This window comes from Acinetobacter sp. NEB 394, from assembly GCF_013374795.1.
Classification (GTDB): domain Bacteria; phylum Pseudomonadota; class Gammaproteobacteria; order Pseudomonadales; family Moraxellaceae; genus Acinetobacter; species Acinetobacter johnsonii.
The window spans coordinates 922,745-980,415 of record NZ_CP055277.1 but is presented as its reverse complement, the minus strand read 5'-3'; the positions used below and the strand labels follow the sequence as shown (position 1 = coordinate 980,415).

Below are 57,671 nucleotides of genomic sequence, written 5' to 3'. Positions count from 1 at the left end.
CCATCAATGTTGGATCAGTATGTGTGGTTTTTACACGACCACCGGTAATGGCCGCAGCAGCCAAATACGAACCCGTTTCAATACGGTCAGCAACTACAGCGTATTCACAGCCATGTAGTTTTTCAACACCTGTTACCACTAAGGTATCAGTATCTAAACCTTCAATTTTTGCACCCATCGCGATCAACATTTTCGCAAGGTCCGTAATTTCAGGTTCACGTGCCGCATTACGAATCGTAGTCACGCCTTCTGCCAATGCCGCAGCCATTAAGATATTTTCGGTACCACCCACGGTCACCATATCAAAAATAACTTCGCCACCTTTCAGACGGCCATCAACTTTAGCATGTACATAACCCGCTTCAACTTCAATCTCTGCACCTAAAGCTTCTAAAGCTTTTAAGTGTTGATCGACTGGGCGCGAGCCAATCGCACATCCACCCGGCAAAGACACTTTTGCACTACCATAGCGCGCCACCAATGGACCGAGCACTAAAATAGATGCACGCATGGTTTTCACCAACTCATACGGTGCAAACTGATTGTCCAGTGTTGAGGTATCCGCAGTAACCGTGTCGCCTTCGTAGGTCATGGTAATGCCTAGACCACCAATCAACTGCACCAAAGTATTGACATCTTTTAAATGCGGCACGTTGGTGAGCTTGGTTGGGGTTTCAGGCAAAATCATTGCTGCAAGCAACGGCAAGGCAGCATTTTTAGCACCCGAAATACGAACTTCGCCTTCGAGCTTAGTGCCACCTTGAATTAAAAATTTATCCATCTAATTTTAAGCTCCGAATAAGCTTGCTTTACGCCATTCTTCTTTAGTCATTGCACGAATAGTCACCGCATGCACTTCGCCACTTGCGATATAAGAATTTAATGGTGCATAAACAGCTTGCTGACGTGCAACAGGACGTTTGCCTTCGAATTGGTCGTCGACAATACGTAAGTCAAACTTTCCGCCTTGCCCACTAACTGCAACTTCAGCTTCAGGAAAAGCAGCTTTTAAAATTTCAGTGAGCTGTTCACTATTCATCACAAAGACCTCTTATAGGACCAACGGTGTAAAAACCTGCCATTTTACTATAAATCTGAAAAATAAATCATAAACCCGCACACTTTATATATAAAAAAAGAGGTTTTAAAAAAACCTCTTTTTGCATAAAAATCAAACTAAATGGCGATCGGTTGGTAAACCTGCTGCATTTTACGGTGCTTATCGAGCTGTCTTTTTAGTTTTTCTGATAATTTTTTAATCGACGTATACATATCATCTGCTGAAGCCTGAGCAAAAAATTCAATGCCCGGTAAACGGATAATTGCTTCTGCAATATGATTGCTACTGCCTTTTTTAGTATGTTTATCGACCTGATGATCCTTGGTTAACTTCACCTGCATACTGTTTACCTGATCAATATGCTTGGTCATTTCTGCAAATTTGCAGCGAATGGTATCTTCAATAGCTGGGGTAATACTCAAATGATGTCCACGAATTGTTATTTGCATATATCTATCCCTCACCTTCATTAGGATTAATGAGGAAAAGCCAAAACGATTTAATGACTGCAAAACAACCAGCGCGCATAGAAACATCAAATCATTTTAGCCATTCCTTAAAGAAAAAAGAGGTTCATTATGTTGTCATAATGAACCTCTAGAATAGTCAGATTTTAAATTTTAGATCAAGACTTTTCGTTCAGAAGATGACGGAATATGTAACGATTCGCGATACTTTGCCACTGTCCGACGTGCTACATCAATTCCATCGTCCTTTAACAGATTGGCAATTGCGTTATCTGACAAAGGCTTACGTGCATTCTCTTCAGCAATCAATTTTTTAATCTTGGCGCGAATTGCAGTTGAAGATGCTTCACCACCTGAAGTAGTCCCCACATGACTTGAAAAGAAATATTTCAATTCGAACAAGCCGCGTGGCGTCAGCATATATTTGTTGGTGGTCACCCGAGAAACGGTCGACTCATGCAATTCAACTTCTTCTGCAATATCTCGAAGTACCAAAGGCTTCATCCCTTCAGCACCAATTTCTAAAAATGCACGTTGATGTTCAATGATACATGTCGCCACTTTCAGTAAAGTTTTATGGCGTTCATCGACACTTTTAATAAAGTTTTTCGCATCCAACATCTGATTACGTAAATACTGATTATCTTCACTTTGATCAGCACGCTTAATCATATTGGCATAAAACGAGTTCACACGAAGTTTTGGCATCACATCAGGATTTAAAGCCACTTGCCATTGTTCGTTTTTCTTCATTACCACGACATCAGGAATTTGATAATCCGAGTCTTTATCTTCAAACTCAAGTCCTGGATGTGCTTTTAGCGTTTTCAATAAATCAACCGCACACTTGAGCTGCTCTTGATTTAAACCTGTTTGTTTGATTAGTTTTGCCAGTTCATTGCTGATCAATAGTTCATAATTTTTCAGCAGATTTATGGCATCATTTCGACACGCGGTCTGCATCGGCAAGGCTTCCAACTGTACCATTAAGCACTCTGCAAGATTCCGCGCCCCAACGCCAAGTGGGTCTAAACGCTGAATATGCTTGAGCACTACAACCACTTCATCATCTTCAACTTCGTCGTCATAGTCCATGCTGGTTAAAAGATGCTGAACAGAAGTCGTTATTTCTGAAATATCACTGTCTAAAAAACCTTTATCGTCCAACGAGTCAATAATGCAATAAGCAATCAACATATCTACTTGCGAAAAATGCAACAGATTGATTTGCTCCAACATATGCTCTTTTAAGCCCAAATGACCTTGGCGATTATCTTCTCGCTCTTCAAATTCTGCCGCGCCCAAACTGGTCGGTTGATGTGTATAAACATCATCCCAATCGGTATCGACCGGTAAATCATCGGGTAAATGATCTGCGTTGAGTTCATTGGTTAAATCTTTCTTATCCTGTTCTTGCTCTTGCACACTGGATAAGCTTTCGATAGATGACTGTTCTTCTACTTTTTCTAAGAGTGGATTGCTGTCGAGTTGAATCTGAATTTCCTGTTCAAGTTCAAGGCTCGACAATTGAAGCAATCGAATAGCTTGTTGTAATTGGGGGGTTAGCGACAAAGAGTTCGAAACTTTCAATCCAACCGATAACTTCATAAAACCCTACTCATCAATACAACTATTTTTAAAGCACGCTTTATAAGCAATTTTTGTGCCGTTTTATTTTTTATAGCATAGAAAATTCAAAAAACCTACATTTTTTGAGCAGATTGTTTTTTCATTTCCTACATAGTTTTAGACTTTATGGATGTTCTTAGTGCATATCAATTATTGAAAAGGATCATTAATACCTTCACACAGACTAAAGTTACACGAAACACTACATCGGCTGCTTTCACTTACTTACAAGAGTCCGTTAAATCAAAACATCTGTATCATTCTGCTTTGTTAGGCTAAAGCATAGACATTTTTTAGGGGGGGGGTTATATGACTCAAAAAGTATTGTTTATAACCTCAAATGTAGGCGTAGAGCATGATGAGCTAATTCAGCCTCTCCATTTTCTACAGTCCAAAGGCATAGAATGCATTCATGCCGCGATTGAAGCTCACGATGTTCGAACTGTCAAAATGGACTCAGAATCGGCAGCAAGCTATCCACCAGACGTCGATTTGGATCATGTTCATTATGACGACTACGGTTTGCTGATTATCCCCGGCGGTGCAGTTAATACTGATTTATTACGCCAACACCCCAAAGCGCTCGAAATTATCCAAAGTTTTAGCAACCAAGCCAAACCAATAGCTGTGATTTGTCATGCGCCTTGGGTTTTGATTAATGCTGAACGGATTCAAGCTGAGCAACTGACTTCGCATAAAAATATACGACTCGATCTGGAAAATGCAGGTGCTATATGGGTCGATGAAGCCGTTCACACATGTAATGCAGGTGGTTGGACACTCATCAGTTCACGTAGTTCAGAGGATCTTCCCCCTTTTAATCAAGCAATATTGAAAGAACTTGAATCCAATTCGTCCATTTAAGATGCAATAAAATAAAAAGAGCCTGATATTGAGCAGGCTCTTTTATTCATTTTTAAAAGTTACAGACTTTTTAAGTATTCAATAATTTCTACTTGTTCTGCCATTTCAGCCAGTTGAAGCGCTGTGTACTCACCTTTGTAGTGGACATTCGCACCTTTTTCAACCAGTAGTTTCACCACATCTAGATAGCCATTTTCAGCCGCCGCTTGGAGGGCGCTATAACCTTCATCATCAGTAGAGTTCACATCTACAACATTGGCGAGACTTTTTTCTACTTCAGCGAGTTCACCTAAAGACGCCCAATACACCAATTCAGGTAAATGCAGTTCATCATCGTTTTCAGGAATTGGAGAGAATGAGTTGAGTTTCATAATGAGTTACCTAATTAAATCGAATTTCAGACCAAAGTGTAATCCTGATAACTGTTCAGATAACTCTTTTAGAACTTCATGAATCTCACTTAACACTTCATTATCGCTTACGTATGATTCGATGATTTCATCGTTCCCATTATGGACAAGTAAGAAAATCTTAGATTTTGATTCACTTTTCGACTCTTTTGGAGTTTTTCCTTTAACAAGATTACATTTTTTAAAAGTAGATTTTTGATAATCTAAATTTTTATCCATACTAATAGGATATCTAAACATAGTTGAATTACTATCATATTCTTCTAATTTATTAATTAATATAGGTATTTCTTCAGGAATATCAAACCAGTTATATCCTGTTCTACTATCTATAGAATCACGGTTATTTTCTAAAATAATTAAAAAATTTTCAAATAAAGTTTTAATTGAATGGACATTAAATATTTTTTTCTCTTTACCATTTTCAACTAATTTTGGGAAATCATCATTTCCAGTTTTTGATTTTTTAAAACTGATCTTATATATGAGAGTAATTGCTGATTTTAGATATAGTTCAATCGAATGCCTATAAAGATATAGAATTGGTAATTTACCTCCACCGACACCAAAACCATATTTTGTATCTTGATTATCATCTAGTGCCTGTGCCGCATAATAGAAAGAATCCGCTGTTGCCCCCAATCCTAAATCTGTCTGCAAAGCTAAAGGTTTAAAATAATCCTCGATCATAATTTCAATAATACTTAATATCTATAATCAATAATATACATCTACTAGATAAAAAAAGCCTCCTTTCGGAGGCTTTTCTTTTTAAGGAATCACAACTTATGCTTTAGCTATAGACGCGTCTTTAAGATCAATCTTATCGCTGTCACTATCATGCATAATCAGAGCAACCGCAATAGCAGTAATCAACACAGGTAAACCCACAGCCATAAAGTTATAGTGGGCAGGCAAATTCATACCCAACAAACTCCCGATTAAAATTGGTCCAATGATTGCACCCATACGACCAATTGCAGACGACCAACCAATCCCCGTTGAACGAACAGCAAGTGGATAGTACTGAGCGACATAGCTATAAAGCAGCATTTGCGAACCGATCGATGCAGCACCCGCCAAGAATACTAGAATATATAAAAGGAATTGATTCGATTGGAAGCCCATCAAGCTCATCACAACAGCACCCATCATCCCTAAGCACATGAGCACAGGTTTCAAATGGAAGCGATCGGCCAAGATCCCTCCACCTACAATACCAATCACCGCACCAATGTTCATCACCATCATAAACATCAAGCTATTGTCCATTGAGTAGCCTGCTGCCATCATTAACTTCGGCAACCAACTGCTTAAAGCATACATAGTCAGTAAACAGGTGAAGAACGCCACCCAAAACAACAAGGTATTTATCGCACGCCCACGCTTAAATAAGCTCACAACATTTGCAGACTCTGGCACATCAACCTGATGCAGCTCAAAAGTTGTATCTTCTTTTACTGTCACCGTTGGTGCTAAACGACGAACAATTTTACGTGCTTCCGCCTGACGGTTTTGTTGCACAATAAAAGTCAAAGACTCGGGCAAAAACTTCCAAATAACAGGTAATAACAACAAAGGAATACCCGCAATAAAGAACATAATTTGCCAACCAAAACTTGGAGTAAACCACGCACCTAACAATGCAGCCATTACACCACCCACGGCATAACCACTAAACATCGTAGTCACTAAGGTACTACGCATTTTTTGTGGTGCATACTCAGATGTCAGCGCAACAAGGTTTGGCATTACTCCACCAATTCCAAGTCCTGCAAGGAAACGTAAAACCGCAAATTCCGTTGGATTTGATGCAAAACCACCTGCACAGGTAAGCCCGCTAAAAAGCACAATACAGATCATAATGACTTTTTTACGGCCAATTTTATCCGCCAAAGAGCCGAATATCATTGCACCAAACATCATGCCTGCTAAAGCAGTACTTGCAAGCATACCCGCCTGTACAGCACTTAAGCCCCAGTCTTCCATTAATAATGGTAATACCACACCATTAATTGCCAAGTCATAACCATCAAATAAAATAATTAGTAAACACCAAGCAACAACTTGAAAATGGAACCCCGAAAATTTTGCACGATCAATAATATCATTCACATTCACTGCTTTAGCTGACATTATTCACCTCCTATGAGCTATTGTTTCATTGCACTTTAACTAGCGCCCTTCAGTTTTTATAATGTGCTAATTCAACCCAAACAGAAGTCATTCACCAAAGTAATTTGGTGTTATATTCACACAATTTATAGTGATATAAAAATTCAACATTAGTCTAAATAAGTGATTTAATTCGCATTAAAAATAAATAAAACCAACCATTAACACTTGGCTTTTTGATATGAAATAAAATAATAATTAACAATAAAGACCTAATTTAAATTAGATATAAATATAATACTTAGTTCATAACCAAAAAATTAAATAGATATAGAAAGATTCATTTAAATAATAATTATGACTATTTAAGATATTTTATTTAATTATGATAAACCTCAATTAGACGATTGATTCGTTTATTATTTAATCTTCCTCGCATAAAAAAATCCCCCTAACCGTTAAGTTAGGGGGATTTGAATTAATGAGCTGGCGATGACTTACTCTCACATGGATAACTCCACACTACCATCAGCGCTAAGAGGTTTCACTTCTGAGTTCGGGAAGGGATCAGGTGGTTCACTCTTGCTATTGTCGCCAGCACAACTGTTTATGACTATTCGTTGGGTCTAACCTCAGAGCAGTGCTCTTCGTGCCTAACTTTCATCAAATGAGTTATTAACAGGTATATTTGAGTTGATTTTAACATAAAGCATAGCTTTATGTCTTGCGCTCGGACAAACATAATTAATGTTTGTTTATTCCTCGCTCATGTATCTAGCTTTATAACTAAATCAAGTTGTTTGCAGTGATTTGAACCACAACACCAACTGTTTGGGTGTTGTATAGTCAAGCCTCACGAGCAATTAGTATTGGTCAGCTTCACATATCACCATGCTTCCACATCCAACCTATCAACGTCGTAGTCTTCAACGGCTCTTTAGAGGACATAAAGTCCTAGGGAAATCTTATCTTGAGGTAGGCTTCCCGCTTAGATGCTTTCAGCGGTTATCCCTTCCGAACATAGCTACCCGGCGATGCGACTGGCGTCACAACCGGTACACCAGAGGTTCGTCCACTCTGGTCCTCTCGTACTAGGAGCAGATCCTCTCAAATTTCCAACGCCCACGGTAGATAGGGACCGAACTGTCTCACGACGTTCTAAACCCAGCTCGCGTACCTCTTTAAATGGCGAACAGCCATACCCTTGGGACCTGCTTCAGCCCCAGGATGAGATGAGCCGACATCGAGGTGCCAAACACCGCCGTCGATATGAACTCTTGGGCGGTATCAGCCTGTTATCCCCAGAGTACCTTTTATCCGTTGAGCGATGGCCCTTCCATACAGAACCACCGGATCACTAAGACCTACTTTCGTACCTGCTCGACTTGTGGGTCTCGCAGTTAAGCGCGCTTTTGCCTTTATACTCTACGCGTGATTTCCGACCACGCTGAGCGCACCTTCGTACTCCTCCGTTACTCTTTAGGAGGAGACCGCCCCAGTCAAACTACCCACCAGACATGGTCCTCGTCCCGGATAACGGGACAGAGTTAGAACCTCAATATTACCAGGGTGGTATTTCAAGATTGGCTCCACCGAAACTAGCGTCTCGGTTTCAAAGCCTCCCACCTATCCTACACAAGTAAGATCAAAGTTCAATGTCAAGCTGCAGTAAAGGTTCACGGGGTCTTTCCGTCTAGCCGCGGGTACACCGCATCTTCACGGCGAATTCGATTTCACTGAGTCTCTGCTGGAGACAGCGCCCCCATCATTATGCCATTCGTGCAGGTCGGAACTTACCCGACAAGGAATTTCGCTACCTTAGGACCGTTATAGTTACGGCCGCCGTTTACTGGGGCTTCGATCAAGAGCTTCGCTTACGCTAACCCCATCAATTAACCTTCCAGCACCGGGCAGGCATCACACCCTATACGTCCACTTTCGTGTTTGCAGAGTGCTATGTTTTTAATAAACAGTTGCAGGGGCCTGGTTTCTGTGGCTGCCAATAGCTCAAGGAGTAAATCCTATCACCGTCGGCAGCGTACCTTCTCCCGAAGTTACGGTACCATTTTGCCTAGTTCCTTCAGCAGAGTTCTCTCAAGCGCTTTGGTCTACTCGACCTGACCACCTGTGTCGGTTTCGGGTACGATTCCTATGTAACTGAAGCTTAGAGACTTTTCCTGGAAGCATGGTATCAGCCACTTCACTGTACAAGTACAGCTTGCTATCAGTTCTCAGCATAGAGTACCCCGGATTTGCCTAAGATACATGCCTACAACCTTCCACCTGGACAACCAACGCCAGGCTGACTTAACCTTCTCCGTCCTCTCATCGCATTACACAGAAGTATTGGAATATTAACCAATTTCCCATCGACTACGCCTCTCGGCCTCGCCTTAGGGGTCGACTCACCCAGCCCCGATTAACGTTGGACTGGAACCCTTGGTCTTTCAGCGTGCGAGTTTTTCACTCGCATTGTCGTTACTCACGTCAGCATTCGCACTTCTGATACCTCCAGCATACTTCTCAATACACCTTCATCGGCTTACAGAACGCTCCCCTACCACTTGCAATAAATTGCAAATCCGCAGCTTCGGCATATAGTTTTAGCCCCGTTACATCTTCCGCGCAGGCCGACTCGACTAGTGAGCTATTACGCTTTCTTTAAAGGGTGGCTGCTTCTAAGCCAACCTCCTAGCTGTCTATGCCTTCCCACATCGTTTCCCACTTAACTATAATTTTGGGGCCTTAGCTGGCGGTCTGGATTGTTTTCCTCTTGACTACGGACGTTAGCACCCGCAGTCTGTCTCCCGGATAGTACTCATTGGTATTCGGAGTTTGCATCGGTTTGGTAAGTCGGGATGACCCCCTAGCCGAAACAGTGCTCTACCCCCAATGGTATTCGTCCGAGGCGCTACCTAAATAGCTTTCGGGGAGAACCAGCTATCACCGAGTTTGATTAGCCTTTCACCCCTATCCACAAGTCATCCCCTGGCTTTTCAACGACAGTGGGTTCGGTCCTCCAGTTAGTGTTACCCAACCTTCAACCTGCTCATGGATAGATCACCCGGTTTCGGGTCTACACCCAGCAACTAAACGCCCTATTAAGACTCGATTTCTCTACGGCTCCCCTATGCGGTTAACCTCGCTACTGAATGTAAGTCGCTGACCCATTATACAAAAGGTACGCAGTCACCGAACAAGTCGGCTCCCACTGCTTGTATGCATGCGGTTTCAGGATCTATTTCACTCCCCTCACAGGGGTTCTTTTCGCCTTTCCCTCACGGTACTGGTTCACTATCGGTCAGTCAGGAGTATTTAGCCTTGGAGGATGGTCCCCCCATATTCAGACAAGGTTTCACGTGCCCCGCCCTACTCGACATCATCATATCAGCCCTTTCGTGTACAGGACTATCACCCACTATGGTTGCACTTCCCAGAGCATTCCACTAAAACTGATATGACTTAATGGGCTTTTCCCCGTTCGCTCGCCGCTACTGAGGGAATCTCAATTGATTTCTTTTCCTAAGGGTACTGAGATGTTTCACTTCCCCTCGTTCGCCTCGTATGACTATGTATTCATCATACGATACCTGCCTTATGACAGGTGGGTTTCCCCATTCAGAAATCTCCGGATCACAGGATATTTGCCGCCTCCCCGGAGCTTATCGCAGGCTATTACGTCTTTCATCGCCTCTGACTGCCAAGGCATCCACCACATGCACTTAATTACTTGACTATACAACCCCAAACAGTCGTTAATCCCTACAAGTAGGATTAAGACAGTCTATGATGATTTCTCATCACTTCCTTACAGTTTGTTGCTCTGTGTACTTAAACACTGTACAGCTTCAATTCAATTCACATACCAAAACGCTTGATTCAGTTAATTTCGCTAGTAACTCATTTCTTCAATCTTCATCAATCAGTAATAAATCACTGTTAATGTCGATCTTAAAAACGAGTATGAACAAATTATTTCAACTCAAATATATTCTGTTAATGATTTTTCCAGCCTTCGTCAGGTCAGGAAACTGTGATAAATCACAGAAGTTAATAAGTTATCTACTTACTAATTTCTGTAATCCAACCTATCTGCGCGAAGCATAGCTTCTTGCTTAAATTTTAAGGAAAAGCCTTAAAGCAGTGCTTTAAGTTTTCTATTCTTAAAATTTGGTGGAGACTAGGAGAGTCGAACTCCTGACCTCCTGCGTGCAAAGCAGGCGCTCTACCAACTAAGCTAAGTCCCCAGCTTATCAATAAGTCAATGTTTCTGTTTTTCTGTATTCAGCATTTAACAATGCTTGTTAGTCAGATTTGGTGGGTCTGACAAGACTTGAACTTGTGACCCCACGCTTATCAAGCGTGTGCTCTAACCAACTGAGCTACAGACCCTCAGATACATCGTCATGAAGAACAACTTGTTGTGGATTCTTACCAATCGTCAATCTTTCGTTAAGGAGGTGATCCAGCCGCAGGTTCCCCTACGGCTACCTTGTTACGACTTCACCCCAGTCATCGGCCACACCGTGGTAAGCGTCCTCCTTGCGGTTAGACTACCTACTTCTGGTGCAACAAATTCCCATGGTGTGACGGGCGGTGTGTACAAGGCCCGGGAACGTATTCACCGCGGCATTCTGATCCGCGATTACTAGCGATTCCGACTTCATGGAGTCGAGTTGCAGACTCCAATCCGGACTACGATCGGCTTTTTGAGATTAGCATCCTATCGCTAGGTAGCAACCCTTTGTACCGACCATTGTAGCACGTGTGTAGCCCTGGTCGTAAGGGCCATGATGACTTGACGTCGTCCCCGCCTTCCTCCAGTTTGTCACTGGCAGTATCCTTAAAGTTCCCGGCTTAACCCGCTGGCAAATAAGGAAAAGGGTTGCGCTCGTTGCGGGACTTAACCCAACATCTCACGACACGAGCTGACGACAGCCATGCAGCACCTGTATGTAAGTTCCCGAAGGCACCAATCCATCTCTGGAAAGTTCTTACTATGTCAAGACCAGGTAAGGTTCTTCGCGTTGCATCGAATTAAACCACATGCTCCACCGCTTGTGCGGGCCCCCGTCAATTCATTTGAGTTTTAGTCTTGCGACCGTACTCCCCAGGCGGTCTACTTATCGCGTTAGCTGCGCCACTAAAGCCTCAAAGGCCCCAACGGCTAGTAGACATCGTTTACGGCATGGACTACCAGGGTATCTAATCCTGTTTGCTCCCCATGCTTTCGTACCTCAGCGTCAGTATTAGGCCAGATGGCTGCCTTCGCCATCGGTATTCCTCCAGATCTCTACGCATTTCACCGCTACACCTGGAATTCTACCATCCTCTCCCATACTCTAGCTTCCCAGTATCGAATGCAATTCCTAAGTTAAGCTCAGGGATTTCACATCCGACTTAAAAAGCCGCCTACGCACGCTTTACGCCCAGTAAATCCGATTAACGCTCGCACCCTCTGTATTACCGCGGCTGCTGGCACAGAGTTAGCCGGTGCTTATTCTGCGAGTAACGTCCACTATCCTAGAGTATTAATCCAAGTAGCCTCCTCCTCGCTTAAAGTGCTTTACAACCAAAAGGCCTTCTTCACACACGCGGCATGGCTGGATCAGGCTTGCGCCCATTGTCCAATATTCCCCACTGCTGCCTCCCGTAGGAGTCTGGGCCGTGTCTCAGTCCCAGTGTGGCGGATCATCCTCTCAGACCCGCTACAGATCGTCGCCTTGGTAGGCCTTTACCCCACCAACTAGCTAATCTGACTTAGGCTCATCTATTAGCGCAAGGTCCGAAGATCCCCTGCTTTCCCCCGTAGGGCGTATGCGGTATTAGCATTCCTTTCGGAATGTTGTCCCCCACTAATAGGCAGATTCCTAAGCATTACTCACCCGTCCGCCGCTAGGTTAGGTAGCAAGCTACCCTTCCCCGCTCGACTTGCATGTGTTAAGCCTGCCGCCAGCGTTCAATCTGAGCCATGATCAAACTCTTCAGTTAAAAATCATTAGTAGCTTATGGCTACAAATCTTGGCTCATCAATTTTCTGACAAATATTTCTCAAATAAACTTCGAGTAATTCTTACCATTCAATCAATGAAATATTTTCGATCGATCAATCAGTAAAAATCCACACAAGTTGTTCTTCATAATCTCTTAATGATCTTCTTACTGATTCGTCATCAGCAAGCTAGGTCGGCTATACTACTCTCTTTCAAGAAGAAGTCAACTGGTTTTGTTAATTATTTTCAAACTCATTCAAGACTCTTAGATTCTACCACTCGGGCTAAATCCTTGTTTCTCAACAAGTTTTAATCAACATCACCGCCGATGGATGTGCATTCTACAGCATTTCACACCCAACACAACCCCCTTTACTCAATTTTCTATAAAAAAACTCCCGCTTGTTTATTTATTCAGCAAAATGGTGCTTTTTTACTAACATTTCTTAAAATTTGATTTAACAATGAGCAATAAAGAGCTGTTAAGATAGTTAAAAGATTATTTTTTTAATTCACCTGCTGATTATAAAGTTCCGGAACTCTTTTATATGCAACACATTCGCCACTTATGTGCTGGTCTACTCTTTGTAGGCTTTACAACATTTGCATTTGCTGAAGATGTAGCGCCTACAGCTGCCAGCGAAATAGATACCAGTGCTGATCCGCAAACAGCCCAATCTTCTTCGCTTAAAGAATTAAAGAATATTAAAGCAAAAGATTTAAAAGTAGATGCCAATGCGGCACAACCTGATAATGTAAAAGATCCACTTCAACCTTTAAATAGACAAATTTTTGCCGTCAATGATGCTTTAGACCGTGCGATCGTTCGCCCAATTGCGGTGGAATATAAAGAAAAGATCCCTTCACCAATTCGTGACTCTTATAGTGGCTTCCGTAAAAACCTAGGTGAACCCTGGAATGCGGTAAACCAACTTATACAAGGTCGTCCCGGCCGTGCCGCAAAAACTTTAGGTCGATTTACCATTAATACGGTAACTACTTTAGGTTTTGCAGATCCTGCCTCGCGCTTGGGTTTAGAAACTGAAGATGAAAACTTTGGTACGACTCTTGGCTATTGGGGTGTTCCATCTGGCCCATACCTCGTGCTTCCTGTTTTTGGACCAAGTACTTTCCGTGATGGTTTTGGCTTAGTGGTCGATGGCTATGCACGCCCACAGAGATACGTTTTAGAAAATGAAGAAGGCTTATATTGGGCTGAACAAACATTACGTGGTATTGATGTGCGATCACAACTGATTGATATTGAGGGTGCGATTCAAGGCGACAAATATTCCTCAATTCGTGATATTTATTTACAACGTAAAAACTTCATTATTGCTGAGAAAAAAGGCCAAGAAGCGGAAGGAATGTTCATTGATGATGATTCTTCTAGCTCTCCATCAACCAATGAATCGCATCAAATGTTAGATACGGAATAACAATGTATTGCAGCTAGAGTTGAATTTTTTTTCTCTAGCTGTAATTTGCTTGTTATAGTAAAGCAATAGCTTAATGCTAAGGATAAGCCATTTTTTTTATGTATTTCATTCAACCCTCTCGCCATATTCCATATTTAGAACAGGTGCTAGACACACTACCAAGTGTGCAAATGATTCGCATAGAAGACATTGATCTTTATGACCCGACTATTATTGCTATTGCTGATATCCAAGATTATTTAGATTATAAATGGACACTGCCCACCATTGTCCTTGCCTTTGAAAATGAAGGTAGTGCTTTAGCCCAAGCATGGGAACTCGGTGCTTTAGCAGGTTGGATGTGGAATAAACTCCCCAGCAATCCTCAACAATCCTTACTCAAAATTGATGCTCAATATAAGCGTAATCAAGACAGTCGAGATTTACCTTCTGCAGCAGAGTTACAAAAGCGACTTTTACCAAACGCTATAGAACTCCAAAACTACACCGTTGAAACGTTTTTTCAGCCTTCTGCTTATTTGTCTGGAGACTGGTTTGATTATTGGAAAATTAGCGATAAAGAAGTCATGTTCTATTTGGCTGATGTATCTGGTCATGGGGTCACCAGTAGCTTATTAACCTCTTGGATGGCGGCTTTTCATGGTCGTGCCAAAACACCGCGTGGGTTAATTAAGAAACTCAATGGCATGTTGGTTCAAGAGAATATTGAAAAGCACATCACCATGATTGCAGGGAGTTTAAACCTCGAAACACATCAACTTCGTTGGTCAAGTGCAGGACATTACCCCCCCGCAATTATCTTTGAGCCAAATCAAGCTCCTAAAATATTACATACCAGTAGTTTTCCTTTAGGCCTTACTGAAGAACTGGAAGTTGAAGAGCATGAATGTGTGCTCAACCGCCATGCCCGCTTCATTATTTGTTCCGATGGCGCACTCGAACCCTTCAATGGCGGACTGAATGATCAGTTCACACAATTGGTCTATCATTTGCAAAATCAATCCTTTGAAGCACCAGAACATGTTGCAGACGATATTGCTATTTTAAGTTTACGTCGAATGAATTAATCAAATTATCAATAACTTATTACAATATCCTATCTTCTAAGACTGTTAGATACTTGAGTAAGTATTTGCCCTATGGGATAATTTCCTATCCTTCTCTGCAAATGGCATTTATATGTCAACAGGTCATGTTGAATATGCAAGCTTGAATGGAACGCATATTTTTAAGCTTATTGGCGAAGTGCGTGCCCAATCTTGTATTAGTCTAGACAAACTTTTAAACCGTATTGAACAACAGTCAAATGTTGTTGGTGCAATCGTAGATTTAACTCAAACTACATTCATCGACAGCACGGTGTTAGGCATTTTGGCAAAGTTAGGCTTAAAGCTTAAACAGATCCATAATATCCAAGCTGTCATGTTGTCCACCAACTCTGATATCACTACCTTAGCCAACAGTATGGGGCTAGGGCAGGTTTTTGTGATTTTAAACTACTGTGGCGATCCAAATGTTTGTACCCTCGAACTGATGGAAGAGCACATTACGCATCGTAATATGTTAAACACGGTACTAGATGCACATAAGACTTTGATGAAACTGAATCAAAGTAATCAAAATATGTTTGAACCTTTGGTCAAACAGTTGCAAAAAGAACAAGACAGCCTCGATCAAGTGTCACAGCAACAAAACGCATAACAACAAATTTTGTAGGCCCATTTATGACTTTACTTTCTGTTGTACAGATGAACTCTCAAAATGACATTGAAGCAAACTTTCTTGCCATTGAGTCTCTCATTCAACAAAGTAAAGCTAATGGTGCTGAACTTATTGTGTTTCCCGAAAACTTCGTTTGTTTTGCTGCAGGCAAACAACGTGAGACCGCAGCACAGTTTGAAGGCATTCAAAAGCGTTTAGAAAATCTTGCTCATCAATATCAGATCTGGATCGTCGCGGGTACTCTCCCATGCCCGTTCCGTCCAGATGGTTCTGTTATTGAAGATGGTCGTGTTCGTACAGTCAGTCTTTGCATCAGCCCTGAACGGACCGAAGCACGTTATGACAAAATTCATTTGTTTGACGTACAAGTTGGCGATGCTGTGGGTGGCTACCAAGAATCTAAGTTTTTTGAATCTGGTACAGATGTCGTTGTGGCAAAAACACCTTTTGGTAATGTTGGCTTAATGGTTTGCTATGACTTACGCTTTCCTGAACTGGCTTTAACTTTACGCGCGCGTGGTGCAAATATTTTGACTGCTCCTGCTGCATTTACCTACACCACGGGGCAAATGCACTGGCAGTTATTATTACAAGCCCGTGCGATGGATAGCCAAAGCATCGTGTTAGGCGCAGCGCAACAAGGTTGGCATGGTGAAAAGAGACAAACTTGGGGACATGCAGCAGCAACCAATAGCCGTGGTCAAGTTTTGGATTTGATTCTTAACCCAGGCGCGCAGCTGATTACGGTACCTTTTGACTTGGCTGAACAAGCTCAAATCCGTGAAAGCATGCCGTTGATGCAACACCGAAAATTAGTGCAGTTTTAATCACGCTGCGATCGTTTAAAACAAGGTTATTCTTCGCACAAAAACTTCATATTGATTCACTGCTGCTCTTTCATTGAGTAGCTCTAGCACTCATAAAATGCATAACTCTATTTACTTTTAAAAATTAGGGTGTGTTGACACTTTTAGCTTAAAAAAATAGCGAAGTAGTAAAATCAAATCGCCAAACCCAATTTTACTATTCGCTATGCCTCGTACCATGCTGACAGATCAACACTGGCAAAAGTTGAAAGTTATTCTGCGTAATTTATCCATTCACCACAACTCAAATTTACGCAATTTTATTGAAGCTATTCTCTATAGAATTAGAACAGGCTATCCGTGGCGAGATATTCCTTGTTGTTTTGGTCATTCAAACTCTATTTTCAAACGTTTTAATCGTTGGTCAAGCAGCGGTAAGTTACTTAGATTATTCAAATTACTAGCCTCATGCCCCGATATGGAGTGGATTTTTATTGATGGCTCTCATGTACGTGCTCATCAACATTCTGCCGGCATAGCGAATCAATCTATTTCTAAAAGTGTAGGAGGAAACTCCTCAAAAATACATTTGATTGTTGATGCACATGGCAATCCTATTGATTTCATGATTACCGATGGAACCACACATGATGTTAAAGTTGCACCTGATTTAATATCAACATTAGATTTAAAAGAGACAAAAGTGGTATGTGCAGATAAAGGCTATGATTCAGAACCACTGCGTGAACAGATCAGGAAAACAGGGACTAAAGCGAATATACCAAAGAAAACGAATAGCCAATCTAGGGCTTGTTGAGAATTAACAAAGGCTACTGATTAATTTATAATAGTACTATGGATAGATACATACTTACTGATGCCCAATGGGCAAAAATGGAACCTTTTTGCCTAGGTAAAGTGACCGATCGAGGTCGTAGTGGAAAAGATAATCGATTATTTTTAGAAGCAGTCCTATGGATTGCCCGTACAGGCAGTCCATGGCGTGATCTACCTGCTCATTTTGGTAAATGGAATACCGTCTTTAAAAGATACCGTGATTGGGTGAAAGCTGGTGTATTTGAAACTATTTTTGCATCTGTAAATGAAGATGTTGATTTGGAATACGCCATGATTGATGGAACGATTGTTAAAGTTCATCGACATGGCCAAGGTGCAAAAGGGGGACCTTCAAACAGTCTATAGGTAAATCTCGAGGTGGAATGACCTGTAAAATTCTTGCCTTAGTGGATAGTCTAGGCAACCTTATTAAGTTTCGATTAATGCCTGGTCAATATCACGATTTAGTAGAAACCAAACCTTTAATTGAAGATGTTGATTTTCAAGCATTACTAGCGGATAAAGCATTTGATGCAGATTGGCTCATCCAAGAACTCAATGAACGTAAAGTGAAAGTGGTGATCCCACCTAAATCTAATCGAAAAGTAATGAGAGGATTTGATACGATTATGTATAAATGGCGTCATCTCATTGAAAACTATTTCTGTAAGTTAAAAGAATTTAAACGTATAGCGATGCGTAGTTGTAAAACAGATACGAGTTTTGAAGCCATGATTCAATTGTGCGCGAGTTTAATTAACTCTCGGTAATTCTCAACAGACCCTAATATTGCAAATAATTTTAAATCGACTGAAGAAAATTATCTCCTTTCCTATCCTTATTTTTTAAATTACTTCCAAAATTTAGAATCTATCAATTTAGAGAATTTGGTTATCGGAATAAGTTTTACTTATTCTTGGATGCCCACGATCCTAAAAGCGCTAAATCTTAAAAATACAGAAAAAGTTCTCTTCATCTTAAATGAAGTCAAAAAAGGCAAACTTATCGATGAACAACAACTTACAACGCTAAAAACTACCTTTAACAATTCACTTGTTGGTACATCAAAACTCTTACATTTTATAAACCCAAAGCAATATGCGATTTGGGACAGCCGTGTTTTTAGATTTCTAAACAATGTAGAACCACATAAATACAGACTAGAAAAGCCCAGAGCTTATATTGAGTATTTAAAGCTGATCGAAGAGCTAAAAAATGAAAAAGCATTTACAGCATTTTTTGAGTTAATGAAACAAAAAGTTGGTTATGACATTACGGAATACAGAGCACTGGAACTTGCATTTTTTAAAGGCACTCCATTTCAAAATAAATGAGCCCGCTAAAATTTCATTTTTTAAATTTAATCTTTAGCTTTATTCATTACTCTGCCGCTTCATTAGTCACACGTAATACTTCTTCCAGTGTGGTTTTCCCAGCCAACACTTTACGCAAACCATCATCACGAATAGAGCCTGAGTGTTGTCGGGCATAACTTTCTAATTCATATTCAGCGGCATTGCCATGAACTAAACGACGCATTTGATCATCCACAGCGACAATTTCATAAATCGCCGTCCGCCCTGTAAAACCTGTATGTGCACAACGTTCACAGCCATTCGGTTGAGGTAACTGAAGTTCTGCTTTTGGATTCAAATGCTGAAACAGTTGTGTTTCAAAAGTATCGGCTTCATGCCATGTCACACAGTGACTACATAAGGTTCGCACTAAACGCTGTGCAATGACACCAATCAAAGAACTCGACAACAAAAACGGCTCAATGCCCATATCTTTTAAACGGGTCACCGCACCAATGGCCGTATTGGTATGCAGTGTAGATAAAACCAAATGCCCTGTGAGCGATGCTTGTACCGCAATTTCAGCCGTTTCCAAGTCACGGATTTCACCCACCATGACTACATCTGGGTCTTGACGCAGCATGGCTTTTAAGGCTCTCGCAAAAGTCATATCGACTTTGGTGTTGACTTGCGTCTGTCCAATCCCTTCCAATTGATATTCAATCGGGTCTTCTGCGGTCAAAATATTTTTCGAACCGTCATTAAGGTCTGAAAGCGCCGCATAAAGCGTTGTTGTTTTACCCGAACCTGTCGGCCCTGTGACCAAAATAATGCCGTGTGGTCGATGCACCAATTGAGTCAAGCGTTCATAGTCAGGTTTCAATAAGCCCAAATGAGTCATGTTCAAACGACCGGCTTGTTTATCTAATAAACGCATCACCACGCGTTCGCCATGTGATGATGGTAAAGTCGATACACGCACATCCACTTCACGCCCAGCTAAACGCAGTGAAATACGCCCATCTTGCGGAATCCGTTTTTCTGCAATATCCAATTTGGCCATGACTTTAATACGAGACACCAACAACGGTGCTAGTTCACGGCGTGGTTGCACAATTTCACGTAATTGCCCATCGACACGTAAACGCACCGATAGTTTCTTTTCAAAGGCTTCAATATGAATATCGGATGCGCCAACACGAATGGCTTCAGACAATAATGCATTAATCAAACGAACAATTGGGGCATCATCTTCTTGATCCATCAGATCTTCAGCTTCAGGCACTTGGTCAGCTAAACTGAGTAAATCGGGATGATCTTCTAAACCTGCGGCCACTTGTTGTGATTCGCCACTGTCCCCTGCATAGCTACTGCTTAAAAGCTGATGGAACTCTTCATCACTACACAGTTGATGTTGTGCTGCCACACCTAAAAAACGACGTGCCTCTTGCAAAGCCAACAACGGGGTACTTTCACGGCGCACAATAAAGGCTTGATCGCCTTCGTAACGCAACAGCACGCCATGACGCTTCGCAAAACTATAGGGAATTTGTAATTGTTTAAGCACTTGCATCTTAAAATTATAATAATGATGAAAAATATTATTTTGAGTGTACTCTAAGCATATGACAGCGTGAAGTCTGTTTTTCACTGATTTGCAATATAAGGAAATGTGCTGTTGCCTAATATGAATGAACTGTTTGAATCGGATAGCCCCAATTTAAAATGGTGGGGGGAATACAACTTTGAGTTGAATCAAGCCCGTGCGTGGCAGTTCGGCTCATTACTTTTTCGCCTCACCCGCGGTCTACAAGAGTGGCGTTTAGAGTTTCATCGTCCTCAAGTTCAGTATGACTATGAGCAAAAATGGCATGCGATAGAAGACCCACATTTCGCCTTTCCACAACCCGTTGAAATTAAACGTTACATGTTTAAAAACACCCATCATACGATTCAGCTGATGCCACGTTTGGCCGATCGTTCAGTGGTGATTAAACCTGTCGATCCGATTTATATTCCAGCGGGTCAGCGCGGGACGCTGTATATCAGCACTCCATTATGGATTTCGGGTTTTATTGAAGGTCAGCGCGACCCCCTATTTGATATTCCTGTGATTTTACCCAAAGAAACTTGGTTTGGGCCAAACCACCGTACAGGTGAAATTGCCTACGCTACGGCTGTCGATGGTCGAACTGAATTGCATCAACTCAAACCACGTGCATTTCGTGCGGTGACGCCTATTGAGTTCCACAACACCAGCCATTTACAACTGCGCTTCGACCGCATGAACGTGCCTGTTTCAGCCCTGCCTTTATTTTATAGTGAAAGTACGGGACGACTTTGGACATCACAAATTAAGGTCTTGCATGAAGGTGCCGATCGGCCACCGCGAATCCGTATCGAAAACCGTACGCCTCCGCATGCAGGCAAAGTGATTTATGTGCATCCACCGCGCTCTTCGGCGAGTGCATTATTTAATATGTTTGATTCATTCTTCTAAGGGGAACAGATGCCAAACTCAAATATTCCCCAAGAAATTACCAGTAGCCTAAAAGGCATTTTTACCAACATCAATACAGAACGATTAACGGAAATCTTAATTGCCTTAGTGCTGTGTTTTGTTGGGTTTCTCTTGGCACGTCTGGTTTCAAATACCTTTATCCGAACCATTGGCACCAAGTTTAACGCCCACCAACGACTGGTCTGGCGTCGTGGTATTTTTTACTTTATTTTCCTAATTTTTGTGATGGCCAGCCTCAAAGAAGCTGGTTTTAAACTCAGTGTATTTTTAGGTGCAGCAGGTATTTTGACGGTTGCATTGGGTTTTGCCTCACAAACCTCTGCATCCAACTTAATCAGTGGTTTGTTCCTGATTGGTGAAGGTTCTTTTGAAATTGGCGACACCATTTCAATCACCCTTATTCGCGGCAATACCATTGAAGGTGAAGTCATTTCAATTGACCTCCTCTCGGTTAAGTTACTCACTCAGGACAACATTTATGTACGACTACCAAATGAACAACTGATTCGAGCGCCTGTTCATAACCTCTCTAAGTTTCCAATACGGCGTATTCCCATCACCCTAGCGATTAACTTTCATGAGAACATCATTAAAGTACGTGAAGTGCTGATTGATGTCGCCAATAAATATCCTTTGGTGCTGGCCGACCCTAAACCTGCCGTCACCGTCACCGCCTTTCGCGAGTCTTCGATTGAGTTATTGTTTGCCGTGTGGTGTCAGCAAGAACATTTTTTGCAAGTACGTGATGAAATGCAGGAACGTATTCGTAATGGTTTCTTAGATAACCAAATCGAAATTCCTGTGCCTAAAATGGGCTTTGTCGATCATCCGCTTTCGCGTCCTTTATCCAATGAAGAAATTGATCAATATGCCAATGCGCAAGCCTTGAAACGAGAACCGAACATCAAATAAATCGTCTCAGCTCCTTATAATCCAGGCAGACATAAGGAGCTGAACTTGTTTAATTGATCTTTTCCTCAAGTTCAGGCATCGGCGCAATGTACGCAATCACCAACATCACCAAACCCGCTCCTAAAAATGAAATCACGCGGGTGAGTGTCCCTATATGAGATAAGTCAAACAAGACTAATTTCAATGTCACCAATACCAAAATACAGCCACCAAAAATCCAAAGTGAGCGCAAATTACGCTTGGTTGCTGTCAGCATGCAAATGAACGCCAAACTGACCCAAAGCAAAGTAAAGCTCAATTGCACCAAAGCATTTTCCCACATTTCCCAGTCATTATAGGGTGTTAGGAAGTAGACATGCAGCGCACGTAGCACCACATAACTACTGAGCCAAAGTAGGCTCGACATCATCAAAATGGCACCCAGGCTTTTCTCCAAACCTGCTTTCATTTGCAAATTCAGCATCCAAATAAAACCTGTCAGCATCGCAATACTAACTAAGTCGAATGGATTGAAAATGGGTAACCAATACCCTGCAAAAGCTTGTTGGCTAAAGATCTGAGAACACACGATCCAAAACAACATAAGCACTAAGGTATTGCGGGCCTGCCAAAACTTTCTCCATCGCGTTTGAATCGGTTTCACATAACACCATGCAGCAAAGGCCAGTGGTAAAATAACCATGCTCAGATACAGCATACTTGGAATGAGAGTTAAGCTGGTCAGCGCCAAACTGAGTAAAGCCCCCAAACTCACCCACTCCTGCTCATCCTCAACCCCCTGTAACGGGCGCAACCACAGCAACGTGAGTAATCCGCTCGTTAAAGCAAACAATAGCCGGTCTAAACCAGACGACCACATAATGACGCCATCATGGCTCAAGCCCACCAAGAAAATAAAGGCAACTGCATACAGCGGAATCAGGCCAATCCATTTGGGTAATAGCCATGACCAACTGGCTTTACGGTAGAGCAACCATTCATTCAATACCGTATATAAAAGCACGATGATCAGCAGCGCCATCGTCACCTGACTTTTACTGTCGATTTCATCCAAAAGTAAAATAAACAACATGCTGGTTGCTGAAAGCAGTTGTAAGCAAAAAAAGGCAATGGTGGCAAAAGACAACTGTTGTCTAAAGCGCTCTACACTGTTAGCAACGGTAACCACAGCAAAATAACTCAGACACAGTGCCCAATAGACTTCCGTTGGAAAATGATTGAGCTCCACCACATAATACAGACTTGAGAGCCCTGCCACGGCCAATAAGCCCATCGCCAAATAACGACTCAGAGCGGAATTTCGATATAAGGCATACATAAAGATCAGTGCACCCTCAACACACCACCCCACCACACCCCACTGATCAGGCAGCAAAATAGGGGGAATCAGCGCCAAGAAGACCAAAGTCAGACTGAGATAACTTTGCGCAATCAGCTCAACGCTATGGGCTCTTTTTAGCAGTTGATAAAGCATGGCATAGAGCGCTGCAAAGCCCAGACTAAAGCCTGCCTGCCAAATCGTTTCCTCAAAATACATCACATACAAAAAAGCAAAAGCAACAATAGGTGCAGCAAAAATCAAAGCCACATCCAAGATCGGTTTTAACTTAAACTGAGTTAAATCCTCACGGGCCAACAGTTGGCTATAACGAAAACTCAACCAAATAAAGACCGTACTATGTGCCAAAACCAACACGGCCAGCATGTCTCGCTCAGACGCTTTACCCTGATAAAAGGCATAAGCTCCGCCTACGACTACCGTCATTAAAAAAGCAATTTGGTTGAGGACTTTCCACGGCCTGAACGTGCTTAAAACAGCAACCGCAATATTAATGACCAAATAATAAGCCACTAGCTCTATCGCAGTGGCATTCCGTACTGGCAAAGTAAAGGGTGCCAAATAAGCAATGATCATCGCCATCAACGCCAGCTCAATCGACTGCTGTTTTAAACTGAGCCAAAGTGTAACCGCCATCACCACCACAAAGCACAGACTTGCAATCGCTAAACTTGCAATCACGCCGTTGTAGTAAGCAAAAAATAAGGTCAAAAATAAGCCTGACAGTCCAAGTGCTTCTAAAGCCAAAGCAAAACTGCGGTTCTTTTGTAGGAGCACACAACCAAAGACCACAACACCTACACTTACCGCAGCAACGAGGCTCAGCTTAACCGCGAGACTCAACTGCCAATGTTCGGTGGCAAAGCGTAATAACAAAATAAGCCCAATCAGCAGTATCACAATCGCAACTTTTAAGACAGGATTGCCCTGCCAAAGCCAGCGTTTCACTTGCTCACTGAGACTTAAATCATCTGTGTTGTTTAGAGTAGTGGGTAAAGAGGGAGAATTTTCAGATTCTGTGAATCGGTCAGATATCACCTGATATGGCTGTGCTTGCACGGATAACAATAGATATTCTAGGCGACGTAACCATCGAAAGAAAAAGAACAACCAACCACTGATCCCCAATCCAATGAGTCCGCCCCATTGCCCCACCATACCGATCAAAATGACGAAAGCAGCAAGGTAAAGCGGCACTTTTGACGTTGGCTGAAAAGCAATGCCCCGTTGTTCCGCCAAGGTCATACTAGGGTTTTCAATGCTATCGACATAGTGCATAACACTCATGATCAACGCGATTCCACACAATGCACTCAACAGCGGCACGGCCAAAAACCATGCTGCAATCGCAACAATCGTCAGCCCCATTAACCACATCATGCGAATTTCACGCTGTCCAGTTTGCATCCGTTCTCAATCTCTTTTTCTCATCTTCAAATAATACATCAGCTTGTAGTACATCTTTAAGCGCATAACCGTAACCATCTATGCCAATCGGTACATCAATACACTTTGTTCTGTGCCAAAATCACGTACAATAAACGGGTTATTTGGATAAGGAATCTTGCAATGCCACCATTTGTCTTGGTCGATGGCTCATACTTTTTATTTCGTGCTTTTCATGCTTTGCCACCGCTCACCACGTCAACTGGCTTACATACCAATGCAATTCGTGGGGCAATTTCTGCCATCCAAAAACTGATGCGTCGTACCCAGCCAACACATATGGCAGTCATTTTTGATACACCAGAACCAACTTTTCGTCATGTGCTATCGCCGATTTATAAAGGTGACCGCCCGAGTATGCCTGAGGAGTTATCAGAGCAAATTCCATATTTGCATGCCTTAATTCGTGCTTTGGGTATCCCCTTGTACATGCTCCCAGGTGCCGAAGCAGATGACATCATCGGGACATTGGCCAAACGTGCGGAAGCCGCGGGACAGCAAGTGTTGATTTCCACAGGCGATAAAGACATGGCACAGTTGGTGACAGATAAAGTCACCTTAGAAGACAGCTTTAAAGACAAGCCGATGGATGTAAATGGCGTGTTTGAAAAGTTTGGGGTGTGGCCAAACCAAATTATTGACTATCTGACCTTAATGGGCGATGCCTCTGACGGCATTATGGGCGTTCCGGGTGTCGGGGCTAAAACCGCAGCAAAACTGTTAACAGAATATGGCTCGATTGGTGGCATCTTAGAAAATGTCGATAAAATTAAAGGCAAAGTCGGTCAAAACATCAAAGAACATGCTGATGGCATTGCGCTTGATCACCAACTGGCAAGTATTGTCTGTGACTTAGAGACAGGACTGACCTTTGACGATCTGAAACTCCAAGATCCGAATACCGAAGCCTTACGTTCACTGTATACCGAGCTTGAATTCCGTCAGCAGTTGCAATCGCTCGATCATCCAAACAATCCCAATAGTGCAACCTATAAACAAGCAACACAAGAAATTGTAAAATCAGCACAATCTGAAACCGTTATCAATACAGAAGATCAGGCTGTTCAAAGCAGCGTCGATGACCAACTGGGTCAAGCGAACTACCATACTGTGCTCAGTGCAGAACAGTGGACACAATTATTCAAGCGTTTAACTACAGAAAAACGTTTTGCCTTTGATACTGAAACCACCAGTTTAGACTATCGCGTAGCACAAATTGTTGGTTTCTCGGTCGCGTTCGATGCGCAAGATGCGTATTACGTTCCACTTGCGCATGATTATGAAAATGCACCTGCGCAGCTAGATCGTGAACAGATCTTGGCGCAAATTAAACCTATTTTAGAAGATGAATCGGTTCAGAAAATCGGTCATCATTTGAAATATGATGCGCATGTCTTAGAAAATCATGGCATTGAACTAAAAGGCTGGTATTTCGATACCATGTTGGCATCTTATGTACTCAATGCTGTGGCGACTCGTCACGGGATGGACGACGTTTCGCGTCTCTACCTCAGCCACTTAACCACGACCTTTGAACAGGTGGCAGGTAAAGGCGCAAAACAAAAAACCTTTAACCAAATTGAGATCGAAACCGCCGCGCACTATGCAGCTGAAGATGCACATGTGACCTATCGCCTGTTTGAAGTGCTCGATGCCAAACTACAAAAGCATCCCGAACTGGTCAATATTTTGCACAATGTCGAAATGCCAGTTGCTCGTGTCCTGACCATCATGGAAGAAAACGGCATTGAGCTCGACTTAGGCTTCCTTGACCAACTTGGTGTTGAGTTTGCCAATACCATGGCCAACCTTGAAAGCCAAATTACCGAACTGGCAGGACAAAGTTTCAATGTCAGCTCGCCGAAGCAAGTCGGTGAGATTTTGTTTGATAAACTCGGACTTAAGGGCGGCAAAAAAACCGCAACGGGTCAGTACAGTACCTCTGAAAGTGTTTTAGAAAAGATTGACCACCCGATTACCGAGCTGATTTTGGACTATCGCGGTTTATCCAAACTAAAAAGCACCTATACCGATGGCTTATTAAAACAAGCCAACAGTGATACCCATCGTGTGCATACTAGCTACCACCAAGCACTGACCGCAACTGGTCGTCTGTCTTCGACCGACCCCAACTTACAGAACATTCCTGTACGTGAGGAAATTGGCCGTCAAATTCGTAAAGCCTTTATTGCACCACAAGGTCGCGTGCTCTTGGCAGCCGATTATTCACAAATTGAACTGCGTTTAATGGCGCATTTCTCACAAGATGAAGCCTTGGTCGATGCCTTTAATCATGGGCAAGATGTACACCGTCGTACAGCGGCTGAAGTCTTAGGTGTCGCACTTGAAGATGTCACGTCAGACCAACGTCGTCAGGCCAAAGCCGTCAATTTCGGTCTACTCTACGGCATGTCTGAGTTTGGCTTAACCCGTCAACTCGGTTTTAGCCGTGAAGAATCGCGTGGCTATATTGCGAAATACTTCCAACGTTATCCGGGCGTGCTCGACTATATGGAACGTACCCGTCAAATTGCACGTGAACAAGGTTTTGTCGAAACCATTTTAGGCCGTCGCTTGTATACGCCCGATATTATGGCAAGCAATAAAATGATCAAACAAGCGGCTGAACGTGCCGCAATTAATGCACCACTACAAGGTTCTGCAGCAGACATTATTAAAATGGCGATGATTGCAGTTGATCAAATGCTGCCTAAAGATCAAGCCAAAATGCTACTACAAGTACACGATGAATTGGTTTTTGAAGTCGATGAAAGTATTGCTGATGAACTGGCTTCGAAACTGGCAGACGTGATGCAATCTGTTTTGAAAATTTCTGTGCCATTGTTGGTTGAAGTCGGCAAAGGTCGAAACTGGGATGAAGCCCACTAAAACATTTGCACCTTCCTCCTCCTAGGAGGAAGGCTGGGATGAAGCTCATTTACTTCCTAGAAGAAATATCAACGTCTTCACCTAAAAATTTCAACAACAAAAAAGGACTCACAATCGAGTCCTTTTTTATTCGCTAAAAGCTTATAAACCAGTGAGCAGAACAATCGCCACTTCATTCATAATCATTTCAGCTATATACAGCGCCAAGAACGCCACGATTGGAGAAAGATCAATCATCCCCATATTGGGCAACAAACGGCGAAACGGTGCCAATAATGGTTCAGCAAGCTCTTGAATCACTTCGATATAAGGTGAGCGTGACTGCGTAAACATCACCACCCAACTTAAAATAATCGTTGCAAAAATCAGGTAACGACAGAAACGAATCAAGTCCTGAATCATGGTCACAAAAGTTAAAATGACCAAATGCACAGGACTATTCGGCATCGCTCCAGAGAGATACATGACGCCAAAAATTTTCAGTAAGTACAATAAAACCAAAAGCACTAAAGCCGCTAAGTTAACGCGGCCTTTCGCTACATTTGGAAAAATACGACCAAACATATCCACAATTTTTGTGGCTTTTACGGTCGACATCACCACTGGGTTATAAAAGTTAACCGCTGCCAACTGCATGAGAAAGCGGAAGAACACCAGTAAAATTGCAACGTTAATAATGATGCCAAAAATTAGCGCAGAGTTTGCACCCATACTTGAACTTTCCTAAATAAAACGATTATTTGCTACTTTCACTCAGCTCTTGAGCAAGTTCCTGACTTCGCTTTTGAGCAGCAGCCAATGCAGCTTGGATATTTTGTGAAATTTGTGCACGATCAAACACTTCAAGTGCCGCTTGGGTTGTACCATTCGGTGAAGTGACATTTTTACGCAATTCAGCTGGTGTATTTGAGCTCGTGATTGCCATTTGTGCCGCACCCAATGCAGTTTGCAACGTCAACGCCGTTGCTACTTTTTCATCTAGACCGAGGTTTTTACCTGCACGGATCATGCTTTCCATCATATAGAAAAAATACGCAGGACCTGAACCAGACACCGCAGTCACAGCATCAATTTGCGCTTCATCGCCTACCCATAAAGTCAAACCTGTCGCAGCAAGTACTTGGCTCGCCAAATCACGGTCTTCTTTATCTACAGCCTCAGTGGCATATAAACCATGCGCACCTGTTTGTACTAAAGCAGGCGTATTTGGCATCACACGAACAATACGATTACTGCCAGCTAATGCAGCAATCGTTGCAATTTCAGCACCCGCAACAATCGAAATAATCAACTTACCGTCAAATAAACCGTTTAATGGTTTTAAAACATCGGCTAAAACTTGAGGTTTAACCGCTAAGACCACGACATCGGCTTCACGAATCGCAGATGCATTGTCCTCACTCACCACCAAGTCTTTTTCAGCCAATAAATGACGAACTTGTTCAACAGGATCAGAAACCGTAATGCGAGTTGAAGGTAAACCACGTGAAATCAAGCCACCAATGAGGGCTTGAGCCATGTTACCACCGCCGATAAAACAAATATTACGATTCAACACTGCGCTCATGATTATTTCTCTATCCTGAATTTTTTAACTAAGCGATTAAATTTGGTTGCCATCCACCCGATTCACAATAAGCCGACTCGACCAACCAAAATCCTTTAGGCGTAAAAACACCAAGCATAACATTATCTATGCTTAATATTTGTATTGTATGACGTTGCCACGGAAAAATTTGTGCGCTCTGAATGGCTTTTTTCAACGGCCATGCCCCTACACGTCCATACAAATGCAATTTTTCCCCACCTAAGCGCGGTTTTATCTGTAAAGGCTGCTCTAATAATTCAGAAGACAGTCCATATTTTTGTGTTTCAATCCGATATTGCCCTGAAGCAAATCCATAAGCTTGATCTAAACTAAAACGCTGCTCAATTGACTCAATCGTCTGACATTCTTCCGCCAAATACTCGGCTTTACTGACACGAAAGAGCTGTTGTTGATAGCGCACATAATAATATTGGTTCCAATGCAATGCGGCTTGGGCATCCACTTTGGATTCAATCACTTCATCAAACAAGCGTTGCACCATATCAAAAGCAGGACGATATAAATCCTCACCTTTCATCCAAGCAGACAGCAACTGTCGCTGTCTCGGTGCAGATAACTGACGAAATGGGGTTAAATTTAAAACCGTAGCATTGCCGCAACTAGCCCAATCTTGTGCCAACACATCAGCCAAAATCATTTCGGCATCTTGCATCAAATAACTGGTGCGTGCCAAAGCTTGCTGCATTTTCGGAAAGCGTTTTTCTAAGATTGGCCACAATTCAGCTCGGCACCATGCACGATCATAACTGGTATCAAAATTGGTTTGGTCTTGAATATTTCTCAGTTGCATCTCATCAGCCCACAGCTCAATTTGCTGTCTGGACAAAGCCAATAGCGGGCGCCAAATTGTAAATTGCTCTCGTATATCGATGCCCTGCATGGCGGCAAGTCCATGAATCCCCGCACCAGAGAGTAATCGGAGTAAAACGGTTTCGGCTTGATCTTGTTGATGATGGGCGAGAACTAAAATTTCATTGGCAAGAAGATGCTTCTGAAAGGCCGCATAACGTGCACTACGCGCTTGGCTTTCTACATTGCCTGTATCAACATCCACCGCTTGAATCACACATGGGACATCAAGGACATAACATTGTTCTTGAACAAAGCTACCCCACTGCGGACTAACATCCTGCAATTGATGATCAATATAGATGGCGCGAATGCGCTTGGGAAATAAATGAGACATCAAATGGAGTAGCAGCATGGAATCCATGCCACCACTACATCCGATTAAAAAATGAGGCTGTTCAGGCGTATCCTGAAACTCAGTTAAGACACTAGCCCTAAATTGTCGCTGCCAAACTTCATTAAACGTTGGTAACGTGCTTCGCATCGTTCATTCGCATCCATTGGTTGCAACTCAGCCAATGCATCTTTTAAAACGGTTTTTAAAGCATGCATGACTTGTTCTGGGTTGAGATGAGCGCCTTCACCTTCATCGACCACATATTCAACAATACCAATTTTCTGTAATTTTTCAGCAGTCAATGCCAAAGCTTCGCTGGCTTGCTCTGCTTTTTCAGCTGTTTTCCATAAAATAGACGCACAGCCTTCAGGTGAAATGACTGAATAAATACTATGGGATAACATCACCACACGGTCAGCCACACCAATACCCAGTGCACCACCTGAACCGCCTTCACCAAGTACGGTTGCAATGACAGGCACTTTCAGGCTTGAAAGTTGTGCCAAAGATGTTGCAATTGCTTCAGCCTGACCACGTTCTTCTGCACCCACACCTGGATATGCACCCATGGTGTCAATAAAGGTAAAGACGGGTAGATTAAAACGTTCAGCCATATCGAGTAAACGTTGTGATTTACGGTAACCTTCTGGGTTACTCATACCAAAGTTATGTTGTAACTTTTCACGCGTACTACGACCACGGTGTTGACCCACAATCATGACTGGCTGACCATCAAAGCGAGCTAATCCACCGATCATTGCACCATCATCACCAAATAAGCGATCACCATGCAAAGCATCAAATTCGGTAAAAATTTCACTCACATAATCTAAAAATTGCGGACGCTCAGGATGACGTGCAATTTGAACCGTCGTCCATGCTTTGGATTGCGCAGCTTTATTCTTCATAGCTCAACCATAAATCCCTAATTGACCAATTTATTCATCGACAAATTGTTCTGATTGGATATCCAGCTCAACATCCCAATGCTTAAATTGCGCTTGCTCATCATGCAAGTCCGCAACCAGCAAAGGCCATTGCGCGGCATTACCAGAAACACTCAGCCGCCATTGTTGCGCATTGCCTACTGTTAATTCAATGGCAGGAAGCATCTGATCGCTACGACTATGATTGAGTAAAACAGCGAGGCGAAGTAACAAACATAAATACACTAATTTGTTGCCGCCAACCTTCATCACATCGACACGCGCGTCACTGCGTAGCTTACGACGGTGATGGGCCACCAAATGTGATAGATGGTTTTGATCAATTTGTGAGAAGCCCGCAATGTCAGAATGTTGCAATAAATATGCGCCATGACGATGGTAGCCCGCATGACTAATCGCTAAACCAATTTCATGCAGATAAGCTGCACGACGCAGTAAATCACTGTCTTCTGTGGTTAATTTCAGTGAATCCGCCACACCATCAAACAAATGCTGAGCCATGTTCACGACCCGTTCAGCTTGTTTAGGATCAGCGTTATAACGGCCCATCAAAGCTTGTACAGAACGATCTCGGATATCTTCATGTTGAAAACGTCCCAGTAAGTCGTACATCACCCCTTCGCGCAGGGCACCATCTGAATACACCAATTTATCCAGTTCAAGTACATCAAAAATGGCATACAAAATAGCGATTCCGGCTGGCAAAACTGCTCGACGGTCTTCTTTTAGACCATCAAATTCCATCTCAGCGACATGTTTATATTTGAGCAATTTTTCTTTAAGCTTATCTAAACCGTCACGGGTGAGTTCTTCTTTTTCATTACTCCAACCCATATTCACGGTAATTTGACGACACGCTTTGATGGTTCCACTCGAACCGACCACCGTATCCCAACCCGCTTCTTTATAGGTATTGGCAATACCAGACAGCTCCTTACGTGCTGCAACCACGGCTTTATCAAAACTTTTTTGATTAATTTCACCGTCGACAAAGAAGGCTTTAGTAAATGCTACACAGCCCATTTGTAAAGATTCGGTATGAATGGGCTCAAATTCTTCACCAATAATCAGCTCTGTCGACCCCCCACCAATATCAATCACAAGACGGCGTCCACTGTTTACCATGGTATGAGATACACCTAAATAAATCAGACGAGCCTCTTCACGACCTGCAATAATTTCGATGTGCTTCGGCAAAATTTCTGCCGCTTTTTGAATAAATTCATGTCCATTTTTGGCTTGGCGTAGCGCATTGGTCGCCACAATTCTTAAACGATTCGGCTGAACCGAACCTAAGCGTCCGACAAAGCGAGATAAACAGGCCAAACCACGCTGCTGTGCGGCTTCCGTTAAATTTTTATTTTCATCTAAACCCGCTGCTAACTGTACTTTTTCTGACATTGACGCAACTTTTTTCACTTCGCCATGGTCCACTCGCGCAATCGCTAAGTGGAAGCTGTTCGACCCCATATCGATGGCAGCAAGTAACTCTTCATCAATCAAAAAATCAGACATGATTTAATATAAACCTATACAGAATTGTGCTTAGATTAATTCACCTCCATGCAATTTAAAAGCCATTTGTGGTCAGAAATTGACGAGCTTTTAAAATTTCGGCATATATGACAATTGTGTTACACGATCAGTAACATCGTGAGCTTCAATTAGACAAATTCAAACTAAAGGTTGAAAATTTAGTAATCCATCTACTCAGTGATAGCAGGCTATGACATACTATTAGCCATAAAACTATCCAAAAATTGAAACTGGAGCTATCCATGTCTGGCAATATCGTAAATACAACTGATACAAACTTCGACGCTGATGTACTTCAATCAGACGTTCCTGTGCTTGTTGACTTCTGGGCAGGCTGGTGTGCGCCATGTAAAGCAATTGCACCTGTATTAGAAGTATTGGCGAACGAATACGAAGGTAAAGTAAAGATTGTTAAAGTTGACGTGACTTCTTGTGAAGCAACTGCTGTGAACTATAACATCCGTAACATCCCTGCATTACTTATGTTCAAAAATGGTGAAGTTGTTGCTCAACAAGTGGGCGCTGCACCAAAATCGAAATTGACTGCTTTCATTGAAGAAAACATTTAAGCATCCGTTTAGATTGAAAATGAAATACGCTGTCTAAACAACAGCGTATTTTTTTCGGCTATAAATTGACAAGTCTGTCTTTCTCTCTTATATTGCATGATCAAGAGATAAAGGATTATTCAATCCTGTCATTTTCTTAAAAGACACAACACATAAGATCGCCGCTCGGCAATACAAATTGTTTTGACACGTTTCTCTTCAAACAATGAATCAGTCCTCTGAATTGTTATAGTTCAAATACAATTGCGTTACTTCATTGCATGTCTGCGGCTAAATGTTGCTTCCTTTTCATCCTGTAATTTAGAATTTTTGATTCTTATCTGACCTCCTATGAATTTAACCGAACTCAAGAAAAAACCGATTGGCGAACTCATCAAAATTGCTGAATTTATGGGCCTCGAAGGAATGGCTCGTAACCGTAAACAAGACATTATTTTTGCCATCTTAAAGCGCCATGCGATGAATGGCGAAGAGATCTTTGGGGATGGCGTTTTGGAAATTCTGTCAGATGGCTTCGGCTTCTTACGCTCTGCAGCGGGTTCTTACCTTGCAGGCCCAGATGACATTTATGTTAGCCCATCTCAAATTCGTCGTTTCAATCTACGTACTGGTGACACCATTACGGGAACCATTCGTCCACCCAAAGAAGGCGAACGTTATTTTGCACTGTTAAAAGTGAACCAAATTAACTACGACACGCCAGAAAACTCACGTAACAAAATCTTGTTTGAAAACTTAACACCACTTTTCCCAACTGAGCAATTGGTGATGGAACTTGGTAACGGGACGACAGAAGATTTAACTGCACGTGTGGTTGACTTGGTTGCACCTATCGGTAAAGGCCAACGTTCAATTATCGTAGCACCGCCAAAAGCGGGTAAAACCATGTTGTTACAAAACATCGCTCAGTCGATCGTGCGTAACAACCCAGAGTGTTTCCTGATCGTTCTTCTCATTGACGAACGTCCTGAAGAAGTGACGGAAATGGAACGTACTGTTCGTGGTGAAGTCATTGCGTCAACGTTTGATGAATCTCCTGCTCGTCACGTTCAAGTGGCTGAAATGGTGATTGAAAAAGCAAAACGTTTGGTTGAGCACAAGAAAGATGTTGTGATTCTACTCGACTCCATTACCCGTTTAGCACGTGCTTACAACACCGTTGTGCCTTCATCTGGTAAGGTTTTAACTGGTGGTGTGGATGCACATGCGCTGGAACGCCCTAAGCGTTTCTTCGGTGCAGCACGTAATATTGAAGAAGGTGGCTCACTAACCATCATTTCTACAGCTCTGATTGAAACAGGCAGTAAAATGGATGAAGTGATCTACGAAGAATTTAAAGGTACAGGTAACCAAGAAATTACACTAGATCGCCGTATTGCGGAAAAACGTGTCTTCCCTGCGATGAATATCAAAAAGTCTGGCACCCGTCGCGAAGAGCGCTTAATGTCTGAAGACAATCTACGTAAGGTCTGGATTTTACGTAAGTTACTTCATACCCAAGATGAACTTGCAGCAATGGAATTCTTACTTGATCGCATGAAAGAAACCAAAACCAACGATGATTTCTTTGATCAAATGAAGCGTAAAGCGACCAGCTAATCCGACCTGCTTTACCTAAAAAGGCTGTCTTAACGACAGCCTTTTTATTTGGTTGACTTAGCTTACACAAAGCAACATTTCATCCGATTCTCTGTAAACTTATTTGCAAGTTTTTGATAAACAAAAATTTGAAATAAAAAACCTTCATCTTTTTAAATGTTTATTTGGCACTTCTCCAATACAAACCTCATCATTGATTGTTATTTTCTGTTAAAAAAGCACTGTTTTTAGACTTTTTTATCACTTTTTTCATCCCAGCTAGTAGCAATTCAAAATGCGCAGTGATAGCATATTTGCAGACCAGTTAGGCTGCTCCTGCATTGTTAGTCCCTAGCAAAATTAGGAACAATAAAAGCACACAACAGACTAACGTCGGTTTTTTTTAATCTCATATTTTAGAGAGTGATGCCATGTTATTCAAAAAAATCGCTATTGCTGCTGCAGTTGCTACTACTTTAGCTTTCGTTGGCTGTGCTAAGAAAGAAGAAGCTCCTGCTGCTGCTGCTGCTACTGATGCAACTGCTGCTGCTTCTGAAGCTGCTGACGCTGCTGTTGATGCAACTGTTGCTGCTGTTGATGCAACTGTTGCTGCTGACGTTGCTGCTTCTGAAGCTACTGCTGCTGCTTCTGAAGTTGCTACTGCTGCTGCTTCTGAAGCTAAAGCTCACTAATCTCTTAGAGATTAGTCAGAAAAAGAGAGCCCTTGGCTCTCTTTTTTTATGCTCAAAATTTATCAAAAAACGACGTTCCATTATTTGGCAAGAATTAAATCAGCCAAACAATCAGAAAAATTCTAAGCAAAAAAAAGCAGATCAATCGATCTGCTCATTTCCCACACGCTGGCGGAATTTCTGCCCTGCGCGGAAGGTCACTACACGGCGTGCAGAAATCGGAATTTCTTCACCCGTTTTCGGGTTACGACCTGGACGTTGACGTTTATCACGCAACTCAAAGTTACCGAAACCAGAAAGTTTAACTTGCTCACCAGAGATTAGCGCTTGGCTAATCTCGTCAAAGAACAACTCGACCATTTGCTTAGCTTCACGACGGTTTAAACTCGTGAGCTCACTTAGATGGTCAGCCATTTCCGCTTTTGTTAATGCTGTCATGAAGCCCTCAATGTCGCCTGATAAGTGTTTTCCAACACTTGTAAAATATGATCCATACCGGATTTAATTTCAGCATCTTCAAGCGTACGTGATGGGTGTTGCCAAAGAAGTGCAAATGCCAATGAGCGCTTACCATCTTCAACGCCTTGCCCAGTGTACACATCGAATAACCAAGTCGAGTCTAAAAGCTCACCACCTGTTTTTTCGATAAGTTGCTGAATTTCACTTACATTTATCTTATCACTAATTAAAAGCGCAATATCACGTCTAACCGACGGAAAACGTGATAATTCTGTAAAATTAGATACATAAGTTTGCAAAACAGCCGATTGATCAAGTTCAGCCACCCAAGTTGTGCTCAAATCCAATGCATCTTCTAAAGATGGATGTAATCGACCAAAGTAACCAATAGATTGGCCATCGACTAAAATCTCAGCAGACTGTCCTGGATGCAACCAGCTACGCTCAGAACGAACATAGTCTACTTGCACACGACCTGCCGCCAATACTTCTTCAATTTCACCTTTGAAATCAAAGAAATCCATAGCTTGAGGTTTAGCATGCCAAGTTTCTGAAGTTTTTGCACCTGTTGCAATCACTGCCAGGGTAGGAATTTGTTTCAAATCATGAATAAATTCAGCATCTTGATAGTCAAAACGCAAGCCTAATTCAAAGAAACGTACACGGCTTTGTTGGCGGTTCACGTTGTATTGCACACACGGAATCAAACTAGAGAGCAGTGTTGAACGCATCACGGCTAAATCGCTTGAAATTGGGTTAGCCAAAGCCAAAGGATTCACAGCCGCATTGAGTTGCTTCTCAAGCTTTAAGTCTGCAAAGCTAAAGCTAATCGCTTCTTGATAACCCAAAGTCACGAGAGTTTGACGCAGCTGAGCCATTTCAAATTGGTCTTGATATTGAGCCAATTTCGCTTCAATTTTTGGCAAACTGATTTGAATATTGTCATAACCATGAATACGCACAACTTCTTCAATCAGGTCTTGGTAGATTGCCATGTCATAACGGTGTGAAGGTGGTACTACAGACCACTGACCTTCTGCTTTAACCGTCACAGCACAACCTAAACGGGTTAAGGCATCCGCAATAAATGCAGCATCTACGCGATAACCGAGCAATTGATCCACTTGCGCTTGTTCCAGCTCAATCGCTTCACGCTTCGGTAAAACTGCCGTTTGTTCTACAGTCGTAATCGGACCGAACTCACCACCCGCCAATTCTGCAATCAATTGTGATGCACGGTGCATCGCGAGCATTGGGAGTTCAAAATCTACACCACGCTCATAACGCTGCGACGCATCGGTATGTAAGCCAAAGCTACGGGCACGACCTGCAATGGCTAATGGGGCAAAGAATGCAGACTCTAAGAAAATGTCTTGGGTTTCATCGGTAACAGATGAAGACAAGCCACCCATGATGCCTGCAATCGCTAATGCTTTTTCATCATCCGCAATCACCATGACTTTTTCATTGAGCTCAACTTCTTGTTCATTCAGTAAAACCAATTTCTCCGCCATATTCGCTTGACGAACTTGGACTGAACCTTGAATTTTTGCTGCATCAAAAGCATGGAGTGGTTGCCCTAACTCCATCAGTACATAGTTGGTAATATCAACCAAAATACTGTGCTGGCGAATCCCTGAGCGAACCAAAGCACGTTCCATCCACTCTGGGGTTGCTGCTTTAGTATTCACGTTTTTAATCACACGACCTAAATAGCGTGGGCAGCCTTCAGTGCTCACCACGACTTTTTTCTCATCAGCAATGGTCGCAGCAACAGCATTAATTTCAGGTGCAGTCACGGTCAGTTGGTTAATCACCCCAATTTCACGGGCAATACCACGAATACTAAAACAGTCACCACGGTTTGGCGTGATGCTGATATCAATGACATGATCATCAAGCTGTAAGTATTCACGAATATCCACACCGACAGGTGCATCAACGGCTAACTCTAAAAGACCATCAATTTTATCTTCTAGATCAATTTCAGACGCACCACATAGCATACCTTGTGATTCAATGCCACGAAGTTTGCCTTTCTTGATTTTGAAGTCACCTGGAAGCACAGCACCAATGGTCGCCACAGGGGCTTTCATACCGACACGTACGTTTGGCGCACCACAAACAATTTGTAAAGGTTCACCTGAACCAATATTCACCGTGGTCACACGTAAACGGTCTGCATCGGGATGTTGCTCTACAGTCAACACTTCACCAACAACCACGCCAGTAAACGGTTTTGCCGCAGGTGATAAATCATCGACCTCTAAACCCAGCATGGTCAGTTGGTCAGATAATGTATTGCTATCAACGGCTGGGTTAACCCATGTACGCAACCAATTTTCGCTAATTTTCATAAATTCAATGTCCTTAATCTCCCCTAACCCCTCTTTTAAAGAGAGGAAAACACACCACCGTTTTAGGTAGACCAGTCCCCCTTTATAAAGGGGGATTTAGGGGGATTTCAATAATTCTAAAATAACTGTTTAAACTATTAAGCAAATTGGCGTAAGAAACGTACATCGTTCTGGTAGAACATACGTAAGTCATTGATGCCATAACGAAGCATCGCAAAACGTTCCACACCTAGACCGAAAGCAAAGCCTTTGTATTTTTCAGGATCAATCCCTGCTGCCTGCAAGACATTTGGATGTACCATGCCACAACCAAGCACTTCTAACCATTTACCACGCTCATCCATAATATCCACTTCAGCACTTGGCTCTGTGAATGGGAAATAAGATGGACGGAAACGCACTTTTAAGTCTTTTTCAAAGAATTCGTTTAACAGATTGACCAATAAACCTTTCAGTTCTGCAAAGCTAGTATTTTCAGCCACATACAAACCTTCAATTTGATGGAACATTGGCGAATGCGTTTGGTCAGAGTCACAGCGGTATACACGACCTGGGCACACAATACGAATCGGGGGTTGCTGGGTTTCCATAGTACGAATCTGCACACCCGAAGTATGGGTACGTAGCAAATGTGTCGCATCGAAATAGAAAGTATCGTGCATTGCACGCGCAGGGTGATGCCCTGGAATATTTAAAGCTTCAAAATTGTGGTAGTCATCTTCAACTTCTGGCCCAGTTTCAATCACAAAGCCCGCTTTGGTAAAGAACTGACAAATACGCTCTTGTACTTGAGTAACGGGGTGAATACTACCAATCGTTTGACCACGACCCGGTAAAGTAATATCCACCGTTTCACTTGCAAGTTTTTGCGCCAACGCCGCTTGTTGTAATTGTGTTTGGCGTTCAGTTAAAGCACCGGTAATCGCTTCGCGGACTGCATGAATTTGCGCACCAAAATTTTTACGCTCTTCAGGGTCCATTTTACCTAAAGCTTTGGATTGCTCAGCGAGCTGGCTTTTCTTACCCGTAAACTGCACTCGTACTTGATCGAGTGTAGCAAGGTCCTCTGCTGCTGCAATCGCAGCAAGCGCTTCAGTGGTCAGGGCTTCCAGTGACATAGTAACTCTCAAAGCAACAATTTATAAAATTAATAAAACCCCATATTCTATCAGTTTTTAAGCACGTTGATGAAGCTCTACGATCAGGAAAATTTGTTTAGTACATGGTTTTATAATCAGGTTAAGATAGGGCCATCACAGAAGAGAACAACAAACGATGTCGCTTGATCCTATTTGGCAACAACAACTTACTTTAGTGACTTATGGCAATGAATATTTACGCCACAACCTAAGTTTCCAACGTTGGTTAGAACATGCCATTTTTGACCGACATTGCTTTCAGTTTCGTGATCTGAATAGCCAACATTTACTGGCTCAGCATTTTCAAGTGTGGCTTGAAGCCTTAAAAAAACAAGGGGTCAAACAGCTCAGTCTGCATAGCTCAACATTGCTAGCAGATGAAAAGAACCCTAACCCAAATGTTGAACTCCTCGCTACACCACATATTATTGTGAGCCATCAAGCACAGCAAAAAACTGCTTGGATTTTTGGTAAAGAACTAGCTGAATGGTACAGCGCTGAACACGATTTTATAACTCCAAAAACACAACAAAGCTCAATCCGTAGCGAAAATTTATGGCGTTTTGAACTAAATCACAAGCTCAGCAAACGTATTGAAGCGGACTTACAAACGCCGAAATGGGATGAAATCGAAAACTTTACCGAACAAGAACTGTTTAGTGCCCCATTTACACAAGGTTTAGTAGAACCTGAGACGGTAAACTTACCTTACTATGGACAACAAGATGCCTCAGATGAAGCCCATCATCTCGCTCTTTTACCAACAGATTACGCTGCTGATTATGCACACCAAACGCTGTATCGTTTAGATACACTATCAGCATTTATCCAAACTAAAATTCAACATCCTTACAATGCAGAAGGCCAAGTGCTCACGCCAGATGAGCAATTGAACCTACGTCATTTTGAACAAAAGATTGATGATTTAAGTACCAAGTTCATTGTGAAAGTGGCCAATCACTATCAAACCGCGCAGCTCACACCCAAAGATACGACCACACCACTGGATGCACGTAATCATCCAACACCTAAATTAAGTGCGATAGAGACCAAGCCTCATGAAACACACCACAAATCGGGGAAAACCGGGGTATTTGCTTTAATCATAATTACGATTTTGATCTGTGTAGTTGGCTATTATTTTGGCTTATAAGCTATTAGAGATATATCAAAGCGCTCCTCTCAAAGAGCGCTTTTTTATGGTCTCAATTTCTTCAGGCGGTAATTAGAAGATTGAAGGGCCGGATTTTGATTTGCACCTTATGCTGATTGGCATGTTGATTAATATAATGATTAACCAAAACCACCTCGCCTTCAAGCTCCGCATCAGGGCCATACATAATTTTGACTGACTCACCTTTTCTGGGAATCATTTGTAATTCCACCGTGATACTTCCCTGTCCCATCCCAGTAATTTCTGCAAGCATATCCTGCTCCTTTTCTTTTTAATCTTTTTATTTATTAGGCATCGGCCACCTTTGAGATTAAAGCAGATTTATGTAACTAAAGCTTAAAGGTTCATCTTAATCGCTGAGTAGGTACTGATATTTTTTATTTAAACGCTATGCCTTTCAACAGCCAACTGATTTAAAAAATGACTCACCTGCTTCGGTGTCTTTAAATGAATCCACTGTATATGTTGATATTCAGGCATCTGCATCATTTTTAAGTATTTCTGTCGGTTTTTAGCATGTGTTTTGATCATCCACCAAATAATCGAGTCACGACCAAACATCCGCAGCAAGCTTTCCCGATTATTCGAGTTTTCCCATAAATCCTGTTGCGCCCATGCCCGCTGAACCGCACGCCTCACAGAACGGTAAAGGTTGACTGGAAACGGTAAGTCCAACCAAATGACAGTATCAATTTCCGCCCATTTCACAGGAATGGCACGGGTATAGTTACCATCGATCACATAGCCCTGTGTCGCCTTTTGTACTTCTGACTCAATCTTGGCAAAGAACACCTCATCAGGACATTCTTGCCAGTCGTCTAACCAAAACAAATTATCCAACTCGATATAATGCAAATCTAACTTTTCGGCCAAAGCTCTGGAAAATGTAGATTTGCCTGTAGCAGAGGTTCCTACAACATTGATTCTTTTCATAACCATCTACCCAAGACTCGAAAAGAGTTAAAAACTATATCTAGAAGTTTCAATACTTAAAACATTATTAGCATTAAAATTACAATTAAAGTAATAGCCTAAAAACGTAAACACCGATATTCTCTGCACCGACAAAACAATAATTTTTAGTATTTATTCAATTAGTAAAATATAATTATCGGAATTAAAAAGTGTATCTAAATAGAGCTTATCGCCAAATTGCTTTTGTAAGCTATGGAAATGAATATTTAAATGGTGCCGTTGATACAGAGATCCTAGATAGGCATCCATTATTATTCAACCATTTTCCAATATTACGTGATACTAAATACGGTACGCTTTTATGCGGTTCTGCTTCACATCTCTTAAGTAGGCTACAAGAATCCGGAGCCATAAAACTGAGTTTACATGTTGCTCAAGACTTGCATATGGAACTCAATGACTCTTCAATTTTTTATTTTTCAACCGATGAAGAAAGTTTTTGTATTGTTGTGCATTATCCTCATAATGAATATAAAGTTTTAATCCTTAGCGATGAAAAACCAACATGGCAAAGTTTTGATGAATATGGAAACAAAGATTTTTATGATTATTCTAATTATTACCAAAATGTAGAGGCATACACGTTACACCACCCATCCCCTCAAGCAATTTCTACTATAGAACAAGACTTAAAGCCAATCAATTGGGATACTTTTTTTAAAGATACAGAAGCACGTCTTTATTTTAATGATATGGCAAAACAATATGGCAGTTATCCAATTCCATTAGATATCAATAATTGCTATGTCGGCGATTTATTCAATGATTCTATAAAAGAGCAGTATCCGATATTTCCATTCACTATTCGAAAAAATTACGCTTCGAATTTGATAGAAAATACAGCTTTATTAGAACATCAATACTCCACTGCATCACATTCAAAAAATGAATATTCCGATTATATTCAAATGAATAATAACGAAAGAGATACTTTTTCAGCAGCCTATAATCAACTGACCCTACTCCGCCCACTAATTTTTAAACACTGCGCAAATCAATATCAGTTTTCAGACATTAAAAATTGTAATTACTTGTCCAATATTCCCGAAACAACAAAAGATTCTTCTTTTTCTATTGAAAAAAACACCGTCCAACTTCCTACATCTAATGATGTAGTAGAAAATACCACGCACCTAAAAGACATAGAACATCAAGTAGAAACAAAGTGCGTAGCTGTAAGCTCTTTTAATTTATTCAAAATCATGAAATTTTTATGGCACATCATTTGGTGTTACTGTGCATTGTGGACTTTGGCATTCTATTCCGTATCGTGGGGAAATACTTTTATACTAACGATTGCATTTTTATATGCACTTTATAAAAGCATCATTCATTCAAACAATAAAAAAGACCGCTAAAAAGCGGTCTTTCTTTAAGCCTTAAAGACTTATGCAGCTAATGCATCTTTAGCTTTAGAAGCTAAAGCAGCAAATGCAACTGCATCATGCATAGCGATGTCAGCAAGTACGCGACGGTCGATAATCACTTGAGCTTTTTTCAAGCCAGCGATCATACGGCTGTACGATAAACCATTTAGACGAGCACCAGCATTAATACGCGCAATCCATAAAGCACGGAATTGACGTTTTTTCTGACGACGGTCACGGTAAGCGTATTGACCCGCTTTGATTACTGCTTGGAACGCTACGCGATATACGCGTGAACGAGCGCCGTAGTAACCTTTAGCACGAGCAAGAATTTTTTTATGACGGCGATGAGCCTGTACACCACGTTTTACACGAGCCATTTATAATCTCCTTAGATGTATGGGCACATACGACGAACTGAAGCAACGTCACTCACGTGAACCATTACACAGCCGCGTAATTGACGAATACGCTTAGCAGATTTTTTGGTCAAAATGTGGCGTTTGAACGCTTGTTTACGCTTGAAACCGTTAGCAGTAGCTTTAAAACGCTTAGCTGCACCACGGCGAGTTTTCATCTTAGGCATAACAACCTCTTTTGAACACCTGTTCGGAACGTTTGCACCATTGCAAAACGACCTGCAGGTAAGGGAGCGAATATTCTAATCGAACTTTGTATAAAACAAAAGCAAATAATCAATAATAAAAGCAAGCTTAGTCTATTTCCCGATAAGCTTTAAGCGATGAATTTATAACCGAGGTTTAGTCCAAGTCGTATAATGCTTCATCCATTCCATACTGTACCCTTATGAACGCTACACAGGATGCTTTTGCCGCACTCCGATACCGAGACTTTTCTCTTGTTACACTCAATCAATTTTGCCTGACGCTTGCCATTTTAATTCAGGAAATTATTGTGGCGTATTCTTTGTATAAAATCACCAAAGACCCACTCACTCTAGGCTTGATTGGTCTGGCAGAAGCAATCCCCTATATTGCGCTCTCCTTATGGGGCGGCTATTTCGCAGATCGCTTTAATAAGCAAACCATCATGAAAATCTGCTTATTCTTTGCCATTCCACTGCCCTTGGTTTTATGGGGTTTATTTCATGCTTATGGCTTAAAGCAAATTGAACTCTCCACCCTGTCATGGGGTGTTTATGCCGTGATCTTTGGCCTAGGAACAATTCGGGGGTTCTATAACCCATCTGCAACATCACTCAAACCTTTTTTAATTCCTCGGGAAATTTATGCCAATGGTGCTACATGGACCACCATCGGTTGGCAAAGCGGTGTGATTATTGGCCCGATGCTCGGCGGATTTATGCTGGCATTTTTCGGCCGTGAAACCAGTTTCATCAGTGTAGCGGTAGTGCTCAGCCTATGTTTCTTACTCGTCAATCTTTTAAGCAAACGCACTTTTCCTAAAATTGAAACGGAACGTGTACTACAAAGTTTAGGTGAAGGCTTTCGCTTTATTGCTAAAACTAAAATTGTCCTCTGGGCCATATCACTCGACTTAGTCTCGGTACTGTTCGGCGGTGTGATCGCTTTACTCCCGATCTTTGCTGAAGATATTTTGAAAATTGGGCCTGAAGGATTGGGCTATTTACGGGCAGCACCTTCGATTGGTGCACTCATCACCATGATTGCGCTGACGCGTTTTCCGCCCACCCAACATGCATGGCGCAATATGCTGCTTGCTGTTGCAGGTTTTGGCCTATTCACCTTATTGTTCGCATACTCAGACTATCTCTGGCTGTCTTTATTTGCTCTTGCGATGACGGGTGCATGCGACAGTATTTCAGTGGTAATTCGTCAGACCATTTTACAAATTTACCCTCCTGAGAATATGCGAGGCCGTGTTGCAGCGGTAAATGGCATGTTTGTGTCGAGTAGTAATGAACTGGGGGCATTTGAGTCAGGTCTTGCAGCAAAATATTTAGGCCCTGTGATTGCAACAGTTTTTGGCGGTAGCATGACGCTCTTGGTGATCGCACTCAGTTGGGCTAAAACCAAAGACTTATTTGGTGTAGACATCACCCAATCCGAGCAAAAATAGTTTTAATTTAACAATATAACTTGCGAGTCTTTCTAATTCAGGAAATACTCGCAACAATTATTTAAGTCATGCGCACTGGATGCGTTATAAAAGAAATCGATCATATGAAACCACTCTTCTTGCTCGCATTATCTACACTGCCCTTTCATCTCAGTCATGCAGCTCAACCACCATTAGAACTCACCATTCAAAAAAGTTCAGCTCAATCGGCGCATTTGACCACGCGTATTCAATGGCTAGATTTTCCCAAACCCCAATATAAAAATAGCGATTTAAATCAACAAAACCGTGCAGCAATTATTCGTGTGTATGCGGATGAAACAGGTGATGTGACCAAAGCGACAGTCCAAGAAACGACTGGAATCAAAGCTTTAGATGAAAAGCTGGTAAATGCCGTGCTTCAAGCCAAAGTAAAACCGTTTATAGAAGACGACACCGCTTTAGCTGTCATTGGTTATCAAGTTTTTAATTTAAACTTAACTCCAGATGATGTCGAAGCATGTAACTATAGCTTTGACTCAAAGAACTGGCGTGCGCAACAACAGCAGCAAAAAGTGCCTTTTCAATATCAGGCTCAACCTACGCTTGCGCTAGATTCAACGCAGTTGAATGGTCATGACCGTCAAATTAAATTTAGCTTTAAAGCCGATAAACACGGCAACATCAAGAAGCCTAAAATTATCAAAGGTTCAGGTATTTACGCGCTTGATCAACAAGTTTTACAAGCCGTTGCAAACAGCAAAGTTAGTGTTAAACGCACGGCAAGTAGACTGTGGCTCTATAAAAAATCTAAATTTAAAGATGCGATTGAATTCGATCTAAATGCTTGTCGTTAAAAATTTAGCATGACACGAGTTTTCACTCACTCGTGTCATCTCTATATCAACTTTAAACCCATTCAGCACATATAAGCATGTGGCTAGTTAGTCTCTGAAAATAATTAGAACTGACTAAACATCCAATACACAAAAAGATAGCGTCCTATTTTTGCAATACTCACCATCACAACAAAACGAACAAAGTTTTCTTTGAGTAATCCTGCAATGAGGGTAATCGGATCACCAATAACGGGCACCCAACTGAGTAATAAAGACCAAAAACCATATTTTTGATAAATACCCTGCGCCTGCAACATCTTTTGCTCTGAGACGGGAAACCATTTTTTGTTTTTGTATTGCTCAACTTTCAAGCCGAGCCACCAATTCACACAGCTACCTAGAATATTGCCTAGACTGGCGACAGCTACCAATAACCACACTGGATACTGCGTCTGAGCCAACAATCCCACCAAGACAGCCTCTGATTGCAAGGGTAGCAGAGTCGCTGCCCCAAAAGCAGAAAGGAAAAGTAGTCCTAAGGCCCACATCATTTTATGATTTTAAACCCAGCTTTTTCTTGGTTGAGCTATAGGCAAAACTTGACCAGATCAATGCCAGAATCAACAAAGACCAACGTGACCATGAATACTTATCAGCAATCGGTTCAATTGCAGCTCGAAGTACCGCCTGATCTTTGGTATTCAGCAGTTCAATGATTTTTTGAATGTGTACCGCTTCAGCTACAAATAGCACCAAACATCCCGCAACCCCCACAATAATACTGAGATAGATTTTAGGATTCGCTTCAATAATGCGGGTTAAATTGAGAAAAAACTCTTTTTTCATTACACTAATGTCCAAACAACCTTTCAACAAAAAAGCCACCCATCGGTGGCTTTAAAGAATGGCTTATACCTTGAAGGCGCTAAGCTTAACACAGTTCAAGTCAGCGCTTCTGTAACTAATTCACTTGAAGCGCCAACGCACGCTGAACTGCAGGACGCGCTTGAATACGCTCCATATACGCCTTCACATTTGGGTAGTCATTTATATCAATTTGTTGCCATTCATAACGCAAAATCCATGGGAAAATTGCCATATCCGCTATCGAATACTCTCCAGCCACATAGTTTTGACCAAAAAGTTGCTTGTCTAGTACACCATACAAACGCTTGGTTTCATTGACATAGCGTTCAGTTGCATATCCAATACGTTCGGGAGCAAATTTACTGAAGTGATGGTTCTGTCCAAGCATTGGACCAAAACCACCCATTTGCCACATCAACCACTGCTCAACTTCAACACGAGACTGTTCGTCGCTTGGATAAAACTGTCCTGTTTTACGCCCTAAATACTGCAAAATCGCCCCTGACTCAAACACAGAAATGGCTTCACCTTTAGGACCATCTTGATCCACAATCGCAGGGATTTTATTGTTGGGTGAAATGCGTAAAAAGTCGGGTTGAAACTGATCATTTTCTAAAATATTGATGGGAAAAACTTGATACTCCAAACCCATCTCTTCTAATGCAATGCTAATTTTATGTCCGTTGGGTGTTCCCCAATAGTACAAATCGATCATTCTTATTTCCTGAGTTTATTCACTTATTTTGGATACACGATATCATAATTAAACATGACTATTTTTATGTAATTTTATATATTATTTAGCTCTTATTCGAATAAAAAAATGACTTAACAACATGAATAAAATCATTGATATTCCAAGCCCAATCGATCTTAAAGATCCGCTACATGCGACACAGTGGGCAAAGGAAGCAAACCTTAAACGACCGTACCGAATAGAGTTCTTCGAATACTATATTTCTCAAATTTTAAATCATCCAAAGCCAGATGTCCGTATTTTAGAATTAGGCTCAGGCCCTGGTTTCTTTGCATATGAGCTCTTAAGTAGACGAGCTATACTCATTATACAGCCGTCGATTTTTCAGCGGCTATGCATAACTTAGCCAAACAACGCTTAGCTGCTATTCCCCATACATCCGTAGATTTTATCATCGCTGATTTTAAACAGCAGGATTGGTATACAGTTCTGAATGGTCAACGCTTTGACTATGTCGTGATTCATCAAGCTTTACATGAACTTCGCCATAAAGCATATGCCTATGATTTTCACAAGAGTATTGCACAGCAAGTTATCCAACCCCATGGCTCTTACTTCATGACCGATCACTTGGCCCAGCCTGATGGAAATATGAAGAATCTCGAACTGTATATGACCAAAGATGAACACATGCAAAGCTTAAGTAACGCTAACTTTAGGGATATTCAGATTGGACTTGAGATAGACGGCTTATGCACTTTGCAAGCAACTTTATAAGATCACAATCAAATTGGTTAGTAGCCTTCTCTTCATATTGCAATAAAAAAAGCACTGCATAGGCAGTGCTTTTTTTAAGATCAATGGATCATTACTTTTTCTTTTTAGGACCAAGCAACATACCCATTTGACGACCTTCCATTTTCGGTGCTTGTTCAACTACGCCCAAGTCAGCCACATCTGCTTCAACTTTTTGAAGTTGAGCCAAACCAAGCTGTTGGTGCGCCATTTCACGACCACGGAAACGAAGAGTAATTTTTACTTTGTTGCCTTCTTCAAGGAACTTAGTGATTGCACGTAGTTTTACGTTGTAATCACCAACATCAGTACCCGGGCGGAGTTTGATTTCTTTCACCTGTACTTGATGCTGTTTTTTCTTCGCTTCTTTCTGCTTTTGCTTTAGATCAAACAAATGCTTGTTGAAGTCCATGATTTTACAAACAGGCGGTTCAGCGTTTGCTACGATCTCAACAAGATCAAGCTCAACACTTTCAGCAGCGCGTAATGCTTCTGCCAAGCTAACAATACCTTTTTGCTCACCATTTTCGTCTACAAGACGGACTTCTTTCGCACGAATTTCATCATTCAAAGCAGGACGGTTTGATTTGTTACCGCCCTGTTGATTACGGTCAGGCTGTTTAATCGCTGTTACTCCACAATGTACCGGCCGCGTTCGGCAACGGCTGCTTTTACTAGGTCAACGAAAGCGTCGATTGACATAGTACCCAAATTTGTTCCAGAGCGGGTACGCACGTTCACTGTACCTTCCTCTACCTCACGGTCCCCAAGTACCAGTAAGTAAGGAATACGCTCTAATGTACGTTCACGAATCTTAAAGCCGATTTTCTCATTTCTCAAGTCTGAAATCGCACGGAGACCGTTTTCTTTAAGTTTAGCGACGACTGACTCACATGCTTCCGCTTGTGAATCGGTAATGTTCATCACACATGCTTGAATTGGTGTTAACCAAGGTGGCATAAAGCCCGCATAGTGTTCGATTAGTATACCAATAAAACGTTCAAAACTGCCAAGTATTGCACGGTGCAACATTACAGGTTGATCGCGATCATTGTCTTCAGTGACATATGACGCATCTAAACGTTCTGGCAAATTGAAGTCACATTGGATTGTACCACATTGCCATACACGGCCTAAGCAGTCTTTCAGTGAGAATTCAATTTTCGGACCATAGAATGCACCTTCACCCGGTTGAAGTTCCCACTCCAAACCAGCAGCATCTAAAGCATCTGCTAAAGATTTTTCAGCCATATCCCAAAGTGCATCATCACCCACACGTTTTTCTGGACGTGTAGACAACTTCATTTGCACTTCTTCGAAACCAAAGTCTTTATATACATCTAAAGTCAGTTGAATGAAGTCAGCCACTTCTTGACCAATTTGCTCTTTGGTACAGAAAATGTGTGCATCATCTTGAGTAAAGCCACGAACACGCATAATGCCATGCAATGAACCCGATGGTTCGTTACGGTGACACGAACCGAACTCAGCCAAACGAATTGGCAAATCACGGTATGATTTTAAACCTTGGTTGAACACTTGTACGTGACAAGGACAGTTCATCGGTTTAATTGCATAGTTACGGCTTTCTGAATGCGTCGTGAACATGCCATCAGCATAGTTAGCAGCATGGCCTGATTTTTCCCAAAGCGTGAAATCAACCACTTGTGGGGTACGAATTTCGAGGTAGCCATTATCTTGTTGTACTTTGCGCATGTATTGTTCAAGTACTTGATAAATGGTCCAACCGTTTGGATGCCAGAACACCATACCTGGTGCTTCTTCTTGCATATGGAACAGGTCTAAAGCTTTACCAATTTTACGGTGGTCACGCTTTTCAGCTTCTTCAATACGTTTGATATAAGCTGCAAGCTGTTTTTTGTCTGCCCACGCTGTACCATAAATACGTTGTAACTGTTCATTCTTCGCATCCCCGCGCCAATAAGCGCCTGACATTTTAGTCAGCTTGAATGCTTTTAAAAATTTAGTATTGGGCACGTGTGGACCACGGCACATATCCAAATAATCTTGATGGTAGTACAAGCCCATTTCTGTTTCTTCAGGCATGTCTGCAATCAAGCGTAATTTATAATCTTCACCACGCGCTGTGAATTCTGCAATCACCTCATCACGTGGTGTCATTTTTTTGATGACATCATAGTCTTGATCGATGAGCTTTTTCATACGCTCTTCAATGGCTACCATGTCTTCTGGCGTAAATGGCTTTGCGCTAAAAATATCGTAATAGAAGCCATCTTCAATGACAGGACCAATCACCATTTTCGCTTCAGGGAACAATTGCTTCACCGCATGTCCCACCAAGTGAGCGCAAGAGTGACGAATGATTTCGACACCTTCTTCGTCTTTAGGCGTAATAATTTGAAGGCTGGCATCCGTAGTAATCAAGTCAGATGCATCGACTAAACGACCATCGACTTTTCCTGCAACTGTATTTTTCGCAAGACCCGGACCGATGCTCAGTGCAACGTCCATCACAGATACAGCTTGATCAAATTGTTTTTGATCGCCATTTGGCAAAGTGATAATTGGCATAAAAAATCCTTAAGGAGTGATGCCCCGTACCATGGAGCATGTCACCGCGAGATTATGATCGAGGTAAAACCTCAAAAGATAAAAACGGTGGATAAATAAAATCAGTCGAATTTTACACGTGTTATCCACAGGATTAAACCTTTTCCCCTATAAAATTCACGTTTCAGCGCATTTTGAATTTATTTGCCAGTCCCACAGCATCACTAAAATGAGGGAATTGATGTGCCGCAATCCTTATCGCTACATTTTATAATGACTCTATCGGTCACTTTTTATTGAACAATACAGCAACACAAGCATACACATTTTGCTTAAAAAGCAGGCTAAAATCTAACTAAAAGGGTTTATATCGCACAGAATCCATAGATTCAGTTTAGATAAACTAAACAAAAAAAATTCAATAAATTCATCTAAAAAGAGCAACTCGACTAAAGCATAAATGCAAGATGGCTGAAAAATGCATATCTTTTAATCAATGGAAAAATAATACTGAATTTGGAGTGATCAACATGGTGAGTGCTTATGATGAGTTACCAAGAACCCCCGCAAACTTTGTGGCTTTGTCACCGCTGCGTTATTTAGAACGAGCTGCTTATATTTACCCTCATCAAGATGCCATCATTCATGGGCACCGCCATATTTCATGGCGTGAAACTTACCTTCGCTGCTGCCAATTTGCCTCACAATTACAAAAACTGGGAATCACAAAAAACGATACTGTCTCTGTTTTGCTGCCCAATGTCCCTGCAATGATCGAAGCACATTTTGCAGTCCCAATGGCAGGTGCTGTCCTCAACACATTGAACACGCGCTTAGATGCCAAAACCATCGCATTTATGCTTGATCATGCAGAAACCAAAGTCTTATTGGTGGATCCAGAGTTTGCATCGGTTGCACAAGAAGCCTTGGCTTTGGTCGGACGCGATATTTTCGTGATTGATGTAGATGATGCTGAGTACGAAAACTGTTTTGCAGCCCCGATTGGGCAAATCGAGTATGAAGACTGGTTAACCGAAGGCGATGACAACTTTGAATGGCATTTACCTCAAGATGAATGGGATGCCATTAGCCTTAACTACACCTCTGGCACCACAGGCAACCCAAAAGGCGTGGTTTATCACCACCGTGGCGCTTATATCAATGCAGCCAGTAACATCATTGCTTGTGGCATGACACCTCGTGCGACCTACTTGTGGACCCTACCACTGTTTCACTGTAACGGCTGGTGCTTTGCATGGACCATGGCAGCCAATGGCGGCACCAACATCTGTTTACGTAAAATTGACCCTGAACTCATTTTCAAACTCATCGCTGAGCACAAAGTCGATTATTTCTGTGGTGCGCCGATTGTATTATCCATGCTGATCAATACCTCTGAAGAGCAACGGGTTCACTTTGAACACCGCGTTGAGGTAATGGTGGCAGGTGCTGCGCCTCCTGCTGCAATCATTGAAGGCATGCGCCATATTGGTATCAATGTCACTCATGTCTACGGTCTCACTGAAACCTATGGCCCTTCTGCGCTTTGTGCGTCTCAAGCGGGTTGGTCTGACTTATCGATTCAAGAACAAGCGCAGCTGCACTCACGCCAAGGTGTACCGTACCCACTGCAAGATGGTATGAAAGTCCTTGATCCAGATACCATGCAACCTGTACCGCATGATGGTCAAACCATGGGCGAAATTATGTTCCGTGGCAACATTGTGATGAAAGGCTACCTCAAAAACCCTGAGGCGACCGCAGAAGCGTTCGCTGGTGGTTGGTTTCATACAGGCGATCTTGCAGTCTGCCAACCCGATGGCTATGCCAAAATTACTGACCGCTCTAAAGATGTGATCATTTCTGGAGGCGAGAATATTTCATCACTAGAAGTTGAAGAAATTCTCTATCAACATCCTGCTATTTTAACGGCTGCGGTGGTCGCAAAACCCGATCCTCGCTGGCAAGAAGTGCCCTGTGCATTTATTGAACTCAAAGCAGGTAAAGAAACCACACCTGAGGAAATCATTGAATTCTGTAAGCAACATCTGGCACGTTTTAAAGTACCGAAAGATGTAGTGATTACAGAAATTCCAAAAACCTCGACAGGCAAGTTACAAAAATTTGTTCTACGCGATTGGGCCAAAGAGCGTGCAACGGGCGAGTTTAGCTAAACATTCAGCAGTCTATACAAACAAATATGTCTTGTCCTGAAATAGATTGACAGTATTCCACTTCAAACCGAGTTAAGCAATTAGCTCGGTTTTAGTTTGCTCATACATCTGATTCGGGGTGTTCATATTTAAACTTAAATGTGGTCTATAGTAATTATAAATCATGATAGATTCCGTAATTAAGTGATCTAACTCCTTCATGGTTTGACATCGTGTAGTTAAAAACTCCTGCTTTAATATTCCATTAATCCGCTCTGCTAATGCATTTTGATATGAGAAACACTGTTTCGCAAGGTATCCATCTGTCATGGAAGGACATATCCCATAATGGCGCAATGCCGATTGATATAGCTCAGAGCAATACTGAGAGCCTCTGTCTGAATGATGAATCATCCTAGTCGCTCGATCCGTCACATGCTGCATCGCCATATGTAGAGCCTGCATAACATTCTCCGCACGCATATCATTCGATAACTTATAACCTTTAATCTGACGGGTATAAGCATCTGTCACCAATGATAAATAATGTACGCCTTCAGCACTCTCAACATAAGTAATATCACTAACAAAGACTTCGTTGGCTTGCACTGCTGAATAATCCTTTAATAAATTTGGATGCTTCTTCATCCAATGCTTGCTATCCGTAGTTTTTGTATAGCGACGCTTGGGGCGAATCAATAAATTATGCTCTTTCAATATTTTAAATAACTGATCCCGTCCACACTTTAAACCACGCTGCAACAATTTGCCTTTAATAAGCCAATACAACTTACGTGTTCCGATACTTGGCATGAGACAACGATATTCCATAACCAACTCAAGTATTTGTTCAGTTGCTTGTGCAGTCATTTGAGCACGTTTTTCTGCTTGATAATAAGCTTGTCGGGTGATTCCCAACCACTGACAATAACGTGAAACGCTTAGTCCTCTTTGGCTTTGCCAATCTTTGAAACGTGCTCGGTATACTTTTTTCCAAGATCAGTCCCACATTCTTTATCAATGTGATAAATCACATCCTGAATAAATTCAGTTTTAAGCTTTTCTGCGGCTAACTGCTTTTCTAATTGGCGGATTCGTTGTTGGGGTGTTAATTGGCGTTTAGAAGAAGGCGGCATATTCGAAGTCCAGTCCTGTTGTCCGTGCTTGCGTAACCATACCAGCACAGTTGATCTTCCTTGAATACCATATTTTGCCTGAGCTTGTTTATAAGTAATTTGCCCTTTTTCTACTTCATGTACAACCATCATTTTAAAGGCAAAGCTATAATCACCTTGTGTACGTTTAACTCTTTGTTCTCGTTCATGTTCCATAAAATAAGCCTCTTAAAGGTGTAAACTTATTTCAGGACGGGACAATATTCTCAAATAAAAAAGCGACCTTGAAGGTCGCTTTTTTTATGTCTCAATGACTTAATTATCTGAAATTAAAGCCACTTGCTGAATGTAGTTAAACAACTTCAAACGCGAAGCTTTAAGTTGTTCTTCATCTGCCTGCTGTTTCATATCACGGTGAATACGCAATACATGCTGACGAATGGTATGACGTTCCGCGGCATTATAAGTTTTGGAAAACTCATTAATGACCACATCACCATCTTTGATCATACGATCAACCCAACGCTGCAATTGAGCGGTTTTTTTCGCGCCTTGTTGCGGTGTCAAATAAGACAAAATCACCGTTTCATCTTCATTACGCAACAACTTCCCAATGCGTAAAAATTGGCGACGACGAGCTTCATTTGATGTAATCAGTTTCACATCCAAAAGGGCTTCAATCAAACGCTCTTCAACAGGTAAGTTTTGAATTTGTTTAGTGTTCAACTCTGCAAGTTGAGAACCCAAAGATGCCATACGTTGTACGGCTTTTTTCTGTTCAGTTTTACTTGCACGTCCTTCTAAAGATTCAAAGTCTTCTTCAGTAAAACTATGCGGTCGACGTGCCACGATTAATCTGCCTCGTAAAATTTTGCTGCAAATAGTGCCTGAATCTCAGATAAAGCTTGTTCTTCATCTGCGCCTTCAAGCACCAAGCGTAAAGTGGTGCCCTTTCCTGCGCCTAGCATCAGGAGGGACATAATATTTTTGGCATCCACCAATTTGTCTCCTTTTCCAATTTGGATTGAAGAACGGAATTTGGTGGTCACTTCAATGAGCTTGCCAGATGCACGCGCATGTAACCCTAGTTTATTAATTACGTCAACAGTTGTGTCAATCATGCCCAGTGCTTCATTTCTCGATGGAGGACCTGAATAGACCATTTTGCCTCAAGGGCTTTTTTTAGTCTATCCACAATATATACAGAGCGATGCTGCCCACCCGTACAACCAATTGACACGGTCATATAGTGACGATGCCCTTCAGCAAAAGCTGGTAACCATTTATCTAAAAACTTATAAATATCTTGGAACATTTCGTGGGTTTGCTCACTTTGTTCCAAAAATTTTTGCACAGGGGCATCTAGTCCAGAATACTTCCGCAGTTCTAAATCCCAATGGGGATTGGGTAAATGACGCACATCAAACACATAGTCAGCATCTAACGGAATACCATGTTTAAAGCCGAAAGACTGCAAAATCAAAATCAGGTTATCTGACTGCCCCAATTTTGACAGCAAGGTATGCTTTAAATCGTGCACACTTTTATCGGTGGTATCAATATGCACAGTTGAGCGCAAATTAATCGGCAATAAAAGGGTTTTTTCTTCTTGAATACACTGGTTCAAACTTTGAAAGCGTGTCGCCAACGGATGCGGACGACGTGAAGCACTAAAGCGCGCAATTAGTTCTTGGTCACGCGTGGTCAAATAAATAATATCGACCGTACCATGCCTTTGCAATTGTTCAAACACCAAGTCGAACTCTTGCAAATCTGCACGTGTACTGCGTACATCCACACCAAGCGCCAACTGCTCAAGGTTATTTTCCCGATCCAGTTTAGCCACAATCTCTGGGAGTAAGGCCAAAGGCAAATTATCAATACAGTAATAACCGAGGTCTTCCAACACTTGTAATGCAGAGGATTTACCCGAACCAGACTGTCCTGTAACAATTAAAATGCGCTTCATCTTAATCCTTTGAGAGGTGAGCTTGCCTAAATATGTTTTACTTTCAAGTTATCAATTAAACGAGTTGCCCCGAGTTTCGCCGCAACAAAAAGCACCAGATCTTGGTCAAACGCATCTAATTTCTGCAATGCAGGTGTGCGTGCTTCCACATAATCCACAACAAAACCAGCCTGTGTCAATGTCGCCTTTATATTTGCTAACACATCCGCTAAAGCAGTACCGGTTTGTAGCGACTGTTCTGCCGCTTTTAAACTTTGATAAATGGTCGGTGCCTTTTGACGGTTTTCTTCGCTTAAATAACCATTACGGGAACTTAAAGCCAAACCATCTTCTGCACGTGCAATTGCCACACCCATCACTTCAAGCGGCATATTCAAATCACGAACAAACTGACGAATCACAGCCAACTGTTGATAGTCTTTTTCACCAAAGAAAGCAAAATTAGGTTGCACAATATTGAACAGTTTCGTCACCACAACGGCGACACCATCAAAATGACCTGGGCGTTGTAGACCACACAAATCATTGGTGATATCTGAAACAGTAATATTGGTCAAACGTGGACTGTTGCCATACATTTGCTCAACCGATGGTGCAAACACGATGTCACAACCAACCTCGGCCAACAAGCGCTGATCTTGCTCCAAGGTGCGTGGGTAACTATCAAAATCTTCATTGGGTCCAAATTGAATCGGATTCACAAAAATGCTGACTACAACCACATCACAGAGTTTTTTCGCTTCGCGCACAAGGTTCAAATGCCCCTGATGCAAGTTCCCCATGGTCGGGACGAAACCAATACTTTTTCGAGCCGTTCGCGCAGGGTTCAATGATGCTGATAGGCCTTGGATCGTGGTTTCAGTTTTCATGTTTTACAGCTCGACTTGGAATGTTTGTTCTTTCGCAGGGAATGAGCTATCAAGCACCGCTGCATGGTATGCCTTGAACGCATCCAAAATCGCCGTTTCCCCTGCTTGTTCTTTCATAAAGTTACGCACAAATTTTGCAACACGACCAAAAGTCAGTCCAAGCATGTCTTGTACCACTAAGACTTGACCATCGGTATCCACACCTGCGCCAATGCCAATGACAGGTACATGTGGGAACAACTCACTAATTTCTTTACCGAGCTGCGCAGGCACACACTCTAATAACAGCACCGCAGCACCCGCATCAACCACCGCTTGGCAGTCCGCAATTAATTGGTCTGCCGCTTCACGTGTGCGTGCTTGTAATTTATAGCCACCAAACACATGTACAGACTGTGGGGTTAAACCTAAGTGTACACATACAGGAATACCGTTGCGTGTCAAAACCTGAACCGTTTCAGCC

51 protein-coding genes, 2 tRNA genes, 3 rRNA genes and 1 pseudogene (2 of these 57 running past the window's edge) are annotated in these 57,671 nt (G+C 42.0%); 20 read left to right on the top strand and 37 right to left on the bottom strand.

Going from position 1 to position 57,671, the window contains the following annotated elements:
- The 4 genes from murA to HUK62_RS04500 form a co-directional block, all read right to left on the bottom strand.
- Positions 1-781 carry the 5' portion of a UDP-N-acetylglucosamine 1-carboxyvinyltransferase gene (gene murA, locus HUK62_RS04515; protein WP_005400214.1) on the bottom strand. 479 nt of this gene lie to the left of the window's left edge, so the window shows 781 of its 1,260 coding nt (coding positions 1-781); the start codon lies at positions 779-781; its stop codon lies beyond the left edge, outside the window.
- A 6-nt stretch (positions 782-787) separates the two neighbouring features.
- The gene (gene ibaG / locus HUK62_RS04510; protein ID WP_004695019.1) at positions 788-1,039 is read right to left on the bottom strand and encodes a BolA family iron metabolism protein IbaG; all 252 of its coding nucleotides are present in this window, start codon (positions 1,037-1,039) and stop codon (positions 788-790) included.
- Between the two features lie 137 nt (positions 1,040-1,176).
- Positions 1,177-1,509: a ribosome-associated translation inhibitor RaiA gene (gene raiA / locus HUK62_RS04505; RefSeq protein ID WP_004695021.1), complete on the bottom strand. Its 333-nt coding sequence runs from the start codon at positions 1,507-1,509 to the stop codon at positions 1,177-1,179.
- A 171-nt stretch (positions 1,510-1,680) separates the two neighbouring features.
- On the bottom strand, positions 1,681-3,135 hold the full coding sequence (locus HUK62_RS04500; protein ID WP_176537196.1) for an RNA polymerase factor sigma-54: 1,455 nt from the start codon (positions 3,133-3,135) through the stop codon (positions 1,681-1,683).
- 330 nt (positions 3,136-3,465) lie between these two features.
- On the opposite strand from HUK62_RS04500, the gene HUK62_RS04495 reads away from it, so the two are divergent.
- On the top strand, positions 3,466-4,020 hold the full coding sequence (locus tag HUK62_RS04495; protein WP_176537195.1) for a DJ-1/PfpI family protein: 555 nt from the start codon (positions 3,466-3,468) through the stop codon (positions 4,018-4,020).
- Positions 4,021-4,079: 59 nt separating this feature from the next.
- Here HUK62_RS04495 and HUK62_RS04490 read toward each other — a convergent pair whose 3' ends face one another.
- The 8 genes from HUK62_RS04490 to HUK62_RS04455 form a co-directional block, all read right to left on the bottom strand.
- A complete protein-coding gene (locus tag HUK62_RS04490; protein ID WP_176537194.1) occupies positions 4,080-4,391 on the bottom strand; it encodes an ankyrin repeat domain-containing protein in 312 nt (103 codons plus the stop codon).
- Between the two features lie 6 nt (positions 4,392-4,397).
- Positions 4,398-5,120 carry a hypothetical protein gene (locus HUK62_RS18965; RefSeq protein WP_228723732.1) on the bottom strand — a complete coding sequence of 241 codons (723 nt, stop codon included), beginning with the start codon at positions 5,118-5,120 and terminating at the stop codon, positions 4,398-4,400.
- Positions 5,121-5,216: 96 nt separating this feature from the next.
- Complete coding sequence (locus tag HUK62_RS04480) at positions 5,217-6,566, bottom strand: aromatic acid/H+ symport family MFS transporter (protein WP_176537193.1); 1,350 nt, start codon at positions 6,564-6,566, stop codon at positions 5,217-5,219.
- Between the two features lie 463 nt (positions 6,567-7,029).
- Positions 7,030-7,144, bottom strand: a 5S ribosomal RNA gene (gene rrf / locus HUK62_RS04475).
- Positions 7,145-7,387: 243 nt separating this feature from the next.
- Positions 7,388-10,281: ribosomal RNA gene (locus tag HUK62_RS04470) — 23S ribosomal RNA — on the bottom strand.
- Positions 10,282-10,716: 435 nt separating this feature from the next.
- Positions 10,717-10,792: transfer RNA gene (locus HUK62_RS04465), tRNA-Ala, on the bottom strand.
- Positions 10,793-10,860: 68 nt separating this feature from the next.
- Positions 10,861-10,937: transfer RNA gene (locus HUK62_RS04460), tRNA-Ile, on the bottom strand.
- A 61-nt stretch (positions 10,938-10,998) separates the two neighbouring features.
- A 16S ribosomal RNA gene (locus HUK62_RS04455) occupies positions 10,999-12,536 on the bottom strand.
- Together the 16S, 23S and 5S rRNA genes with 2 tRNA genes alongside form the textbook arrangement of a ribosomal RNA operon.
- A 550-nt stretch (positions 12,537-13,086) precedes the next feature.
- On the opposite strand from HUK62_RS04455, the gene HUK62_RS04450 reads away from it, so the two are divergent.
- From HUK62_RS04450 to HUK62_RS04420, 7 genes and pseudogenes are all read left to right on the top strand, one after another.
- The gene (locus HUK62_RS04450) at positions 13,087-13,977 is read left to right on the top strand and encodes a VacJ family lipoprotein (protein WP_176537192.1); all 891 of its coding nucleotides are present in this window, start codon (positions 13,087-13,089) and stop codon (positions 13,975-13,977) included.
- Between the two features lie 98 nt (positions 13,978-14,075).
- Complete coding sequence (gigA, locus tag HUK62_RS04445) at positions 14,076-15,044, top strand: RsbU family protein phosphatase GigA (protein ID WP_176537191.1); 969 nt, start codon at positions 14,076-14,078, stop codon at positions 15,042-15,044.
- 112 nt (positions 15,045-15,156) lie between these two features.
- On the top strand, positions 15,157-15,678 hold the full coding sequence (gigB, locus tag HUK62_RS04440; protein ID WP_004979226.1) for an anti-anti-sigma factor GigB: 522 nt from the start codon (positions 15,157-15,159) through the stop codon (positions 15,676-15,678).
- Positions 15,679-15,701: 23 nt separating this feature from the next.
- Positions 15,702-16,526 carry a carbon-nitrogen hydrolase family protein gene (locus tag HUK62_RS04435; protein WP_176537190.1) on the top strand — a complete coding sequence of 275 codons (825 nt, stop codon included), beginning with the start codon at positions 15,702-15,704 and terminating at the stop codon, positions 16,524-16,526.
- 205 nt (positions 16,527-16,731) lie between these two features.
- A pseudogene (locus HUK62_RS04430) lies at positions 16,732-17,310 on the top strand (IS5-like element ISAba31 family transposase); the annotation flags it as partial.
- A gap of 50 nt (positions 17,311-17,360) precedes the next feature.
- Positions 17,361-18,112, top strand: a protein-coding gene (locus tag HUK62_RS04425) for an IS5 family transposase (protein WP_176537189.1) whose coding sequence is annotated in 2 segments (ribosomal slippage) — positions 17,361-17,697 and positions 17,697-18,112 — 753 coding nt in all. Because the reading frame shifts where the segments join, the coding sequence is not laid out codon by codon here.
- 150 nt (positions 18,113-18,262) lie between these two features.
- Positions 18,263-18,676 carry a hypothetical protein gene (locus HUK62_RS04420; protein WP_228723731.1) on the top strand — a complete coding sequence of 138 codons (414 nt, stop codon included), beginning with the start codon at positions 18,263-18,265 and terminating at the stop codon, positions 18,674-18,676.
- Between the two features lie 46 nt (positions 18,677-18,722).
- On the opposite strand, the gene gspE is transcribed toward HUK62_RS04420, so the two are convergent.
- Positions 18,723-20,210 carry a type II secretion system ATPase GspE gene (gene gspE, locus HUK62_RS04415; protein ID WP_078388702.1) on the bottom strand — a complete coding sequence of 496 codons (1,488 nt, stop codon included), beginning with the start codon at positions 20,208-20,210 and terminating at the stop codon, positions 18,723-18,725.
- A 114-nt stretch (positions 20,211-20,324) separates the two neighbouring features.
- Here gspE and HUK62_RS04410 point away from each other — a divergent pair, with 114 nt between their 5' ends.
- Together HUK62_RS04410 and HUK62_RS04405 are read left to right on the top strand one after the other, a co-directional pair.
- Positions 20,325-21,137: a hypothetical protein gene (locus tag HUK62_RS04410; protein ID WP_039890186.1), complete on the top strand. Its 813-nt coding sequence runs from the start codon at positions 20,325-20,327 to the stop codon at positions 21,135-21,137.
- 9 nt (positions 21,138-21,146) lie between these two features.
- Positions 21,147-22,070, top strand: coding sequence for a mechanosensitive ion channel family protein (locus HUK62_RS04405; RefSeq protein ID WP_004692251.1), 924 nt, complete (start codon positions 21,147-21,149; stop codon positions 22,068-22,070).
- A 49-nt stretch (positions 22,071-22,119) separates the two neighbouring features.
- Here HUK62_RS04405 and HUK62_RS04400 read toward each other — a convergent pair whose 3' ends face one another.
- A complete protein-coding gene (locus HUK62_RS04400; RefSeq protein WP_176537188.1) occupies positions 22,120-24,816 on the bottom strand; it encodes a DUF2339 domain-containing protein in 2,697 nt (898 codons plus the stop codon).
- 162 nt (positions 24,817-24,978) lie between these two features.
- On the opposite strand from HUK62_RS04400, the gene polA reads away from it, so the two are divergent.
- A complete protein-coding gene (polA, locus tag HUK62_RS04395; protein WP_176537187.1) occupies positions 24,979-27,744 on the top strand; it encodes a DNA polymerase I in 2,766 nt (921 codons plus the stop codon).
- Between the two features lie 141 nt (positions 27,745-27,885).
- Here polA and HUK62_RS04390 read toward each other — a convergent pair whose 3' ends face one another.
- The 5 genes from HUK62_RS04390 to ppx are packed head-to-tail and all read right to left on the bottom strand — an operon-like array spanning position 27,886 to position 33,001.
- Entirely contained in the window at positions 27,886-28,455 is a 570-nt protein-coding gene (locus HUK62_RS04390; RefSeq protein WP_004979206.1) for a YggT family protein, read from the bottom strand.
- Between the two features lie 25 nt (positions 28,456-28,480).
- On the bottom strand, positions 28,481-29,317 hold the full coding sequence (gene proC, locus HUK62_RS04385; protein ID WP_176538445.1) for a pyrroline-5-carboxylate reductase: 837 nt from the start codon (positions 29,315-29,317) through the stop codon (positions 28,481-28,483).
- A gap of 22 nt (positions 29,318-29,339) precedes the next feature.
- Positions 29,340-30,686 carry a tRNA lysidine(34) synthetase TilS gene (tilS, locus tag HUK62_RS04380; protein ID WP_176537186.1) on the bottom strand — a complete coding sequence of 449 codons (1,347 nt, stop codon included), beginning with the start codon at positions 30,684-30,686 and terminating at the stop codon, positions 29,340-29,342.
- Complete coding sequence (locus HUK62_RS04375) at positions 30,623-31,447, bottom strand: acetyl-CoA carboxylase carboxyltransferase subunit alpha (protein ID WP_078388708.1); 825 nt, start codon at positions 31,445-31,447, stop codon at positions 30,623-30,625. Before HUK62_RS04375 ends, tilS begins: the two co-directional genes overlap by 64 nt.
- A gap of 30 nt (positions 31,448-31,477) precedes the next feature.
- Positions 31,478-33,001 carry an exopolyphosphatase gene (gene ppx, locus HUK62_RS04370; protein ID WP_176537185.1) on the bottom strand — a complete coding sequence of 508 codons (1,524 nt, stop codon included), beginning with the start codon at positions 32,999-33,001 and terminating at the stop codon, positions 31,478-31,480.
- A 263-nt stretch (positions 33,002-33,264) separates the two neighbouring features.
- Between ppx and trxA the strand changes: the two genes are divergently transcribed.
- The 3 genes from trxA to HUK62_RS04355 all read left to right on the top strand — a co-directional run bounded on the left by trxA (position 33,265) and on the right by HUK62_RS04355 (position 35,861).
- On the top strand, positions 33,265-33,591 hold the full coding sequence (gene trxA, locus HUK62_RS04365) for a thioredoxin (protein WP_004692264.1): 327 nt from the start codon (positions 33,265-33,267) through the stop codon (positions 33,589-33,591).
- Between the two features lie 330 nt (positions 33,592-33,921).
- Positions 33,922-35,190 carry a transcription termination factor Rho gene (gene rho / locus HUK62_RS04360; RefSeq protein ID WP_004692266.1) on the top strand — a complete coding sequence of 423 codons (1,269 nt, stop codon included), beginning with the start codon at positions 33,922-33,924 and terminating at the stop codon, positions 35,188-35,190.
- Between the two features lie 410 nt (positions 35,191-35,600).
- Entirely contained in the window at positions 35,601-35,861 is a 261-nt protein-coding gene (locus HUK62_RS04355; protein ID WP_176537184.1) for a hypothetical protein, read from the top strand.
- Positions 35,862-36,002: 141 nt separating this feature from the next.
- Here the strand turns inward: HUK62_RS04355 and HUK62_RS04350 are convergent, their stop codons facing one another.
- The 3 genes from HUK62_RS04350 to pheS all read right to left on the bottom strand — a co-directional run bounded on the left by HUK62_RS04350 (position 36,003) and on the right by pheS (position 39,795).
- A complete protein-coding gene (locus HUK62_RS04350; protein WP_004649746.1) occupies positions 36,003-36,299 on the bottom strand; it encodes an integration host factor subunit alpha in 297 nt (98 codons plus the stop codon).
- The gene (pheT, locus tag HUK62_RS04345) at positions 36,296-38,677 is read right to left on the bottom strand and encodes a phenylalanine--tRNA ligase subunit beta (RefSeq protein ID WP_176537183.1); all 2,382 of its coding nucleotides are present in this window, start codon (positions 38,675-38,677) and stop codon (positions 36,296-36,298) included. The genes HUK62_RS04350 and pheT overlap by 4 nt, the downstream gene beginning before the upstream one ends.
- Before the next feature lie 137 nt (positions 38,678-38,814).
- Positions 38,815-39,795 carry a phenylalanine--tRNA ligase subunit alpha gene (pheS, locus tag HUK62_RS04340; protein ID WP_004979194.1) on the bottom strand — a complete coding sequence of 327 codons (981 nt, stop codon included), beginning with the start codon at positions 39,793-39,795 and terminating at the stop codon, positions 38,815-38,817.
- A gap of 157 nt (positions 39,796-39,952) precedes the next feature.
- Here pheS and HUK62_RS04335 point away from each other — a divergent pair, with 157 nt between their 5' ends.
- A complete protein-coding gene (locus HUK62_RS04335) occupies positions 39,953-40,969 on the top strand; it encodes a hypothetical protein (RefSeq protein ID WP_176537182.1) in 1,017 nt (338 codons plus the stop codon).
- 61 nt (positions 40,970-41,030) lie between these two features.
- Here the strand turns inward: HUK62_RS04335 and HUK62_RS04330 are convergent, their stop codons facing one another.
- On the bottom strand, positions 41,031-41,243 hold the full coding sequence (locus tag HUK62_RS04330; RefSeq protein ID WP_176537181.1) for a hypothetical protein: 213 nt from the start codon (positions 41,241-41,243) through the stop codon (positions 41,031-41,033).
- Positions 41,244-41,371: 128 nt separating this feature from the next.
- Positions 41,372-41,923, bottom strand: coding sequence for an adenylate kinase (locus HUK62_RS04325; protein WP_176537180.1), 552 nt, complete (start codon positions 41,921-41,923; stop codon positions 41,372-41,374).
- Between the two features lie 191 nt (positions 41,924-42,114).
- Here HUK62_RS04325 and HUK62_RS04320 point away from each other — a divergent pair, with 191 nt between their 5' ends.
- Positions 42,115-43,323, top strand: a complete 1,209-nt coding sequence (locus HUK62_RS04320; protein WP_176537179.1) for a hypothetical protein — start codon at positions 42,115-42,117, stop codon at positions 43,321-43,323.
- A gap of 29 nt (positions 43,324-43,352) precedes the next feature.
- On the opposite strand, the gene rplT is transcribed toward HUK62_RS04320, so the two are convergent.
- Positions 43,353-43,712: a 50S ribosomal protein L20 gene (rplT, locus tag HUK62_RS04315; RefSeq protein ID WP_004692276.1), complete on the bottom strand. Its 360-nt coding sequence runs from the start codon at positions 43,710-43,712 to the stop codon at positions 43,353-43,355.
- Positions 43,713-43,723: 11 nt separating this feature from the next.
- Positions 43,724-43,918: a 50S ribosomal protein L35 gene (gene rpmI / locus HUK62_RS04310; protein ID WP_004278281.1), complete on the bottom strand. Its 195-nt coding sequence runs from the start codon at positions 43,916-43,918 to the stop codon at positions 43,724-43,726.
- A 221-nt stretch (positions 43,919-44,139) separates the two neighbouring features.
- Here rpmI and HUK62_RS04305 point away from each other — a divergent pair, with 221 nt between their 5' ends.
- Positions 44,140-45,393: an MFS transporter gene (locus HUK62_RS04305; protein ID WP_176537178.1), complete on the top strand. Its 1,254-nt coding sequence runs from the start codon at positions 44,140-44,142 to the stop codon at positions 45,391-45,393.
- A 104-nt stretch (positions 45,394-45,497) separates the two neighbouring features.
- Complete coding sequence (locus tag HUK62_RS04300) at positions 45,498-46,229, top strand: TonB-dependent receptor (RefSeq protein ID WP_176537177.1); 732 nt, start codon at positions 45,498-45,500, stop codon at positions 46,227-46,229.
- Positions 46,230-46,333: 104 nt separating this feature from the next.
- Here HUK62_RS04300 and HUK62_RS04295 read toward each other — a convergent pair whose 3' ends face one another.
- The 3 genes from HUK62_RS04295 to HUK62_RS04285 form a co-directional block, all read right to left on the bottom strand.
- Positions 46,334-46,762 (bottom strand): YqaA family protein, encoded by a 429-nt coding sequence (locus HUK62_RS04295; protein WP_004692284.1) that lies wholly within the window; start codon positions 46,760-46,762, stop codon positions 46,334-46,336.
- A gap of 1 nt (position 46,763) precedes the next feature.
- On the bottom strand, positions 46,764-47,057 hold the full coding sequence (locus tag HUK62_RS04290) for a hypothetical protein (RefSeq protein WP_004692286.1): 294 nt from the start codon (positions 47,055-47,057) through the stop codon (positions 46,764-46,766).
- Between the two features lie 115 nt (positions 47,058-47,172).
- Positions 47,173-47,793, bottom strand: a complete 621-nt coding sequence (locus HUK62_RS04285) for a glutathione binding-like protein (protein ID WP_176537176.1) — start codon at positions 47,791-47,793, stop codon at positions 47,173-47,175.
- Positions 47,794-48,168: 375 nt separating this feature from the next.
- Between HUK62_RS04285 and HUK62_RS18960 the strand changes: the two genes are divergently transcribed.
- Entirely contained in the window at positions 48,169-48,552 is a 384-nt protein-coding gene (locus tag HUK62_RS18960; protein WP_228723730.1) for a hypothetical protein, read from the top strand.
- 91 nt (positions 48,553-48,643) lie between these two features.
- Here HUK62_RS18960 and infC read toward each other — a convergent pair whose 3' ends face one another.
- Positions 48,644-49,195, bottom strand: coding sequence for a translation initiation factor IF-3 (gene infC / locus HUK62_RS04275; protein WP_078425166.1), 552 nt, complete (start codon positions 49,193-49,195; stop codon positions 48,644-48,646).
- Between the two features lie 5 nt (positions 49,196-49,200).
- The gene (gene thrS, locus HUK62_RS04270; RefSeq protein ID WP_004692292.1) at positions 49,201-51,123 is read right to left on the bottom strand and encodes a threonine--tRNA ligase; all 1,923 of its coding nucleotides are present in this window, start codon (positions 51,121-51,123) and stop codon (positions 49,201-49,203) included.
- A 509-nt stretch (positions 51,124-51,632) separates the two neighbouring features.
- On the opposite strand from thrS, the gene HUK62_RS04265 reads away from it, so the two are divergent.
- Complete coding sequence (locus HUK62_RS04265; RefSeq protein ID WP_176537175.1) at positions 51,633-53,276, top strand: acyl-CoA synthetase; 1,644 nt, start codon at positions 51,633-51,635, stop codon at positions 53,274-53,276.
- Positions 53,277-53,348: 72 nt separating this feature from the next.
- On the opposite strand, the gene HUK62_RS04260 is transcribed toward HUK62_RS04265, so the two are convergent.
- The 6 genes from HUK62_RS04260 to panB form a co-directional block, all read right to left on the bottom strand.
- Positions 53,349-54,586 (bottom strand): IS3 family transposase gene (locus tag HUK62_RS04260; protein WP_101495500.1). Its coding sequence is split into 2 segments (ribosomal slippage): positions 53,349-54,250 and positions 54,250-54,586, totalling 1,239 coding nucleotides; the frame shifts between segments, so codons are not numbered across the junction.
- 99 nt (positions 54,587-54,685) lie between these two features.
- Positions 54,686-55,219 carry a ribosome biogenesis factor YjgA gene (yjgA, locus tag HUK62_RS04255; RefSeq protein WP_005400753.1) on the bottom strand — a complete coding sequence of 178 codons (534 nt, stop codon included), beginning with the start codon at positions 55,217-55,219 and terminating at the stop codon, positions 54,686-54,688.
- A 2-nt stretch (positions 55,220-55,221) separates the two neighbouring features.
- The gene (locus tag HUK62_RS04250) at positions 55,222-55,491 is read right to left on the bottom strand and encodes an HPr family phosphocarrier protein (RefSeq protein ID WP_010325935.1); all 270 of its coding nucleotides are present in this window, start codon (positions 55,489-55,491) and stop codon (positions 55,222-55,224) included.
- Positions 55,488-56,339 (bottom strand): RNase adapter RapZ, encoded by an 852-nt coding sequence (rapZ, locus tag HUK62_RS04245; protein WP_004692298.1) that lies wholly within the window; start codon positions 56,337-56,339, stop codon positions 55,488-55,490. The genes HUK62_RS04250 and rapZ overlap by 4 nt, the downstream gene beginning before the upstream one ends.
- Positions 56,340-56,365: 26 nt before the next feature.
- On the bottom strand, positions 56,366-57,208 hold the full coding sequence (gene panC / locus HUK62_RS04240) for a pantoate--beta-alanine ligase (RefSeq protein ID WP_125274089.1): 843 nt from the start codon (positions 57,206-57,208) through the stop codon (positions 56,366-56,368).
- A gap of 3 nt (positions 57,209-57,211) precedes the next feature.
- Positions 57,212-57,671, bottom strand: partial view of a 3-methyl-2-oxobutanoate hydroxymethyltransferase gene (gene panB, locus HUK62_RS04235; protein ID WP_004692301.1) — the 3' portion only. It continues 350 nt past the right edge of the window; 460 of the gene's 810 nt are visible here — the last part of the coding sequence; its start codon lies beyond the right edge, outside the window; the stop codon is at positions 57,212-57,214.

What these genes read in the sequence shown, in the direction of transcription:
- ibaG (WP_004695019.1), bottom strand. Translation starts at nt 1,039, where the DNA reads ATGAATAGTGAACAGCTCACTGAAATTTTAAAAGCTGCTTTTCCTGAA.
- raiA (WP_004695021.1), bottom strand. Translation starts at nt 1,509, where the DNA reads ATGCAAATAACAATTCGTGGACATCATTTGAGTATTACCCCAGCTATT.
- HUK62_RS04500 (WP_176537196.1), bottom strand. Translation starts at nt 3,135, where the DNA reads ATGAAGTTATCGGTTGGATTGAAAGTTTCGAACTCTTTGTCGCTAACC.
- HUK62_RS04495 (WP_176537195.1), top strand. Translation starts at nt 3,466, where the DNA reads ATGACTCAAAAAGTATTGTTTATAACCTCAAATGTAGGCGTAGAGCAT.
- HUK62_RS04490 (WP_176537194.1), bottom strand. Translation starts at nt 4,391, where the DNA reads ATGAAACTCAACTCATTCTCTCCAATTCCTGAAAACGATGATGAACTG.
- HUK62_RS18965 (WP_228723732.1), bottom strand. Translation starts at nt 5,120, where the DNA reads ATGATCGAGGATTATTTTAAACCTTTAGCTTTGCAGACAGATTTAGGA.
- HUK62_RS04480 (WP_176537193.1), bottom strand. Translation starts at nt 6,566, where the DNA reads ATGTCAGCTAAAGCAGTGAATGTGAATGATATTATTGATCGTGCAAAA.
- HUK62_RS04450 (WP_176537192.1), top strand. Translation starts at nt 13,087, where the DNA reads ATGCAACACATTCGCCACTTATGTGCTGGTCTACTCTTTGTAGGCTTT.
- gigA (WP_176537191.1), top strand. Translation starts at nt 14,076, where the DNA reads ATGTATTTCATTCAACCCTCTCGCCATATTCCATATTTAGAACAGGTG.
- gigB (WP_004979226.1), top strand. Translation starts at nt 15,157, where the DNA reads ATGTCAACAGGTCATGTTGAATATGCAAGCTTGAATGGAACGCATATT.
- HUK62_RS04435 (WP_176537190.1), top strand. Translation starts at nt 15,702, where the DNA reads ATGACTTTACTTTCTGTTGTACAGATGAACTCTCAAAATGACATTGAA.
- HUK62_RS04420 (WP_228723731.1), top strand. Translation starts at nt 18,263, where the DNA reads ATGCCCACGATCCTAAAAGCGCTAAATCTTAAAAATACAGAAAAAGTT.
- gspE (WP_078388702.1), bottom strand. Translation starts at nt 20,210, where the DNA reads ATGCAAGTGCTTAAACAATTACAAATTCCCTATAGTTTTGCGAAGCGT.
- HUK62_RS04410 (WP_039890186.1), top strand. Translation starts at nt 20,325, where the DNA reads ATGAATGAACTGTTTGAATCGGATAGCCCCAATTTAAAATGGTGGGGG.
- HUK62_RS04405 (WP_004692251.1), top strand. Translation starts at nt 21,147, where the DNA reads ATGCCAAACTCAAATATTCCCCAAGAAATTACCAGTAGCCTAAAAGGC.
- HUK62_RS04400 (WP_176537188.1), bottom strand. Translation starts at nt 24,816, where the DNA reads ATGCAAACTGGACAGCGTGAAATTCGCATGATGTGGTTAATGGGGCTG.
- polA (WP_176537187.1), top strand. Translation starts at nt 24,979, where the DNA reads ATGCCACCATTTGTCTTGGTCGATGGCTCATACTTTTTATTTCGTGCT.
- HUK62_RS04390 (WP_004979206.1), bottom strand. Translation starts at nt 28,455, where the DNA reads ATGGGTGCAAACTCTGCGCTAATTTTTGGCATCATTATTAACGTTGCA.
- tilS (WP_176537186.1), bottom strand. Translation starts at nt 30,686, where the DNA reads ATGCGAAGCACGTTACCAACGTTTAATGAAGTTTGGCAGCGACAATTT.
- HUK62_RS04375 (WP_078388708.1), bottom strand. Translation starts at nt 31,447, where the DNA reads ATGAAGAATAAAGCTGCGCAATCCAAAGCATGGACGACGGTTCAAATT.
- ppx (WP_176537185.1), bottom strand. Translation starts at nt 33,001, where the DNA reads ATGTCTGATTTTTTGATTGATGAAGAGTTACTTGCTGCCATCGATATG.
- trxA (WP_004692264.1), top strand. Translation starts at nt 33,265, where the DNA reads ATGTCTGGCAATATCGTAAATACAACTGATACAAACTTCGACGCTGAT.
- rho (WP_004692266.1), top strand. Translation starts at nt 33,922, where the DNA reads ATGAATTTAACCGAACTCAAGAAAAAACCGATTGGCGAACTCATCAAA.
- HUK62_RS04355 (WP_176537184.1), top strand. Translation starts at nt 35,601, where the DNA reads ATGTTATTCAAAAAAATCGCTATTGCTGCTGCAGTTGCTACTACTTTA.
- HUK62_RS04350 (WP_004649746.1), bottom strand. Translation starts at nt 36,299, where the DNA reads ATGACAGCATTAACAAAAGCGGAAATGGCTGACCATCTAAGTGAGCTC.
- pheT (WP_176537183.1), bottom strand. Translation starts at nt 38,677, where the DNA reads ATGAAAATTAGCGAAAATTGGTTGCGTACATGGGTTAACCCAGCCGTT.
- pheS (WP_004979194.1), bottom strand. Translation starts at nt 39,795, where the DNA reads ATGTCACTGGAAGCCCTGACCACTGAAGCGCTTGCTGCGATTGCAGCA.
- HUK62_RS04335 (WP_176537182.1), top strand. Translation starts at nt 39,953, where the DNA reads ATGTCGCTTGATCCTATTTGGCAACAACAACTTACTTTAGTGACTTAT.
- HUK62_RS04330 (WP_176537181.1), bottom strand. Translation starts at nt 41,243, where the DNA reads ATGCTTGCAGAAATTACTGGGATGGGACAGGGAAGTATCACGGTGGAA.
- HUK62_RS04325 (WP_176537180.1), bottom strand. Translation starts at nt 41,923, where the DNA reads ATGAAAAGAATCAATGTTGTAGGAACCTCTGCTACAGGCAAATCTACA.
- rplT (WP_004692276.1), bottom strand. Translation starts at nt 43,712, where the DNA reads ATGGCTCGTGTAAAACGTGGTGTACAGGCTCATCGCCGTCATAAAAAA.
- rpmI (WP_004278281.1), bottom strand. Translation starts at nt 43,918, where the DNA reads ATGCCTAAGATGAAAACTCGCCGTGGTGCAGCTAAGCGTTTTAAAGCT.
- HUK62_RS04305 (WP_176537178.1), top strand. Translation starts at nt 44,140, where the DNA reads ATGAACGCTACACAGGATGCTTTTGCCGCACTCCGATACCGAGACTTT.
- HUK62_RS04300 (WP_176537177.1), top strand. Translation starts at nt 45,498, where the DNA reads ATGAAACCACTCTTCTTGCTCGCATTATCTACACTGCCCTTTCATCTC.
- HUK62_RS04295 (WP_004692284.1), bottom strand. Translation starts at nt 46,762, where the DNA reads ATGATGTGGGCCTTAGGACTACTTTTCCTTTCTGCTTTTGGGGCAGCG.
- HUK62_RS04290 (WP_004692286.1), bottom strand. Translation starts at nt 47,057, where the DNA reads ATGAAAAAAGAGTTTTTTCTCAATTTAACCCGCATTATTGAAGCGAAT.
- HUK62_RS04285 (WP_176537176.1), bottom strand. Translation starts at nt 47,793, where the DNA reads ATGATCGATTTGTACTATTGGGGAACACCCAACGGACATAAAATTAGC.
- HUK62_RS18960 (WP_228723730.1), top strand. Translation starts at nt 48,169, where the DNA reads ATGCATAACTTAGCCAAACAACGCTTAGCTGCTATTCCCCATACATCC.
- thrS (WP_004692292.1), bottom strand. Translation starts at nt 51,123, where the DNA reads ATGCCAATTATCACTTTGCCAAATGGCGATCAAAAACAATTTGATCAA.
- HUK62_RS04265 (WP_176537175.1), top strand. Translation starts at nt 51,633, where the DNA reads ATGGTGAGTGCTTATGATGAGTTACCAAGAACCCCCGCAAACTTTGTG.
- HUK62_RS04250 (WP_010325935.1), bottom strand. Translation starts at nt 55,491, where the DNA reads ATGATTGACACAACTGTTGACGTAATTAATAAACTAGGGTTACATGCG.
- rapZ (WP_004692298.1), bottom strand. Translation starts at nt 56,339, where the DNA reads ATGAAGCGCATTTTAATTGTTACAGGACAGTCTGGTTCGGGTAAATCC.
- panC (WP_125274089.1), bottom strand. Translation starts at nt 57,208, where the DNA reads ATGAAAACTGAAACCACGATCCAAGGCCTATCAGCATCATTGAACCCT.